Raw genomic sequence first — 57,671 nt, forward strand, 5'->3', positions numbered from 1 at the left:
CATCAATTTTAACAAATCACAATTTGAATCAAATCTAGGTAATATAGATTGCGTTTCTGGATCACCGAATCTAACGTTATACTCGAGAAGTTTTGGGCCATCTCTGCAAATCATTAAACCAGCAAAGAGTACTCCCTTATAAGGCGTACCCATGTTAACCAATGCTTGAGCTGTAGGGTATATTATTTTTTGGATGATTTTTTGCTCCATGTCCTTACTTATAATTGAAGGTGATGAGTACGATCCCATACCCCCAGTATTTTGGCCTTCATTATTTTCATTCACTCTCTTATAATCTTTTGCGCACCCAAGAGTTACTACTTTCAACCCACCAACAAGAGCAAAAAAGCTTACTTCTTCTCCAATTAAAAATTCTTCTATGATTATTTCTTCACCTGATTCACCAAATTCTTTCTCCACTAGCATTGAATCTATTGCTGAAAAAGCTTCGTTTTCTGCGCAACATATCATCACGCCTTTCCCTGCCGCAATTCCATTTGCTTTTACTACAAGTGGAAACTTTATTTTATTGCTACGTACAAAATCTTTAGCTAATCCTTCATCAACAAAACACTCGTACTTGGCAGTTGGTATGCCATATCGCTTGCATAGTCCTTTGGTGAAAGACTTTGATCCCTCAAGTTTTGCAGTTGCTTGACTCGTAGCAAAAACATTTATTCCCTCTGCAACTAAATCATCAGCAAGCCCATCAATTATTGGTTGTTCTGGACCAATAACAACCAACTCTATATTTTCTCTCTTGCAAAATTGTGTAACATCCACTGAATTTTGAATATTTACATCCACAAGAGTCCCAAGATCTTTCATAGCTTGGCGACCAGGAGTTACATATAACTCAGTCAAGATAGGAGATTTTTTTAGAGCCCAAAGTAGAGCGTGCTCACGTCCACCAGAACCTATAACCAGAACCTTCATCTTTATTTCCTCGCTTTTCTATATGTCAAAATTATTATTTGCTTATAACAGTATCATTACTCATGTATTTTTGCAACACGTTTGGTATTGCAATCGACCCGTCAGAATTTTGATAATTCTCCATTATGGCAATAATCGTTCTTCCTATAGCTAAAGCTGAGCCGTTTAAAGTGTGAACATATTTTTTTATCTTTTTATCAGTTTCTGAAGAGTATTTAGCGTTCATCCTTCTTGCTTGAAATGCACCACAATTTGAGCAGCTTGATATTTCTCTATATTTCTTTTGCTCAGGTAACCACACCTCTATGTCATAAGTCTTTTGCGCAGCAAAGCCCATATTACCACTACACAGTAGCATTACTCTATACGGTAATTCTAGTTTTTTTAATATCTCTTCAACAACACTCGTCATGCGCTCAAGTTCATCATTTGATTGGTCTTCAGTTGTAATACTCACCAACTCCACTTTACCAAATTGGTGTTGCCTTATTATGCCTCTCGTGTCTCGCCCTGCGCTGCCTGCTTCTTTACGAAAACACTCTGAATACGCAGTAAAACGAATAGACAGTTCTTTTTCCTCTACTATTTTATCAGCAACCAAATTTGTTAAAAACACTTCACTTGTGGGAATCAACCTCAATTCGTCGGTAGTTAAATACGAATCGTCAGAAAATTTCGGTAGCTGACCAACATTATACATAGCTTCGTTTTTCACCAAAGCTGGGTGGTACACCTCAGTATAGCCAAATTCATTAACATGCATTTCAAGCATAAAATTTATTAGCGCTCGTCCAAGCTTAGCTAACTGTCCTTTTAATATCGCAAATCTTGATCCGGAAATTTTCGCCGCTTGTTCGAAGTCCATTAAACCTAATTTTTCTCCGAGTTCATAATGAGATTCTGGTATAAAATCAAACTGTCTTTTTCCTCCATATCTTCTCACCTCTAAATTAGAGTTCTCATCTGCGCCTATTGGCACATCTTGCGCAGGAATATTCGGCAAGTTAGATAAAACATTCACTAACTTATCCTTTTCTGCTTGTTCCTTTAAGCTAATTGCCTCTATCTCATTCGTGATGTCTTTTGACAACTCTATTTGCTCTTCACAAGGGCTCTTGCTCATTTTAAGCTTCTTTATTTCCTCTGTGATTTCATTGCGCTGCCTATTTAAATCTTGCAATTTAGTGGTTAATGACCTTTTCTCGTGATCAATTTCTAATACCTCTTTTGCAGTAAACTCTCTTATCCCCCTGCTTTTCATTGCCTTTTCAAATCCTTCAGGGTTTTTGCGTATATATTCTATATCGTGCATATATTGTGCTATTACTAACATTATTACTATACTTCAAAAGCTCTTAATATTCAATATTTTCTCATACTACTAAAATTATTATGGTTGATTTTTTTGTTAGAATTTGTTAAAATTTAATTAACTTAGCGTTCATAGGATATAGTATGTCGGGCATCATAAAAAAATATAATCAATTTAAAGAGAGCACTTACTTTGCTGGTGGAAAATTCGTTATCTACGCTACTTGTGTATCCCTAGCAGCCACATTTGCTGTTGGCTATTTGGGGTTGATAATAGGATTCCCTCTATTGACCTTTCCACTTGCTATGCTCATCTCTAACCCCGTAGTTTGGGTTTTAATGGGAATAATTCTTACAGTAGCATACAAAATGGTTGTTGAACCTTTATTTTACTTAGCAAAGAACTATATTAATGGAAAAGGAGCAGGTCAAGGTGAGCAAAAAACTCAAGATGGAGATAGTGGTATTGTACCAGGCAGTGAACCCGATTCAAGGAACAGTAGTCGTAGAAGCTCTTTGGATAGTGGTTTGGGTGGTAAAGAGTTTCATGAAAATTTGGACACTCTTGTGCATCAGACAAATAGAGAGAATTACGCTTACTGGTTGCAGCAACATGATATTGCTCATATTGCAAAAATTAAATATAAGTATTCAGAAGGTTTTACGGATGGTGTATTCTTCTGTATTCCTGGTAATCTTGAAACCTTGAGTGAAAGGTTGAGAGAATATAAAAATAAAGCAGAACGAGAGAGTTCGAAAAGGATATTTACTTCAGTTATTAATTTGGGTGGTAATCATTGGGTAACGCTAGTTGTTGCATACAGCTTAGATAATAAACAATTTAGAGCTTATTATTGTGATTCTTTTAGTGCTGATTTACCAAGTCCTGGTAGTCAACGTAAGAAAATAGAACTTGCAAATGAAATTAAAGAATTGGTTACACCTCTTACTGATCAAGCTAGTGAGTTGAATGCGCAAGGAAAAAAAGAAATGAGTAAAGATGTCAAAGAGACAGCACAAACGTGTCGGAACAAGAAAAATGAATTAATTAATGTTCCAATAAATACTGATAATATAGTGAGCGCACTGGAAGCAGTTTTGGAAATAGAGAACTGTAATATAAGAAGCTCCGGAGCCAAACAACAAAGCGATGGACATAATTGTGGAATATTTGCATTGGAAAACGCTCATAGGACTACGCAAATGCTCAACGAAGGTAAATCATTTGATGAAATTGACAAAGAGTTATCAGAATATAAATTTGATTTGAATGGGAAAAGAAGAGAGTTTACAAAAGCGCTTATGGAAGATGAAAAATGGAAGAAAGATCTAGAAAACGGGCTTTTATGCGATCTTCCACCAGGAACGGACACCTCTCTTACCTCAAGGGTGCAAGAATACAGCTCAGGTTGCTATATAGTTTACAATGAAGGATTACCATTAACCTTATGCCCCTCCAAATAGGAAGTTTGACGATTGATTCTTCAGTTATTTTAGCTCCAATGTCAGGGGTAACTGATTATCCGTTCAGAAGTATTGTAAAGAAACTTGGTGCAAGTTTGTTAGTCTCAGAGATGATTGCAAGCAGAGCTATGATTATGCAAACTCGTCAGAGTCTGCAAAAAGCAAAAGTCGATGAATTAACTGCTGTGCAGCTTGCTGGATGCGAGCCGGATGTAATGGCAGAAGCTGCAAAACTAAATGAGGATATGGGTGCAAAAATAATAGATATAAATTTCGGTTGTCCTGTTAAAAAAGTTGTAAACGGTTATGCAGGATCAGCGCTAATGCGTGATGAGAAAAAAGCCGCTGAGATAATTGAGGCCGTGGTCAAAGCAGTGAATGTGCCAGTTACGGTGAAAATGCGCACTGGATGGAACGATGAAAATCGCAATGCACCGAGGCTTGCGAAAATTGCCGAAGACTTAGGAGCAAAAATGATCACTGTGCATGGAAGAACGAGGGCACAGCTCTATAACGGCCAAGCAGATTGGAAATTCGTTAGAAATGTTAAAGAGCAAGTGAAAATTCCAGTTATAGTAAATGGCGATATTAAAAATTTAAATGATATTCAGAATGCTCTCAAAGAATCTGGAGCAGACGGAGTGATGATAGGTCGTGGTGCCTACGGTAAACCTTGGCTGATTAATCAAGCAATGAACTTTCTCAGTGGAAGTGAAACTTCTGAGCCAACAGCTTCAGAGAGATTAAGCATCATACTCGAGCATTACGACAATATTCTTGAGTACTATGGAAATGACACAGGAATAAAGATGGCCCGCAAACACATAGGTTGGTACAGTAGCGGGCTTCAAAGCTCATCTGAATTTCGCATGAGAGTAAATAACATGACAGATAGCACAAAAGTAAAAGAAAATATTATTGGCTTTTTTGGTCAAGAGACACACTAGCTGTACTCAATTCGACTGATCATATGCCACTACGCTCTCTTCCTCACCAGAGTGTAAATGACAATTATTATCCATAAACCATTTCTCGTCATAAGTTTCAATATCAAAATATTTTTCATATTTATCTATATTATCACAAAGTGAAAGTGCTCTGATCTTATTCATAATCAAACCTGTACCAGCAGGAATTAATCTTCCTACTATAACATTTTCTTTTAATCCACTTAAAGGATCACTCTTCCCGCAGAATGCTGCTTCTGTAAGTACTTTTGTTGTCTCTTGGAAAGAAGCAGCAGAAATAAAGGAGCTAGTTTCAAGACTTGCCCTAGTAATCCCCTGCAGAATAGGAAGATAATGAGCAGGCCGTTTGCCAGAGTTACTCATAGCATCATTTTCCCTATCAACTTCCAGCTTGTCAATGCTTTCGCCAACCAAGTACATAGTATCACCAGGATCAGTAATTTCCACTTTTTGTAGCATTTGTTTTAAGATCACCTCTAAATGCTTGTTGTCTATACGAACACCCTGCAATCTATAAACTTGCTGTATTTCAGAAATCATATAGTGTGCTAAAGCTTCTAACCCAAGCACACGTAAAATATCATGGAGATCAGGGTCACCATCCATCAATAGATCACCTTTACGTACAAAATCACCTTCATTGACTATTACATGCTTACTTCTTGATACCAAATATTCAACTGGAGAAATTTGTTCATCTACAGGTTTAATTAATATACTGCGTTTTCCTCTACGGTCTTTTTCAGAAAACGCTACATAGCCATCTATCTCACTAACAATAGCATGCTCTTTAGGACGACGTGCTTCAAATAACTCTATAACCCTCGGTAAACCACCAGTAATATCACGAGTTTTAACTGACTCTCTTGGTGTTCTTGTAATAACATCACCTGCATGAACCTTCTGGCCATTTTGTACATTGAGCACTGCACCAATTGGTATAAAATAACATGCTTCAACGCCACTTGCGAGTGTCATTACTTCACCATTATCGTCAAGCAGCACAATACGAGGATGTAAACTAGCTCCACCAGAATGCAATTTCCAGTCTTTTACTACTTTGCTTGATATTCCTGTAGATTCATCCATCACTTCAGTGATCGAAATTCCATCTTTTAAGTCCTGATAAGACACTGTACCAGTCTTCTCCGTGATAATAGGCAATGTATAAGGATCCCATTCCGCAACTTTATCGCCAATTTTTACTGACCCACTCTCATCCACATAAAGTTTAGCACCGTAAGGTACACTATGCTTCAACTTCTCACTACCAAGGCTATCAACCAACACGACTTCACAGGAACGGCTTATCACAATTTTATTTCCGTTTCTATCTATAATTATATTACTATTGTTTAACTTTATTTTAGCACTAATAGAAGCTATAATATTTGAGGATTCAACGCCTCTAGTCATTACCCCACCTATATGGAAAGTACGCATCGTTAACTGAGTACCTGGCTCTCCAACAGATTGAGCAGCTATAACACCAACTGCTTCACCTATTGAAACAATTTTACCAGTTGCAAGGTCTCTTCCATAACACAAAGAACACACACCAGGACTTATTTCACAAGTTAAAGGCGATCTAATTTTTACAGCATCAAGACCTGCAATGCTGATTTGCTTTACTTTATCCTCATCAATTAATTCCCCTGCTTTTACTAATAATTCTTTTGTCACTGGGTTATATATACCATTTGCAGATGTTCTACCCAGCACAACACTCTCTAGAGATGCAACTATAGTACTTCCTTCAACTGTAGCTCTCACAACAAGACCATTTTTTGTTTTACAGTCATGCTTTGTAACTATGCAATTTTGAGACACATCAACTAAACGACGTGTTAAGTATCCAGAGTTTGCAGTTTTAAGCGCAGTGTCAGCTAAACCTTTACGCGCACCGTGAGTAGAATTAAAGTATTCAAATACGTTCAATCCTTCACGGAAATTAGAAATTATAGGTGTTTCTATAATCTCACCAGAAGGTTTGGTCATGAGCCCTCGCATTCCTGCTAGCTGTTTCATCTGTGAAGTAGAACCCCTTGCACCAGAGTTAACCATCATATACACTGAGTTGTACTTACTATTTCCATCATATATAGATATTGCTTTTAACATATCATTAGCTATCATATCCGTACACTTAGACCATTCATCTATAACCTTGTTATACCTCTCACTTCTAGTTATTAGCCCATCTTGATATTGCATAGAGAATTTCTTAATTTCACCCCTCGCGTGATCAACATGTGTAGCTTTAGTTTCAGGTATAACCATATCACAACGACCAAAAGAAACACCAGAAAATGTAGCATACTCAAAGCCAAGTACCATTAATTTATCAGAAAATGCCACTGTAGCACTTTGACCACAGTTACGATATACTAAATCAACTATACCAGTTATTTCCTTGACTGTTAATATCTGATTTATTAGATCGAAGCCTAGATTCTCATGCTTAGGAAAAATTTGCCATAATATTAAACGGCCAGGAGTTGTACAAACAGTTTTATAGTGAGTTTCACCGCTGCTATTAATATACTCCATCCTATACTTTATACTAGAATGAGTATGTAAAGTACCATCACTCAAAGAATGCTCAACTTCACAAAAAGCACCAAAAGATGGTAAATTATCTTCCTTAGGTTCTTGTAAAGTCAGATAATATATACCAAGTACTATATCTTTACTAGGAACTATAATCGGTCTGCCATTAGAAGGACTTAAAACGTTATTAGTGGACATCATCAACACCCTAGCTTCAAGCTGAGCTTCCAATGAAATTGGCACATGCACTGCCATTTGGTCACCATCAAAATCAGCATTAAACGCCGTACAGACAAGCGGATGAAGCTGTATTGCTTTGCCTTCAATAAGGATTGGCTCAAAAGCCTGAATACCAAGTCTATGTAGCGTAGGCGCTCTATTCAACAAAACAGGATGCTCTTTTATTACCTCTTCAAGCATATCCCAAACTTCTGGTTTTTCTGCTCTTATCAACTTACTAGCAAACTTAATAGTTGGAGCCATACCATACATCTTAAGCTTTGAGTAAACAAAAGGTTTGAATAGTTCAAGAGCCATTCTTTTTGGTAATCCACACTGATTTAGTTTCAAAGTTGGACCAACAACTATTACAGAACGTCCAGAGTAGTCTACCCTTTTTCCTAAGAGGTTCTGGCGAAAACGACCCTGTTTTCCTTTTAACATATCACTAATGGACTTTTTATATCCAACAGCACCAGCTTTGTTTACCAAAGTATTACGACGACTATTATCAAAAAGAGAATCAACTGCTTCTTGTAACATCCTTTTTTCATTACGAATCATAATCTCAGGAGGATTTAAGCTCAACAATTTCCTCAACCTGTTATTTCTATTAATAATAGTCCTATAATGATGATTCAGATCAGAAACTGCAGGACGACCACTTTCAAGCGATACCAAAGGACGCAAATCAGGTGGTAAAATAGGTATAGTTGTAAGTATCATCCACTCAGGCCTATTTCCAGATTTAATGAAGTTTTCAATAATACGCAATCTCTTTATAATTTTCTTTCTTCTTATCTCAGAAGCAACAGACTCTAATTCTAGTCTTAAATCCTTCCTAATTTCATGTAAATCAAGGCGCGTTAGCAACTCTCTTATAGCTTCAACACCTTGCATAGCTACAAAACTATCGATCCCATAGCTATCTTTAGCTTCATTATAAGCTTTTTCATTAATAATCTCACCTTTTTCAAAAGGCGAAACAAGAGGATCTATCACGATATAATTATCGCTATATAAAATATTCTCAATATCTCTGAGAGACATATCCAATAATGCTCCAATTCTTGAAGGAAGCGATTTCAAAAACCATATATGAGCAACAGGAGATGCAAGCTCTATATGACCCATCCTTTCTCTTCTTACTTTAGAAGATGTAACTTCTACTCCGCATTTTTCACATATGCGACCTCTGTGTCTTCTTTTTTTGTATTTTCCACATAAACATTCATCGTCATTGACAGGGCCAAAAACCTTAGGGCAAAATAATCCACCTTTCTCAACTTTGAACGTACGATAATTTGCAGTTGAAACATCTTCTATCTCACCACAAGATATACGCTTAATACTTTCAGGGCTAGCAATCGATATGCTAACCTCATTAAAAGGTTGTGCAATGTTAGTGTGAGATATATCTTCAATCACTACATCATTTTGCTTTAAATCTACATTTAAACATAAAGAACGTAGTTCTTTTATCATCACATTAAAGGATTCAGGAATTCCACATTTAAAATTACTGTCACCTTTTATTATCGATTCGTAAATCTTAACTCTACCATTAATATCATCAGACTTCACAGTTAACATTTCCTGCAAAGTATAAGCAGCACCATAGGCTTGTAATGCCCAACATTCCATTTCACCAAAACGCTGACCACCAAAATGAGATTTTCCTCCTAGAGGTTGTTGAGTAACCAAACTATAAGGCCCTACTGAACGCGCATGAATTTTACCATCAACCAAGTGGTGCAACTTAAGCATGTACATGTAACCAACTGTAACCTTGCGGTCGAATTTTTCACCACTGCAACCGTCATATAATACAGCTTGTCCAGAGTTATCCAAACCAGCAAGTTCAAATAATTTTGCTATTTGTTCATCTTTTGGACCCTCAAATACAGGTGCAGCAACAGGAACGCCATCACGTAATTTACGTGCAAATTCAATGAGATTATTATCACTAATATTACGAATATCATTACAGATAGATACGTTACTACCATAGCTATAAACCTCAATCAGGAAATTACGTAAATTGCTGTATGAACTTTTACAAGAGTTCAAATAGTTCTCTACTAACGCATTCAACTCGTCATTTAGTGCATTCTTATTAGGTGTATTTAAAACAGAAGCCATTATTTCATCATCATCAATATTTTCAATTTTTTTATTGTCAAGGTATGCTACTGCAAATTGTGTAAAATTATCATCGTTAAGGGACCTAATTCCCTTGCAAAAAGCACTTTTGATTTTATTGATCTCATCGAGAATATTACTTACCCTTTCCCCTAATTTTCTACAAGCCCAACCTACATGCGTTTCCAGTATTTGCCCTACATTCATTCGTGAAGGAACACCAAGAGGGTTAAGAATAATATCAACAGGAGTACCATCTTCCAAATAAGGCATATCTTCCACTGGCACAACTCGAGAGATCACACCTTTATTCCCATGTCTACCAGCCATTTTATCCCCTGGTTGCAGACTATGTTTCACAGCAATGAAAACTTTTACTGACATCGACACACCTTGAGGCAGGTCATAACCTTCATGTAATTTTTCTACTTTTCGCTTAAACTGTGCTATTGCATGTGATACTTTTTCATCAAAATCTTTTTTTAAGCTCTTAACTTGCTCAGAAATGGATTGGTTTTTTAATCCTATACCCCACCATTGCTCACGTTCAATAGAGTCAAATTTTTCTCGATCTTGAGAACCAGAATTAATAAGAAGTTTCTTCAGTTCATCATAGAAATATTCACTAGTAACATTGATTATATAATCTCGCTCTTCCTCAAAGTCATTTACCTCTTTTTGTTTGATGAGTAATGCCCTTTCATTTTCTTCAACCCCCCTGCGTGTAAAGACTTGTACATCAATTACTGTCCCTTCAACATCTGGAGATGTATATAAAGAGGAATCCGCACAATCGAATGACTTTTCACCAAAAATTGTCATTAATAACTTCGTTTCAGGAGGCAATGAAAGAGAAGGTTTAGGTGTAACTTTACCTACCAGAATATAGCCTGGACCAACTCTTGTACCAATTTTCACTATACCACTATCATCCAAGTGATATAGATTTTCTTCATTAACACCAGGTATAGCACGAGTTATTTTTTCTGATCCTAAAGGGGTATCATGTACAACACAGTCAAATTCTTCTATATGAATAGAAGTAAAGAGATCTTTTTTAACAACTTCACTAGAAATAATAATAGAGTCTTCAAAATTATAACCTTGCCAAGACATAAAAGCGACTAGCAAATTTTTACCAAGCGCCAACTCACCACTGTTAATTGCAGGACCATCAGCTATTACATCACCCTTTTTAACATAATCACCTACGCACACTAGCGGTCTTTGATTAATACAAGTATTATGGTTAGAACGCTGAAATTTCCTTAGATGATAAATATCTACGTCCAAGTAGTTAACCCTTTCTTTATCAAAAGCACGTATAACTATAGAGTTACTATCAGAACTATCAACTATGCCATCGCGTTTTGCTAAAACTACAGCACCAGAGCCAGAAGCTACAAAAGACTCCATACCAGTAGCAACCAGAGGAGCAGTAGGCTTCAATAAAGGTACGGCCTGACGTTGCATATTTGAGCCCATTAATGCTCTATTAGCATCATCATTTTCTAAAAATGGAATCAAGGAAGCCGCAACTGATATTACCTGCTTAGGAGATACGTCAATGTAACTCACCTGATCACTACTTACCATAATGAAACTACTAGCATATCTACAGTATAGCATATCATCAACAAAGCAATTATTTTCATCGAGCTTTGCGCTGGTATCAGCTATATAATATAAACCTTCATCTATGGCAGACAGATACTCAATTTGATCAGTAACAACCCTATTAACTACTTTTCTATAAGGACTTTCAATGAAACCATATTTATTAATACGCGCGTATATAGCTAAACTGTTGATTAACCCTATATTTTGCCCTTCAGGAGTCTCAATAGGGCAAATTCTTCCATAATGAGTTGGATGAACATCACGCACTTCAAATCCTGCCCGTTCTCTTGTTAAACCGCCAGGACCTAACGCGGACAACCTTCTTTTATGTGTTATTTCAGATAACGGATTAGTCTGATCCATAAATTGAGATAATTGAGAAGAATTGAAGAAATCTCTTAAGACATTAGTTAACACTTTTGGATTAATAAAATCAGATGGAGAAACTTTATCTAAACTAGAAGTGGACATAGAATCAACTATTGCGCGTTCCAATTTCAACAACCCAGTTCTAAATTGATTTTCTATAAACTCTCCAACTGATCTTACTCTTCTGTTTCCTAAATGATCAATATCATCTACAGATCCTTGACCGTCACGTAACAATACTATTTTTTTTACAATTTCAATAATATCTTCATACGTTAAAACAGTTAAATCCTCATCATAATTTAATCCAAGGTAAGAGTTAAGCTTCAACCTACCAATGTTAGACAAATCATAATATTCCGGACTGAAGAAAAGATTACGGAAAAACTCCTCTACTATCTCTAAAACAGGAACTTCACCAGGACGCAAAACTCTATATATTTCATATAGCGCATCCTGATAAGACATGTTTTCGTCTAAGAAAAGCGTATTTAATATATAAGGTCCAACAGATAAATTATCTATGTTCAATACTGATATTTCATCCACAGACAATAACTCAAGCTTCTTTATGTCTTCCAGCTTTATAGATTCACCAGCAGATAAAATTTTCGTAGAGCTAGCACTATCCATTAAATCTTCTGCGAGGAATAAACCACATATAGAATTAAAAGGAACCAGATACTCTTTCAATTCATTATCATATAGCTTTTTAGCTAGTCTTGAGGTAATACGAACGTTAGCTTTAAGCAGCACATTACCTTCAATATCCATTAAGTCGAAAGGCAACCTCACTCCTTTAAATTTATCAGGAACAAAAGGCACTTTCCAACCATCTTTATGTTTTATATACTTTATTTTCTCATAAAATCTATCGAGTATATCATTATTTGATAGACCTAACGCCTTTAACAAAACTGAGATTGGCAATTTTCTTTTTCTATCAACACGAAAATACAAATGGTCTTTAACATCAAATTCAATATCAAGCCAAGAACCCCTATAAGGAATAATTCTAGCAGAATAGATCAATTTACCAGAATTGTAAGTTTTTCCCTTATCGCTATCAAAAAATACACCAGGAGACCTATGCATTTGTGAGACAATAACTTTTTCTACACCATTAATGATGAAAGTGCCCTTATCAGTCATCATAGGCAACCCACAAAAGTGGACTTCCTGCTCTTCTATAGATTTTACAACGGTTGCAAGTTTAGAATGATCTCCACTCTCTTTAATCGATTTATATTCATCAAGAGAAATACCATCCTGCATAACAACAAGACGTATAGAAGCAATAACCTGAGCAGAAAAAGTTACACCACGCTTTATACACTCAGATTCATCATACTTAGGATCATCTACCCTACAACTCATAAACTCAATAGTAGCCCTACGCAAAGGATCATTTATTGGAAAGATTGTATGAAAGATAACTTCAAGTCTTCCATTACCCTTATTCTTAGGAGCAAATGAATCATACGATTCTTTTTGAACCTTAACCAAATCCAATAAAGAATCTTTTAAATCAATCGACCTAGAATAAGAAACTCTAGGAACAAAAGCACCAGAAGCGTACATATAAGAAGAATCAACCATTAAAATACCCCAAACTAATTAAAAGAGCTATATCAATATAAAATTAATACATTAAATATTATTCAAGCTCCACTTTAGTTGCTCCTGCTTCAATAAGTTTTTGCTTGATTTTTTCTGCTTCGTCTTTAGGAACATTAGCAGTTAAATCTTTAGGTAAAGATTCAACCAACTCTTTTGCTTCTTTTAAACCCAATGTAGAATTAACTTCTCTTACAGCTTTAATAACTCCTATTTTTTTACTCGCATCAATTTCTTTAATCACAACTTTATACTCAGCTTTTTCTTGAGCAGCAGGAGCAGTAGCATTATCACTAATAGGCGCCCCAGCACCAACAGCCCCACCAAGAAAAGAACCAGCAGGCAACCCTATTTTCTCTTCTAGAACTTTTACAAGTTCAGAAGCCTCTAATAGGTTTAAAGATAATATTTTATCAACCAAATCACTTGTTACATTACTCATAATTACCACCTTACTTAACAACAAATTTATTTTTTAGAACTATAATAATCCAAAACTCTCATAAGCCTCATCGAAGATGAATTAATAGACAACGCCAATCGAGCAGGAATATCATAAGATATTAAACGCATAATTTTAACACGCAATTCATCCAGAGAAGGCAACTTAGCCAGTTTATTAACATCTTCCACTGTTAACAATTCATTTATATGAGCCGCGCAAATCACAGACATTTTTTCTTTGTTAGCATTAATAAAATCAACTATTAACTTTGCAGCTTCTACTATGCCACTAGAGTATATAATAGCAACAGAACCAGAAAATTTGCCTGATAAATAAGAAAATTTACCAGTCCTTTCCAAAGCCAAGCGCGCTAGAGTGTTTTTAACTACTAATACCCCACCTGCTATAGACTTCAGGCTATTCCTCAGAGTTAATGAATCATTAGCATTTATAGATTTAAAATTTACTAATATCAAGAAATCATTATTTACAAATACGTTTATTGTGCTCTGTATAAATTCATCCTTATTTTTACGCTTCACGGTATCACTCCCTTAAATTATATCTTCCACTTTGCTTATCTTATAAGCTTCACCCATAGTTGAATTTAAAAAAACACCCTTAAAGTAAATTCCTTTCGCAGAAATAGGTTTATTATCTTTAATTACTTTAAGAAAGGCTTTTAAATTTTCTAGCAAGTCATCAATATCAAATTTAATATTTCCTAATTTACCATGAATAACACCATTTTTATCTGTTCTAAATTTTATCTGACCAGACTTAATGGTTTTAATAGCTTCTGCAATGTTAGAAGTCACAGTACCAAATTTAGGGTTAGGCATCAGCCCTTTAGCACCCAATACTTTTGCAATAGGGGTGATTTTTGCCATAAAATCAGGAGTAGTAATGCACCAATCAACATCTAATTTTCTACCTTTTTTTATTTCTTCAACTAAATCCTCTCCTCCTGCAATATCAGCACCAGCTTTTTCAGCTTCTAATAAATGTTTATCTTGAGCGAAAACAGCTACTTTAATATTCTTCCCGATACCTTTAGGCAAAACTACTGTACCACGTACCTGCTCTTCAGATTTACGTGAATCTACGCCTAAATTGACTGCAATATCAACTGATTCATTAAATTTTGCTGAAGCAGACTTAATAATCTTCTTCAAACACTGCTTAGGATTATCATTATATGTATTCATTTACCTAACCTTCCACAACTTCTATACCCATAGATTTTGCAGTGCCTACAACCATTTTCACTGCTGAATTTTCATTATCCACTTTCATATCAACCATCTTGCACTTTGCCACTTTAATTATAGCAGATATAGGTAATTTAGCCACTAATTCTTTACCAGGATTACCAGAACTTTTACTTAATTTAGCCTCCTGCTTAAGTAAATAAGCCACAGGTGGACCGCTGACAGTAAAATCATGAGAGCGATCATCCTTTATGGAAATTCGCACTGTTACTAAATCGCCTACTTTATAATTAGCGTTAGCAGCGCTAGTAACTTTATTAAAAGCTTCACAAAACTTAGGAACAGGTATACCACGTGGACCAAGTACTGAAGCAATTTTCGGTCCTGGAATTGCTTTCCCAGCTTCCATAAGTAAGTTAATCTTAGCAACTATAACACTCATAATTAATCCTCTATTTTCTCTACTTGAGCCAGATCAAGCTCTATTATTGTCGGCTTACCTAAAATTGATACTTCCACATTAATAATTTTTTTCTCATCTTTTACCATATTTACCTTACCGGTAAAATTTTGAAAAAGACCATCATTAATTTTCACTTTTTCACCTTTTTCATAACCATAACCTAACTTCTTTGTCTCTTGAGCATTATAAAGTGCATTACACATTGAGTGAATCTCATCGTCCAAAATCACCTTTGGAATATTACCATTTTTCAAAAACCCATAAACCTTAAGAGATTTTGGTATATTATTGATAAAATTCAATACTTCATCGCATAAATTCACGTATAAAAAGACATAACCAGGAAAGCATTTCCTTCGTGTAGCAATTTTCTTAGATTTCAACTCTACTTCACTTAGCTCTTCATATGGAATAAAAACTTCCTTAAAGTAACCATTAACACTCAATCTCATAGAATTTTCCAATATATGTTGGCGCACTTTCTCTTCACAATTGGAAGCAACTCTCAAGATATACCATTTATATCTATTAAATTCTTTACACTTTAAACTTATCTCATCATCTGAAATCATCTCAAAATCACCAGATTCGCCACTGCAGAATCCAGGCGTTTGATTCAAAATATTTTTGCTTTCATCACATAGATGCATATATACATACACTTCACATAACTCTTTTATATCAGACTTTGAATTACATACCGTTTGATAAGGAATAAACACTTCCTTAAAATAAACAGCATTACTTACCAATTCGCGTATATTTTGCTCATATCCATAATCAACTCTAATGATATACCATTTATATTCACATTCCATAAATAATTCCAAATAAAGCCTTAATTACGTAAAGAGACATAAAATCCACAAAACAGAAGAAAATCGAAAAGCATAATATAACAATCATCACAACAAATAGAGATGACAACACCTCCTGTTTCTTTACCCAAGCAATTCTTCGTATTTCTTGCTTTATATCATAGAAAAAAACACACAAACTTTTTAACATTTTCACCACAACATTAATGCAGGAGCGATAGGAATTGAACCTACAACCTCTGGTTTTGGAGACCAGCGCTCTACCAATTGAGCTACACTCCTATAACTCAAACTCTCACTCCAAAATTTCAGAAACAACACCAGAACCAACAGTTCTACCGCCTTCTCTTATCGCAAAACGCAATCCCTTATCCATTGCTATCGGTACTTGCAATTCTACTTCTACACTCACATTATCTCCTGGCATTACCATCTCCTTCCCATCTAGCAATTTTATGCTCCCAGTTACATCCGTTGTCCTTAAATAAAACTGTGGCTGGTAATTCGCAAAAAATGGTGTATGCCTTCCTCCTTCCTCTTTCTTTAATATATAAACCTCCGCCCTAAACTTTCTATGCGGCGTTATCGTCCCCGGTTTTGCTAATACTTGCCCTCTCTCCACTTCTTCTCTTTTTGTTCCTCTTAACAATATTCCTACATTGAGTCCTGCACTCCCCTTATCCAGCAACTTCTTAAACATTTCTACACCTGTGCATATCGTCTTTTGCGTCGCTTTCAGACCTATTATTTCTATCTCTTCTCCCGTCTTTATCTCTCCCTTCTCTATCCTTCCTGTTACCACCGTTCCTCGCCCCGATATCGAAAATACATCCTCGATTGGCAATAAAAATGGTAAATCCACAGGCCTTGGTGGAACCGCCACATACTCATCTAACTTTTCCATCAATTTATCTATTGATTTCTTTCCATATTCGCTACTGTCATCCTCCAGCGCTTTCAACGCAGACCCCACTACTACAGGCACTTCATCCCCTGGAAATCCGTATTTATTCAGCAATTCCCTCACTTCCATTTCTACCAAATCTATCATATCAGCATCAGCAACATCAGCTTTATTTATATACACCACGATATATCCAACACCTACCTGCTTCGCTAGCAATATATGCTCTCTCGTTTGTGGCATTGGCCCATCAACCCCCGACACTACCAATATCGCCGCATCCATCTGTGCTGCACCTACTATCATGTTCTTTACATAGTCAGCATGTCCAGGACAATCAACGTGTGCATAATGCCTTTTTTCCGTCTGATACTCAACATGCGCTGTTGCTATCGTTATCCCCCTTTTCCTTTCTTCTGGCGCCTTATCTATCTGATCGTACGCTACAAAATTTCCATAATGCTTTGTTATTGCCGCTGTTAACGTTGTCTTCCCATGATCCACATGTCCTATTGTTCCCACATTTACATGCGGCTTTCCAAATGCTTCCACTACTGCTGTCATAATTATTACCTTAATTATACTTTAACTTTAACTCATCAACCACATATTGTGGTACTTGTTCATAATAAGAAAAATGCATACTATACTGAGCTCTTCCCTGAGATATAGAACGCAAAACATTTATATAACCAAACATATTCGCAAGAGGTACGAAAGCAAGAATTATAGTGCTACTATTATGCGTTTCCATACTTGAAACTTGCCCCCTTCTGCTATTTACATCGCCCATGATATCGCCCATATACTCTTCAGGCGTAATGATTTCAACTTTCATTATAGGTTCTAACATTTTTGGACCAGCTTTATTTGCCATCTCTTTAAAAGCACCTTTAGCAGCAAGTTCAAAAGCTAAAGGACTAGAATCAACTTCATGGAAAGCACCATCAATAAGGGTAGCCTTAAAATCAATAACCGGAAAACCAGAGATCATGCCTCCTTCTTTTATCAACTCTAAACCATTTTGTACACCAGGAATATATTCTTTTGGAATTGTACCACCTACAATTTTACTTTCAAATTGAAACCCAGAACCAGGCTCAAGAGGTTCAAATATAATCTTTACTTTTGCAAATTGGCCAGCACCGCCGGACTGTTTTTTATGAGTATAATCAATTTCAACAGATTTAGTGATAGTTTCACGATATGCAACTTGAGGCGCACCGACGTTAGCTTCAACGTTAAACTCGCGCTTCATTCTATCAACAATAATCTCAAGATGCAGCTCACCCATGCCTTTCAATATAGTCTGTCCACTCTCCGCATTTACTGACATTCTTAAAGAAGGATCTTCTGCAACCAATCTATTTAAAGCAACACCTAATTTTTCCTGATCTGAAGTAGTTTTAGGTTCCACAGCAATTTCAATAACAGGCTCAGGAAATTCCATACGCTCTAATAATATAGGAAAATCAGGTGAACATAAAGTGTCACCAGTAATTGTTCTCTTTAATCCAACTAAGGCAACTATATCGCCAACTTTAGCTTCGTTTATATCTTCTCTGTTATTTGCATGCATAAGCAGCATTCTGCCAATTCCTTCAGTCTCATTTTTTCCCGCATTTAACACAGCGGATTTGGATTTTAACTTACCGGAATAAATACGAATAAACGTCAAGCTGCCTACAAACTTATCCGTCATCACTTTAAACGCAAGAGCAACGAATTTCTCTTTTTCTGAAGGTTTGATCTCAATTTTCTTTTCTGAATCTTTAGGATCAGTTCCAACAATTACATCAACATCAATAGGAGAAGGTAAAAAGTCAACCACACCATCTAAAAGTGGTTGTACGCCTTTATTTTTAAAAGCTGATCCACATAATACAGGAACAAATTTTCCTTTGATGGTTCCATTTCTCACGCATTTTTTCAGTAAATCTACTGGCAGATCATTAGACTCAAAGTAAGTATTCATCGCTTCATCATCCATCTCAGCTGCAGCATCTAATAAAAGATTTCGATATTCTTGAGCCTTGTCAAGCAAATCAGAAGGAATATCTTCATAAGAAAATTTAGCACCCAACGTTTCTTCTTGCCATATAATGGCTTTCATAGAAATAAGGTCAATTATACCTTTGAAATCTTTCTCACTTCCTATTGGCAATTGAATGACTAAAGGTGCTGCACCAAGCTTCGTCTTTATCATATCAACACATCGATAAAAATTTGCCCCTATTCTATCCATCTTATTAACAAAGCAGATACGAGGAACGCTATATTTATCAGCTTGACGCCAAACTGTTTCAGATTGAGGTTCAACTCCAGCAACTCCATCAAATACAGCAACTGCACCATCCAAAACCCTTAAAGATCTCTCAACTTCTATAGTGAAATCAACGTGACCTGGAGTGTCTATTATATTGACCCTATGATCATTCCAAAAACATGTTGTTGCAGCAGATGTGATTGTAATACCACGCTCTTTTTCCTGCTCCATCCAATCCATAGAAGCTGCCCCATCGTGCACCTCACCAATTCTATTTTGCTTACCAGTATAAAATAAAATACGCTCTGTTGTGGTAGTCTTACCAGCATCTATGTGAGCCATTATTCCTATATTTCTGTATTTAGATATCCCAATTTCCATATCACAATTAATTAGCTAACATTAAAAACGAAGATGAGAAAATGCCTTATTAGCCTCAGCCATTTTATATTTTTCTTCGCACATCTTAAACGCACCACCGCGTTTATTATAAGCATCCAGTATTTCAGATTGCAAACAATCAACAGTGGTTTTTCCACTCTTTTTTCGAGCAGCAGAAGTTGCTTTAGCAATCCACCTTAACGCTAAAGAAATCGCTCTATCTTGTCGAACTTCAACAGGCACTTGATAAGTTGCACCACCAATGCGTCGAGAACGCACTTCTATAGAAGGAGTAATATTTCCTACCGCTGTTTCAAAAATTGATAACCCACCTTCGCCTATTTTCTTTTCAGCTAAAGACAAAGCGTCATAGATAATCTTTTCTGCAGTAGATTTTTTACCACATTTCATGATTGTATTAATGAAACGCATCAGCAAAACACTGCCATAACGCGAATCAGGACTTATTTCTCTTTTTTTTGCTTTATTCCGACGAGCCATAAACTTTAACCAGATTTCTTTACACCATATTTTGAACGAGCTTTCTTTCGATTTTGCACACCACGCAGATCAAGGGCACCTCTTATTATGTGATAACGCACACCTGGCAAATCTTTAACCCGCCCACCACGTATCAAAACAACAGAATGCTCTTGTAAATTATGACCTTCACCAGGTATATAAGCTGTCACTTCACCATACTCACTAATTTTTACTCTGGCTACTTTACGGAGTGCTGAGTTAGGCTTCCTAGGAGTTGTAGTATACACCTTAGTGCAAACACCCCTCCTTTGAGGGTTGCTTTCTCCCAAAGCTGGTACCTTTTTCTTATGGGTCAATCCTAATCTACCTTTACGTATTAATTGATTTATCGTAGGCATATGTTATAAACTCAAGCTCATTAAAATAACTAAGTTTTTAGTTATAAAATAATAAACCTCAATAGTCAATATAAAAATAAACATTACTACTCTAATAATTAAGCTCAACTGCTTTGAAAGCCATCAGTAGACTTCTTGCACTACCTCCCAAGCCACAATTGTCATTCAGTGGAAACGAAAAACTTCCTTGACAAACTCCGCCAGGCCCCTTATTATAACAATAAGGGTATTTATGACTCAAAACTTGTTTTTGACCTGCAGGCTCAATGACAAAATTCAGTAAAAAACTTAGGGTATTTATTAGCGGATTACATAGAATTATAGCGGCTGTATGTCTTTTTTATTTTTTCTACATTCAGCCAAATCGCGCTTATTTTAAGCGTTAGCACATTATTACAGCGTCAGTTTAAATTATTATAGGGTCAAAACTCGCACTACGGGAGTTCTTTGCCTTTTTTTTTATCTGGTAAATTTCTTAAATATTTTCTTAAATTTTATAGCTAAACGACAATCGTCATCCCGCTGCTTGTTAGCGCCGCGGCGGTATGACGGTAGGGGTCGCCAGCGTCACACGCTGGAATGACACCCTCCTTGTAGACAATGTTTGTACAATTATGGAATTGTGCAACAGGCACAGTTTGACATAAAAAGCTTTGCTTTTTGAAATCTTGGGTTATAATTAACTTAAGATATTTTGGTAGGGGATTTATTGTGAATAGAAAGGAAGCTTTAGAAATATTAGGTTTTAGTGAGGGTGATAACCCCAGTGAACGAGAAATTACAGTAGCATATAGAAAGTTAGCCCTTGAATATCATCCTGATAAACATTCAGGTGCGAGTAAGGATGTGCAAAAACAAAATGAGGAGAAATTTAAAGAATTAGGTGCTGTATATAACCTTTTCACTGGAAAAGATACGGAAGAAGTTACAAAACTGACTGATGAAAATTTAGATGAAATTAATTCTCGTGCAGATTTAAAGTTTTATCTATATGAGGCTATCTCAGAGGGAAATACAGCATTTCTGAAAAAACTTTTTTCCAAGTTCAAGAGCAGTAAAGATGAGAAATTTGGTGACTATATTAATGATAATATATATGCCTGTCCAGCACTGATGCTTTCTGTGCTTAAAGGGGGGAACATTAAAATTATAGCTCTTTTCACAATAATCCGAACAGAGCATAATATGCTACTGTCCTACCATAGCCATAAGCACATATCTTACCCTATTCGTACTATTACGAGAAATGCTATATAAAGCTACTCTTGGAAAATGGTGCTAATTGTAACGTACAAGACGAATACGTTGACACTGCGTTACATCAGGCTTGTAGTGGCTGTTATGATGAAGTTGTAGAATTACTCCTGAAACATGGTGTTAACCCTAATATACAAAGCAAAAATGGTGATACTGCATTATTTGCCCATATTATGTTTGGGTTACCCCGTAATGCGGATAGTAAAATTACGGAACTACTTCTGAAACATGGTGCTGATCCGAACATAAAAAACGATAACGGTGATTCTACATTATACTGGGCGTGTTATCGCAGGAATAGCAAGGTTGTAGAGTTGCTATTAAAGTACGGTGCTGACCCTCTTCTTGCCAACAGTAATTCTGCACTATACTCAGCATTTGAAAAGGGGTACAACGAAATTATAGAGTTATTACTGCAATATCGTGCAGACCCTAACGTTATATTAGGTAGTGCTTGCAGAAGAGGTGACGTTGATCTTGTAGAACTGCTTTTAAAATATGGTGCAGATCCTAAAGGAAAGGTTTATGACTGTGATACGGGTGGCCTAATAGAGCTAACTTCTGCATCTTTCGGAAACAGTAAAGTTGAAGTGCTACTAATACCAATTCTCATTGTTGGTCAGTCAAATAGGAGAAATTGCAGAGTTGTTTAATTGTGGAGCTGGCAAGAGAAGTAATAAATTTGCACAAAGCACCCTAAAGCAGAGCAATTGTATCGTATATTTTATTGCGCAAAATGTTCTGTTTTATGTATAACCAAAGCCTCTCAACAGGATTGAGTTCAGGTGAATATGGAGGTAGGTATATAATCTCAATATTTTTAGCTACCTTTAAATTTTTTGACTTATGCCAACTAGCACAGTCCATAACAAGAACAGCTTCTCTTGTCCCTAGATATTGCGACATTTGCTCAAGAAATACATTCATGCAATCAGTGTTAACATTTAGTGCAAATAAGCTAAAACTCTCTCCATTTTTAGGATTAACTGCACTGTAGAGATAAAAATTATGCCTACCTAATTTTATTTTAACCCGAGTCCTAGTGCCTTTTTTAAACCATCCATGCCCAACTTTCGAATGTGTGCCAAACCTTGATTCATCAAAGAAAAATAGCTCTTTTTCTGGATACTTGCCAATAACTTCATTGAGATTTTTTTTTGAATTCCTCTTGTTTACTTTTATCTTGTACGTTGTGTACTGGTCTTGGTGTAATATATGAAAATTTCATCTTTTGCATATGGCGGTGTACTGTAGATTTGCTGATATTTAATCCGAACTTTTCCTGGATTCTTATTCTCATTTCTTTAATGGTAATATTAGGATTTTCTTCTATACATGCTTCAATTTGCTGTAGTTGAGCCTGATTTAATTTAGTTTTTCTACGGCGTGATGGAGGAGCAAACAGTTTTTCTTCTCTGCCAAATTTCAAGAGTTTTATCCACGAAGTTAGTGCGCTTCTTGAAATTCAATATATTTTTGCTACAGCCGTTATACTATGCTTTTTTGCCGCAATTACAGCATTTAGTTTTTTTGAAACATATACATTGTTCCTTACTTTCTTCAGCATTTCTTTTGCTGATTCTACTACTTTTTCATCCAATAATTTTGATCTTAATGCCATTTATACCTCGCTACTTCACTTACTTTAGTATGGCTTTTTTCCCATTATTGTCTATCCGTTCTTTGTATAGTGGGAATTGGTATTAGTTTTAAATTTTCTTCTCAATATAGCCCGAATACCATTTTTCTGCATAATAATTTGCACTGTTTTCAAGTTGCAACTTTTACCTAAAGCCTTCAATTCAGCATGAATTTTAGGAGCTCCATATCTACATTTAGAAGCTTTTTTTGAATATCTGCTTTTATTTGCTGATTCTCTACTGCTTATTTTCCTTGTAGTCCACTTATAGTAGCAACTAGCAGATACATTCAAAACCCTACATAATTACTGCACTTTATAGTGTTTACTATGCTCTTTTATGAAAAAATATTTTACTCTTTTTTACTGGCCAGGGCTTTTTTTAAAATGTCTCTTCCTCTTGTTACTTTTGCTAACTCTTTCTGTAAATCAAATCTCTCTTTGTCATAAGGGGCCTTTGACTGGAAATGCGTATGCTTCTGACATTTTTCCATCATATTTTCTTACCCATTTACTTAACATACTGCCATCTATGCCTAGATCTTTTGCTATTTTTGTACTTCTGTTTCTTTAACCAGCTTAGCAGCTTCTAATTTGAATCCTGCTGTATATTCCCTTCTATTTGCCATATTTTGAAAAAACGTTTTATTTTACTCCAAAAACGTCTTAACTTTCTCTCTACTTTTTCTGGGTAAGGTCACACTTGACTACTTGGATCTAGTATGATTTAATTAACCAAGAAGTAGACATGAAAAAATTATGTAGTTAACCAGTTTGCATGACGCTAAGAAGGAAAATATGGATAGAAAAACGAGAATAGAATCAGACAGCTTAGGGGAAGTAAAAGTACCAAGTGAACATTACTGGGGAGCGCAGACTCAACGTTCTTTAGAAAATTTTAAGATTGGCACAGAAAAAATGCCAGAGCCTCTGATTAAAGCATTAGCAATAGTAAAACTTGCAGCAGCACGTGTTAACATGAAGCAGGGTAGCATAGATAATAAGGTAGGGGACGCAATCTGCGCAGCCGCAAGGGAAGTAATAGATGGCAAATTTAATAATGAATTTCCGCTTGTTGTTTGGCAAACCGGATCCGGAACGCAGACTAATATGAATATGAATGAAGTGATCAGCAATCGCGCAATAGAGATTTTAGGTGGTAATTTGGGTAGTAAATCTCCGATACATCCAAACGACCATGTGAATTATGGTCAGTCATCAAATGACACCTTTCCAACAGCAATGCATATAGCAGCAGCAGAGCAAATAAACTGCTTGCTTATTCCAAATCTTGAAAAATTGCATAAGGTGCTGGATAATAAGGTTCAGGAATTTAAAAATATAATAAAAGTAGGACGTACTCACTTACAAGATGCAACGCCCCTAACACTGGGACAGGAGTTTTCTGGCTATGCAGCCCAGATTAAAAAGGGGATAGAGAGAGTAAAATCAACTTTAAGTGGTATATACGAGCTTGCACAAGGTGGCACTGCGGTTGGCACAGGACTCAATACTAAAAAGGGTTTTGCTGAAGATTTTTCAAGCAAAGTTGCAGAAATTACTAATCTTCCATTTACTTCAGCAGGCAATAAATTTGAAGCGCTAGCAGCAAACGATGCTTTAGTTGAGCTCAGTGGAACACTCAATACAGTAGCAGTCAGTTTAATGAAAATTGCAAATGATATAAGGTTGCTTGGTTCTGGTCCAAGATGCGGAATTGGGGAAATAATGTTACCAGAAAATGAGCCTGGTTCTTCAATTATGCCAGGTAAAGTGAATCCAACTCAGTGTGAAGCAGTAACTATGGTGTGCACTCAAGTTATGGGAAATCATGTTGCTGTGACCATTAGTGGTTCAAACGGTCATTTTGAATTGAATGTGTTTAAGCCAGTGATAATTTACAATGTTTTGCAGTCTATAAGACTTTTAGCTGATGCAAGTTTAAATTTTACAGAAAAATGTGTAGTTGGTATTAAGGCAAATGAAGAGAGGATAAAAGATTTACTGAATCAGTCGTTAATGTTGGTCACTATATTAAATACGCATATAGGGTATGACAATGCAGCAAAAATAGCGAAGCTTGCTTATAAAGAAAATATCACTCTAAAAGAAGCAGCAGCAAAACTTCAACTGCTCACTGAGGAGGAGTTTGAAAGGATAGTGAAACCAGAAGAAATGGTGAATTATTTGTAACCGTTGGGAGTGTTAAATAAACCATACGCGTCAAGTTAAGAGGTATCCGTTCAGCCAATGGCGTCAACCTAAGAGCCTCCATTAGCAAACTCTCCTAAAAACATGATGGCGTTTGGGCTTATCTACCTTATTGTGGCTGCCCTGGTCGAATTTTAACTTTAGCACGCATGCTTGCTCTATCAAAAAGGGCTTGAAAGTTTTTTGGCGCAATAAGTACTTGATAGAGTTTCTGCCTCATTACACCAAATAAAACTGAAAAATTTAAACGATACTCAGTAATTTGATCTGGGTTCCAAGGCCCTTGTGCATCACACATATGAAGCGATAATATATTACACATAACTAAGTTTGCCCAAAATTCTTGTAATACAGCCTCTAGGTGTATGGTCCCATAATTCCTCCTTTGATGGTATTGTTTTCTCATATTTTATCATACCATCACACTCTGGGACTGTACACCAGGAATTATCCTATTGAATTCTATGATATTATTTTTGTAACATTGTCTAAAGTGCCCAGTGTCAAGCACTGGAATGACACCATTTTCGGTCTCTTAAATTGCTTTAGCTACAAACATTAAGAAATTTACCAAACGAAAAAAAAGGCAAAAGAAGCCCCGTGGTTGGCTAGTTACTTACATTATACTTTCAAGTATGGCGTTTTTTAAGTCTTAAACGCTACAATTTAGCTGCTTTTAAATGCAGTTAACCTAAATTATAAACGTTAAGAAATTTACTGAATGGAAAAAAAAGGCAAAGAAACCCTAGGGTAGCTAGTATTCAAATTCTCCCTTGTCTATTTGACGTCTTTTACTGTCTTAAACGCTTTATAAGCGCGTTTCGGCTTGTATAGGTAGAAACCTAAAGTTTTATAAAGACATGAGGTGCACATAGTGCAAAAAATTAAGCATGATTTATGCCAAATACATTAAGTTTTTTTGTCATTAATCCACTGCAGAGATTGCGAAGATAAATAAATAGCTTCAGTTTCATGATAAGGGGGCTGGCGAAGGGTGTCAAGTAAGTTTTTACATCTAATTTATAGCTCCCTGCATGATACCACATATTATCTATACCAAGGTGTTCTTCTTGTAGATATTATACCAACAATCCACTATTTTTTTTATGTCTTGTGGTTTAGTTTCTGGACCTATACTGATTCTAATTGAACACTCTGCTTGCTCTTTTGTTGCCCCCATTGCAAGCAAAACATGGGAAGGCTCAACTTTTCCAGAAGAACATGCAGAACCATTACTAACTGCAATATGATTCAAGTCAAAATGCATGAGCTGCACATCACTCTTTACTCCTGGCATATAAATAAAACTTGTGTTTGGCAGCCTCTTAGAGTTTTTACCGAAGATTCTTATATCACTGGCAAGATTTAATAATTCACACTCTAATTGATCACGTAGCTCCTTTACTTCATCCATTTTTGATAGAAGGTCTGTAATATTTTGCAGTGCAGCAGAAAGGCCTGCAATCGCAACAATATTTTCCGTACCACCACGAAATCCCTTCTCTTGTCCACCACCTATTATAATAGGTTCTATCGCAAGTTCTTTATTGAATATTAAAACTCCACTGCCTGCTACACCGCCAAATTTATGGGCGGATAAAGTGAGTAAATCCACTCCTAAATCTTCCATATTAACTTTAATTTTTCCAACACTTTGAGCAGTGTCAGTGTGGCAAATTGCTCCAAATTTGTGTGCTATTTCAGCTATTTCCTTAACAGGCTGAATAACTCCGGTTTCGTTATTTGCCATCATAACTGAAACTATTGCTTTGTTTCCTTTAAGTTCGCTTAGAATTTTTTCTAGCTCTAAAAAGTCAACAATGCCCTCCTGATTAACGGGTATTATATATGGATTACATGCAGAATTAAGAATTGAAGGATGCTCTATAGCTGAAATTACATGCAGATAGCCTGCTATTCCTCTCATAACAAGGTTATTCGCTTCAGTCGCACCAGACGTAAAAACTATTTCTTTATCACTTGGAACACCAAGAGCATCACGTATGTTATCTCTTGCATTCTGAAGAATCTTCCTCGCTTCTTGTCCTCTTTTATGTAGTGATGATGGATTGAGCGTTTGTTTTAACAAGACCTCAAATATACTTTTTTTTACATTCTCACTAATTGGAGCAGTTGCATTGTAATCAGCATATACGTAACCACTATTTTCTAAAGAGAATGGACTCATCTGTCACTTAAATAAGTTTACCATCAACTATAGCCATAACTATGTACGTTAGCTTTAACACGATAAAAAATTTATTGCAAAAACAGCGAAATTAATACATAATTAATAATTCATGTCATCAATACCTGTCAAGCAGGTTTTTATTAGGAGTTACCGTGGTAGAAGTTTTTTTGAATAATGCAACAAGAAAGATAGAAGGTGAATACCACCAAAGCAAAGATGCCAACGTGCCGGTTGTGCTGGTTTTACATCATCACCCTCAATATGGTGGTAATATGGGTAGTAAAATTGTACATGGTATATATACGTCTTTTATCGATAACAATTTCTCTGCATTGAAAATTAACTTTCGTGGTGTGGGAAAATCTACCGGAACTTTTGATAAGGGTATAGGAGAATTAACTGACGCTGCGGTAGCTATTGATTGGCTTCAGGAACATAATCCTAGCAACGTTCCAATTTGGATCGCTGGTTTTTCTTTTGGAGCATGGGTGGCTATGCAGCTAACAATGCGTCGCCCTGAGATAGTGGGTTTTATTGCTCTTTCTCTTCCGGTAACTAAGTACGATTTTTCTTTTCTTTCTCCCTGTCCAGTTTCTGGGCTTATAATACAAAGCAGTAACGATACAATCTCAGAAGAAAGCGATGTAACAGAATTAGCAAAAAGGTTAATAAATTCAGTAAAAAGTGATCACATGAAATACCATATAATAGACGATACTAATCACTTTCTAAGGGATAAAGAAGAGGAAGTGACTCAAATCGTAGATGGTTATATAAAACTGCGCTTAAACAGTGCAGCTATTTCTTCTCAAAAGGTCAAAAAAGAGGTAAGGGTAAAAGAATATGCCTAACCTTTACAAACAAGAGAAATGAGTGTAGTAATATAAATAAAAAGGTTTTGTTATGTTTAAAAAGCTATTATTTTTTGTTTTAGCTGTGTTTATGTTATCGGGGTGTTCCCTAAGTAAACAGCGTAAGTTAAAAAGTCCGTGTATAAAAAGCAATGAAAGCGTTTCATGCGAGTTGTACTCTGTTAATGATCATTGGTTAGATAAGTATAAAGCATAGGTAGTTTTAAATTGTGCTATTTTTCCTATTCACAACTTCACTAATGATCGATCTCTCAATTGGAAAATGCAGTCTGCCTTTTCTGCAAGGAGATGATTGTGCGTTACTATAAGCATAGAGCTGTTATTTTCCTTTACGTATGAATGTAGCAGTAAAAACACGTTAAAAGAATTTGTTGGATCTAAATTTCCTGTTGGCTCATCTGCAAGTAAAAGCTTTGGAGAATTTACAATGCTTCTTGCAATTGCAACTCTCTGCCTTTCCCCACCCGAAACTTCAGATACCATGCTACTTGCTTTGTTTTCCAGACCAAATTTTTCCAACATTGCTTGCGAATTTTTTTTTGCTTCAGCTTTGCTTTTTCCTGCAATGAGTTGAGGAAGCATAATATTTTCCAACACCGATAACTCTTGTAACAAATAGTGAAATTGATAAACAAAACTAAGAAAATTTCTTCTTACATGGGTTTTATGCTTATTATTGGCTTGTGTGCAATTTATTCCATCTATCGTAACTATACCTGAAGTTGGCTTGTCCAACAAGCCTGCGATTTGCAATATAGTTGTTTTTCCTGCACCTGAATTGCCAATCAGCGCTACTACTTGCCCTCTTGTGACACTTAGGTTGATGTCTTTTACAACAGCAGAATTGTCCTTGAAGCTTTTATCTACAGAAGTTAGTTCTAGAGCTACATTATCACCCATGTTTAAAAGACCCAGAAGGCATCTAAATTTTGGTAATAATTAAACCGAAAAACTGTTACCACAACCACATTGAGACTTAGCAAGGGTATTCTTTATTTGAAAACCAGAACCACTGAGATCCTCAGTATAATCTATAACTGAGTTATTTAAAAATTTTGCTGAACAATTATCAACCATTAATACAGGATTGCCATTTTCATCATTAATTACTATATCTTTGCCTTTTTCGCTAAAACTGGAGTAGCTTCTATAGTCCTTGCTTTCTTCATAATCATCATCTTCGTCTTCGTCATCAAACTCATCATCGTAATCATCGTCTTCATCATCCAAAGATAGATTTTTATTCATTTGATCCATAAGAAAATTGTATTTGAAGCCAGAACATCCACCACCTGAAACTGCAACCCGTAAAACGGAACTATTATCCCCTTCCTGCTCTGCAAGAGAGTGGATTTTTTTTAGTGCATTATCAGTTAAGTTGATGTTGTAATTTGTTGACATAGTAACCACCGTTTATTATTGATAACTTATTATAGTAGAAATTTTACATGTCAAACAATAATTTTCTATTAAATTATGCATGTTTTCCAAGCAAAACAAAAGGGAGATACTTCAAAGAGCCAGAAGATGAGAATCGCAGCTGCTTTCAGCGTGATAGGGACCGTATCATTCACTCTAATGCATTTAGAAAATTGGAGTACAAAACACAAGTTTTTATCAATTATGAGCACGACTACTATCGCACTCGGCTTACTCATAGCCTTGAAGTTGCACAAATTGCAAGGTCCATTGCGCGTAGACTTGGCTTAAATGAGGATATCACTGAATGCATAGCGCTCGCACATGATCTTGGTCATCCTCCATTTGGTCATGCAGGTGAAGATGCTCTAAAGAAATCAGTTCAAGATTTGAATCTTGATAACGAGAAGTATGAGTTTGATCATAATGTTCAAGCTATAAGGATTTTAATTTACCTCGAACAAAAACACGCTGACTTTGATGGTATGAATCTAAGTTGGGAGGTGATTGAAGGGGTTGCAAAACATAACGGTCCCTTACTTGGTCAGAATGCAGTATCTCACACAAATAATCAGCTATTGCTAGAATACAACAAAAAATATGATCTAAAACTTGAAGAATTTTCAAGCATTGAAGCGCAAGTTGCTTCAATTGCCGATGATATTGCTTACAGTGTTCACGATCTTGATGATGCACTCAGGGCGAATTTAGTAACCATCGAAGATTTGCTGAATGTTCCTTTAATTGAAAAAATGTTTAAAGACATAAGGAGCAGATATTCAGAATTACCTCAGAGCAAACTCATACATGAATCACTGAGTGGAACTATAGGAACTATGATAAGTGATGTTGTTTCTCAGACTGAAAGAAATATTGAAGATCACAAAATAAAAAGCGTAGAAGACGTAAGAAGTCTAAATAAAATGCTAGTCACATTTTCACCAGAAGTTGCGAATGCTACAAAAGAAATGAAAAGATTCAACATGGAGAAAATATACAGAAGCTATAAACTGAGTAGAACGATGAACAAAGCAAAACGCATAATACAGGAACTTTTTCAATGTTTTTATGAAAACCCAGGATTACTTCCCACAGAGTGGAGCAAACTCGCTTGTGAATCTCAGCGTTCAGTAATAATATGTGACTATATCTCAGGTATGACAGATAGATTTGCCATACACGAGCACAGAAGAATTTTTGATACCTCCTATGAAATGACTTCTTTCTAATGACAGATGATCACTTCATGTCAATTGCATTAAAGCTTGCAGAAAAGAATCTTGGAAATGTTGCACCAAATCCTGCTGTCGGGTGTGTTATTGTAAAGGATGGTACAATTATTAGTGAGGGATATACAGGGATCGGTGGACGTCCGCATGCAGAGGTAGTCGCTTTGCAAAACACTAAAGATTCAACTCATGGTGCAACTGTATATATCACTCTTGAGCCATGTTGTCATCACGGAGTCACAGGGCCTTGCACTGCAAAAATCATAAAAGCTGGTGTAAAAAGGGTAGTAATTGCAACTATTGACCCAGATAGTAGAGTTTCAGGTGGAGGCATTAAAGCTCTGAAAGAAGCAGGAATTGAAGTTGAGCAAGGTATTATGCAAAAAAAGGCAGAAGAACTGAATGTCGGTTTTTTCACCACTAAAGAATTACATAGACCATTTATAGCTTGCAAAATCGCAACAACTCTTGACGGGAAAATCGCAACATTTACAGGCGATAGCAAATGGATAACAAGTGAAGATACGAGAAATTGGATACATGAGCTTAGAGCAAAATATGATGCAGTTATGATTGGCAGCAATACCCTCATTAATGACGATCCACTCTTAACTTGCAGATTACCAGGACTCGGAAGTAGATCGCCAATAAGGCTAATTATAGATAGCCAAGCAAAATTGAAGGAAGAGCAAAATATTGCAAAGACTGCAGATAAAGTAATAACTTGGGTAATCACAAATAAGGAAGTAGAGAGAAAAATAAAAGACATTAATTATTTGATAGTCAATTCAAATCACAAACCTCCTGTCATTCCAGCTCACTCTTCCGTCACCCCAACACACTCTCCTGTCGTTCCAACGCCTTCTCCTGTCATCCCAGTGCCCAGACACTGGGATCCAGAAAACTTAATTGCAACCAAGCAATTGCATAATGAAAACTGGATTCCATTGTCACGCGCTGGAATGACATCGGAACCTGATGTTATCGGCAAAGTCTGCCTAAAAGACATGGCATCAAAACTTGTTTCAGCAATTGGTATAACAAGATTATTAGTCGAAGGCGGAGGAGTGTTAATTACAGAACTATTAAAGTGTAATTTAATCGACAGGTTGATAATCTGCCGCAGTGGTAAAATTTTAGGTAATGATGCCATCCCCTTTATAGGGAATTTAGGAATTCAATCCATCAACAACTGTTACCAATTTAAAAAAGTAGAGATAATAGAGTTTAGTAAGGATGTAGTTGAGATGTGGGATAGATTACCGTAACTCTTCTCAAATGAAAAAAAAGAGGCAGAACCACCTCTACCTCTTCTTTCATTAACTTTAAACTTTTTTAGCGTTTGATATAGCATTTTCTAATGCAACATCTGCTAAGTTAGTTGCTACTTTACCTTTTAAAGCTTCCAAAGCTTCATTACTCACCGCAACTTTTAATGACTTAGAATCATCAGTCATATCTAACTCTTTTTTCATTTCAGCAAGCTGATCTTTACCACCTACGCTAATTAATTTCACTTTATATTGAGTAGCTTGAACTTTAGGAGCTACGTGCTGAAATTTAACAGTTTTTCCATCTTTTAATAATACATGAATTGATGCATTATTTTTTGTTAGTACTTTATAATCAGCAATTGGAAGCGTCAGGAATAATTGCTGAGCATCGTTCTCGCCCTCTTTTTTAACTGTTTCTTCAACAATTGTACCACTCTTTAACACATCACCAACAAGAGCAGCAAAGTTTGCGTCTTTACCATCCTTACCATTTGTACTGTTCGCTCTTATTCCTTCATTCTTATGCATTTGCTGATATGAAACATAAGCTGCTGCAGCAAAATATACAGCGGCAATAAATAGAACTGCAATTCCAGCAGGGCTAGCAACAAGTGCTAAAGATGCAGGCCCAGCAATTACTTTAGTGGCAATTAATATTGCTGTTATTGCTCCCGCTGAAGATGCAGCTGCAACTGCAATTTCAATACTCATTTTTGTTATGGGTGCAGTGTTTTCCCACTTCCATATAGTTTGATCTTTATCTGTAGTCATAATAGTCCCCTTAAATAAGGCTAATAAAAAGATTAAGTATATGTTAATAATGCATGTTGGTCAAGCCATTTTTTACATTATCATTTGAAGTATATATTTCAAGCTGCTTCCTAAACTGTCATCAGCTGTATATAATTCACATATGATACACGGCTGGCTGAATCTTGATAAACCAATAGGAATTAGTTCTGCACAAGCTGTAACCCAAGTTAAAAAGATCTTTGGAATTAAGAAAGCTGGTCATCTGGGAACACTTGATCCTTTAGCTTCAGGTGTATTGCCAATTGCTCTTGGCGAGGCAACGAAAACTATACCGTATTTATCTTGTGACTTAAAGGCGTACGATTTTACAATAAAATGGGGTGAACAAAAAACCACGGATGATTTGTATGGTGATATCATTAGAACTAGCACTATAGAACCTCAATATAGTCAAATAAATTGTGCAATTAAAAATTTTATTGGTGAGATCAAGCAGACTCCTCCTCAATTTTCAGCAATAAAAATAAAAGGAGCAAGGGCGTATAAATTGGCAAGAAGTGGGCAAAAGGTGAATATAAAGCCCCGACAAGTCAAAATACATGAACTGAAATTGATATCTGTGGACACCATAAATAATAGTGCAAATTTTTCTATGATGTGCGGTAGTGGTGTATATGTGAGATCAATTGCTCGGGATCTTGGCATTGCATTAAATTGTTTTGGACACATTACGAAATTAAGAAGAACTATGGTAGGTGACTTTAGAGAAAACGAATCAGTGACAATTGAACAGCTCGCTGAAAGAAACACAATAACTTACTCTCCGATAACAAAAGGTGATACTGGAGTAATAGAAGGTACAGGGAGTAATGCAAAAAGTTTCATCATTCCCATTGAATCGGCTTTAAGATCGATGTTCAAAGTTGAAATTTCCCCAGAAGATGCGGGGAAAATCAGAAAAGGTCAGGAAATTGTATTAAATAACTTGCGTAATTTAAAGAATTATGATATTTGTTGTACGATAGTGGGTAGTGTACCTATTGCAATCTGCAGTTTTATTTATGATTGTATGAAACCTATTCGTGTTTTTAATATTTAAAATGAGGTTTAGATGTCGATAACATCCGAAAAGAAAAAGAGTTTGATAAATATATATGCAATTAAAGAAGATGATACAGGTTCATCTTTTGTACAATGTGCAATTTTGACCGAGAGGATCAGTAACTTAACTGAGCATTTTAAAGTGCACAAGCATGACCATCACTCTAAGCGTGGTTTACTTATATTGATAGGTAGAAGACGCAAGCACTTAAATTATATAAAGCGTAAATTTGGTAATGAAGCCTACCAGGAATTAATAGAGAAGTTAGGCATTAGAAAATAATCGAGGAATTTAGTATGTTTAAAATTATAAAAAAATCTATAGAGTGGGGTGGTCGTGCCTTATCTTTAGAAACAGGAAAAATAGCACGCCAAGCTCATGGTTCAGTAGTTGTAAATTACGGTGATACTTCTGTTTTAGTAACTGTTGTACGTAAAAAGAAGGAAGAAAGCGTTGATTTCCTACCTTTAAATGTGCAGTTTATCGCAAAAAGCTATGCCATGGGTAAGATCCCTGGTGGTTTTTTTAAAAGAGAAGGCAAGCCATCTGATAGAGAAACTTTAATCTCAAGAGTAATAGATAGGAGTGTAAGGCCACTCTTTCCAGAAGGATTTCATGATGAAATTAGTGTGGTGTGTAATCTATTAACTTATGATACAGTCAATCCTCCTGAAGTGCCAGCATTGATTGGTGCTGTTGCAGCTCTTGCGATTTCTGGTGTTCCTTTTCACTTTACTATAGCTGGAGTGATAGTTGGTTGTGATGAAAATAATAACTATATACTCAACCCTTCTGTTCAAGAGATGAAAGCAAGCAGCTTGGATCTGTTTTTGTCTGGTGATGAAAATTCGATTTTAATGGTTGAGTCAGAAGTGAAAGAGCTCTCTGAAGAAAATGTTTTTAATGCAATAAAATTTGGCCATGAACACCTTAAACCTGTCATTAAGCTCATAAAAGAGTTTGCTGATACAGTTGGCAATAAGCCTGAAAGCTTTGCTCCTGTTGATACATCAGATATAACACAAGAGCTCGAAAAATACGGTAAAGATTTTGAAAAAGCATATTCGCAAACAGTAAAACAAGAGCGAGTTCAAGCTCTAGAAGCGGTCAGAGAGAATATATTGAATACTCTTAAAGAGACTGGAAAAGATGAAAAGTTAATTACGTATGCAGTAAAAAACTTTGAAAGATCTTTAGTACGTGAAATAATTAGGAAGAAAGGTGTAAGGATAGACGGTCGTAAGCATGATGAGATACGTCAGATAGAAGTTGAAGTTGATATTCTGTCCAGAACTCACGGTTCTGCGCTGTTTACAAGAGGCAACACTCAGGCACTGGTTGTTACTGCTCTTGGTACTACTCAAGATGAGCAAATTGTGGATGATATTGAAGGGGATAGACGTGAGCATTTCATGTTGCATTATAACTTTCCCTCATTTGCTGTTGGAGAAACTTCTGCTGCACGTGCACCAGGAAGAAGAGAAATCGGTCATGGCAAACTTGCTTGGAAAGCAATTCATCCTGTTTTACCCGATAAATCTGAATTTCCTTATACAATAAGAGTAGTGTCCGAAATTTTGGAGTCTGATGGTTCTTCTTCTATGGCAACAGTTTGTGGGACTTCTCTTGCTTTAATGGATACGGGTGTGCCAATAAAGGCCCCTGTTGCTGGAGTTGCTATGGGCCTTATTAAAGATAAAGACGAGTATGTGATACTTTCCGATATATTGGGTGATGAAGATTATCTTGGTGATATGGACTTTAAAGTAGCAGGAACTAGTGAAGGGGTTACGGCACTACAAATGGATATGAAAATTTCTGGTATAAGCTTTGAAATTGTTGAAAAATCTTTAGAACAGGCAAAAGCTGGAAGATTACATATTTTAGAAAAAATGAATGCAGTGATTTCAGAACACAGTGATGACGTCAAAGACCATGCACCAAGGATGTTATCATTTTACATAGATAAAGACAAAATTTCTGCAGCTATTGGTGCTAAAGGAAAAAATATACGCAGTGTGTGTGAAAGAAGTAATGCAAAAATTGAAATAGGAGATGATGGTAAAGTTTCTGTTTTTGCCACGAGTGGCACTGAAGCTGAAATTGCAAAGAGTATGATGATTGATTCAATAACAGAACTAGAACAAGGTTCTATAGTTGATGTCAAAGTTGTAAAAATAGAGAAGTCTATTGTAGAGCTTGAATTTCTTAATGGCAGAAAAGGAAAAATGCACATAAGTGAAGTAGCTAATGAACACATAGATTCTATAGAGAGCATACTTAAACAAGATGATACTTTCAAAGCACTAGTAATTGACTTCGAAAAAGGTGGATGTCCAAAGTTGTCAAGACGTCGAGTTGATCAAGAGACGGGAGAGTTTTTTGAAGGTGAGCTTTACAACGAGGAAAGGAAAGATGGTCCAAATGACAGGGATAATTATTACAATAATTCATTTAATAGAAAACCTGGAGGAAGTTACCATAAGAAGCCTTCTCGTCCTCGTTCTGGTTTCAGCAACAGAAATAGGCCGAAATTTGGTAATAATGATTCATCATCAGGCTTTTATTAAGAGTCAACTTCTTGCGTTACCTCTTGTCATCCAAGTAGCTTAACTACTTGGACCAGAGACTTTTTCAAATTGGTAGATAATAGAAATAATTTGTGTTAACTAGCTAAAGATCTTAGGTTTGCCAACATTCCGCTACGTGTTGGCGGCTGAGATACCGCGAATGAATCGCGGTATGACGTAGGGCTGCACTAGCTATATAGGATTACCACGATGGATTTTTAAGATCATTTACGGCCTTCTTAATATCTTCAGCCTTGAATATCGCCGATCCCGCAACTAAAATATCAGCACCTGCTTTTATTATATCAGCTGCGTTAGAAAAGTTAATTCCACCATCTACTGAAATTTGTGTTTTAAGATTACGCTCCTGTATCATTTTTTTTATAGTAGATATCTTGTTCAACTGTGAATGAATAAATTCCTGCCCTCCAAAGCCAGGGTTGACTGTCATAATCAGCACAATATCTAGCTCATGTATTATGTATTCAAGCACACTTGGGGAAGTTGAAGGAACAATTGAGACTCCAGCTTGAATCGGTTTTTTTACGTCGTTTACATTTTTGTATGACTTTATCTTTCTTATCAACCTCTCAAGGTGTATCTCTGCTTCTGCATGTACAGTGATAATATCAGCACCAGCATTTATAAAGCTTTCAATGTGGTTACCAGGAGATTTGACCATTAAATGCACATCAAAAGGAAGATTGCTACATTTACGTATTGCAGAGACAACGCTAGGACCAATTGTAATATTTGGAACGAAATTCCCATCCATAACGTCTATGTGTATGTAATCTACACCTAAATCGCTAATTTTTCTTACTTCTTCTCCTAATTTTGCAAAGTCTGCTGAAAGTATAGAAGGTGCAATTTTAATCCTCATGAGCTGTTTTTTACTAAAAAATAACTTATTTTTAAAACTCTGTCACCCTAATACTATTTGCATCATCTGAGTAGCTATAGGAACTGGATACCGATATCGGCGATGGTTTATGCCTATTTAACTAGATCTTAAATTAGATAAAAAAAGGTAGTCTTGATAAAACTTATTTACAACAAGTTTTTTTACATTTGGATTTTCTGTTTGTTCTTTTTTGTACCCTAATTTATAGCTTATTGAATCCTTATATGAACTGATCGTTTTGTATGCTTTGTTCATCTCTCTAGGAAAGATGCCATTAGCAATTACGACGCATAACCCTGTAGCTGTTGCAAAAGCTAGAGTGGTAAATGCTAGATTTTGTAAAAAATTCCTTCCACTAATTTTTTTTTCCTGTATATTAACAGAGTGCGATTTGTTTGACGCTTCTTCTAGATGTTCATGCCATATATGATTGCAGTTCGTACACTTTACCTTTCTTCCAAATGCACCAATTTGCTCAGAAGATACTAAGTAAGTTTTAGCACAACTATTACATTGTATTTTCATAGTACTTACATATAAAGTAGTAACAAGCTCAAATGATACAGAGCTATAAATTTAATATTAATATATATAACAAATGGAAGGTTTGCAACTAAAAAAAACACAAAGTGAGATAGAAAATATTTGGAAAAATAGAGAAAAATTTAATGACTGTAACCTAAAGGAAGCAGCAAGAATAGCAATTAAAGAGGTAATTGAGTTCCTTGATAGTGGCAAAATTAGAGTAGCAGAAAAGCTATCAAGTGGAGAATGGGTAGTACATAAGTGGATAAAGCAGGCAATATTATTACATTTTCTCACTGAAGAAAACAAAATAATAGACAATACCAATTGCTGGTTTGACAAGATCGGTAACAAATTTAGTGAATGGAATGAGGAGAAATTTCGCCAGTTAAAAATTAGAGCAGTTCCTGGGTGTTTTGTCCGCCGATCTGCTTATATAAGTACAAATGTTGTTATAATGCCAAGTTTTATCAACGTTGGTGCATATGTTGATTCAGGAACAATGATAGATACCTGGTCAACGATTGGTAGCTGTGCGCAAATAGGAAAAAACTGCCATATTTCCGGTGGAGTGGGAATAGGTGGAGTCCTTGAGCCTATTCAAGCTTCACCTGTCATTATAGAAGATAATTGCTTTATTGGAGCACGTAGCGAGGTAGCCGAGGGTGTGGTAGTGAGAGAAGGATCAGTCCTTGGCATGGGTGTGTTTATTGGAGCATCAACAAAGATTATTGATAGAGAAACTAGCGAGGTATTTTATGGCGAAGTGCCACCTTATTCTGTAGTGGTACCAGGGTCTATTCCATCTCAAAATAACATTTCAACCTATTGTGCAGTCATAGTAAAAAAAGTGGATGAAAAGACGAGATCGAAAGTCTCTATAAATGAAATATTGAGGGATTAAACTATCTCACTGCTTGTCGTCACTTTTTTTATCATTATTACTAACCACAGTAATGGCATACGCGCATAGCTCTGAGAAAGAGACTCCATTTTCTTGAGATAGTTTATATAATTTTTGTAGACTTTCTTTTACTTTATTAGGGATATTCCCTCCACGTTCTTTTACAAGCCAAGAATCTTGATGATGAATTGGATGAGCATCACTTTTTGGATTTCCTATATATATTGCAAAAGGTGAACTTTGCCCTTTGAAGTCACATTGTACAGTAAATTTTTTTATAGATTCAGCCATCTAAAGACCTCTACTTTTCTTTTTGGTCGATTTTATAGCAGGTGGAAGAGGTGGTTTCTTTATAAAATCTTGTCTATTGACAACACTTTCTTTACCTTCCAAAGCTCGGCGAACATCAGCTCTGCTTAATTGCGACTCTTTTGCTACCTTCATTCCATGCTTTGCCATAATATTAGCATATGCTAGTACTTTTTTTACCAATGCTAGATCACCATCTAGCATTTGAACTAGCACTTGAAACACTTCCGCTAAAGTTAGTCCATCAGCATTTATAACCTTGTTTTCTATAAAATTGACAGCTTCTTCAAATTTGTATTCAATACTATCATCTTGAGGTATAAGGGCAACATAATCGGTGTTTTTGTCGTCCATAACTGAAGCACTATTACTCATAAACTTAAGTTTATACTATATATATAAATATTCTACTATTTTATATTATGGCACGCTATAGTTAAACATTTATTAATAACATGCTTACTTATATACACGAATTAATTGACAAAAGTCAAGGATCAATATCCATCAGTGATTTCATGAATGCCGTTTTGTACCATGAAAAATACGGCTATTATATGAGTAAATCACCACTTGGTAAGGATGGTGATTTTACTACCGCACCTGAGATTAGCCAATTATTTGGTGAAGTAATTGCAGTTTGGATAATGCATACATGGGAAAAATTAGGAAAGCCATCAAAATTTTCTCTAGTTGAACTTGGGCCAGGCAAAGGAACACTCATTCACGATATAATAAGAGTCACTAAAAAATACAGCAGCTTTTTTAATTCAATGTTGATCCACTTAGTTGAAATAAGCCCTACTTTACAGAAGATACAAAAGGAAAAATTAAAAGGCTTAGGTGTTAATTGGCACAAAGATATTGACAACCTACCAGAACAACCAACCATTTTTTTAGCAAATGAGTTCTTTGACGCTCTTCCGATAGATCAGTTTGTATATCGTGATGAGGGGTGGTATGAAAATATGGTGACAAAACAAGATGATGGCAGTCTCTTGGTGTCATGCCAGTGCGTGACACTGGAATCCAGAAAAAAAGAATCATGGATTCCAGTGTCAGCTACTTGCATGACAGGGAGTTTCGATGGTGCAGTGGTGGAAATATGTTCAACTGGAGTTGAAATATTAAAAAAACTTGAGAAGAAGATACATAATAATAAAGGAGCTGCTTTGATTATAGATTACGGTTATGTATACCCCGCATATAAGAGCACTTTGCAATCGATAAAACAACATAAGTATGCTAATTTTCTTGAGAATGTTGGTAATAGTGATATTACTGCACTTGTGAACTTTCAAGCATTAAAAGATTCATTAAAACACGTAGATTGCGAGATTTTAACTCAAAGAGAATTTTTGTATCTTTTTGGCATAAAAGAAAGAACCCAGGCTTTAATGAAAAGCGCAAGTGATGAACAAAAGAATAGGATCTTTAGTGAATTCTTAAGGTTGACTGAAAATATGGGCACTCTTTTTAAAGCAATGCTATTGATAGCATAGCTAAAGTAATTTATGTTATTGGGTAAGTTAAAAATATGATATAAATGAGATAAGAGGGAGCTACTCACTATAGGAATAGAGTTGTGCGCGCGACCGAGGGTTTTATACCATTCTAGAAGTAATATGCGGAAAAGGGGGGATTCGAACCCCCGACATATTTTCATATGTGCACGCTTTCCAAGCGTGTGCTTTAGACCACTCAGCCACCTTTCCATGCTTATTCATAATATTGAAAATTGTACTGCTAAACAATATAAAAATCTGGTATATAGGGTTCACCACGAAAATTCACAGTATTGTTAAACTTGCTTCTGCAAGTTGGAAATGTTTTATCGCAACCTGCGAGTATTGAATATTTATCCCCAGCAGAAATTTGGTATGGAGGCGAAGTAAACAACGTAACTACTTTATTTTTATATTCTTTTACTACACCTTCAAATGCTGTTGAGCCAAAGAATTTTACTACTCCGTGCTTATAATATTCGTCACTCTCAGTTAAATTCGTGTCTTCAAATCTTCTTTCATTTATTACTTTAGTGATTGTACTTATTTTACTAAATTTTTTAGTATCGGCTTTACATTTATCATCGCAAAATTGTGCTCTGCATGCAGGAGAGTATAATTTTGCTATGCTTCTCTCAAGCTTTGCTGAGAGCCCTCTAATTTCAACAATAAATCTTCCACTACTTAATGTCACTTTACCAAAAGTTCCTGAATGTAGATTCATTGTCCCCTGGGTCAAGTCTTTATAATTCACAAGAAATATCTCAATATTTGCAAAGTCGTACTTTCCTGATAAAACATCTTCTTCTTTAATATCACCACTATTTAATATCCCTTCAATTTCTAGATTATCAGTTTTTAAATCGCTGTTTAATATTATACTACTGGCTGTAAACCCACTTGAAGATTTATAGAGTATATTATCAATATTTAAATCTTCATCATAGTCAGTGAATCCCATTACTTCTCCACCTGCGAGCTTTAATTTCCAGTACGTAGCGGTGGTAAGTAATTCTCCAGCCAAGTGATTTTTTAGTATGGTTTGCATAGGGGCCTCCTGTTTAATTGATTGAATTTGAAAGTAGCTATACGGCTAGTAGATAAGCCAGTGTGTTCTTTTCCCGTCATCTGAGTAGCTATAGAGTGTCATCCCAGTTAACCATAGGGTGTCATTCCAGTAACCATAGGGTGTCATCCCAGTACGTGACACTGGGATCTAATTTTACCTGACTATGTTATCATATAAATCTATCCAACTTAGATTTTCCTTTTCGATCAAATCAGTCTTCCATTTTCTTTTCCAACTTTTTAAAAGTTTTTCTCTATTAAGAGCTGAATTTATATCTTGAAATTCTTCAAAATAAACTAATTTATGTACGTTATACTTTGATGTAAAACCAGGAATTACTTTACTCTTATGTTCCCAGATTCGTTTAATCAGATTTGATGTTATACCTGTATATAAAGTTCGATTATTCTTGCTTGCAAGTATGTAAACGTGATAATTTTGCATATAACTTAGATCCCAGTGTCACGCACTGGGATGACAGGAGAGAGGACACCATATGTTTATTTGATCAACAAATAAACACTAACAAATAAGATACACACCACATTTAATGTGGTGTGTACTAGCTGATTAGAAAGAAAACTTCACACCAGTGAGCAAAAGAACTCCTTGGTTAGAAGGTACATCAACATTCTTTTGATCTTTCAGCGCACCTTTTTCATCAGTCATAAAATAATGAAGAGCTGCGTAAGGAACAAATTTGCTCTTACTGCATGCAGGAGATAGATCATATTGAACGCCAAGTGCACCATCATGAAGCATATCTCCATCATTCATTCTGCTACCAAAGTATGTCAAACTTGTGTAGACATTCTCATGTTGATAACCAGCTCCTACAGTCCAGTACATTGTATCCTGTTCATTAAATTGCTTTAAGCCATCTTTTCTAACAAGATCAGTAGTATCTTTATATTCTTTTGAATGAGAGTCGAATTCCTTAATACTCTTTGGTTGACCAGATTTGCTCAAGTATGCAAAAGAGGCAGCAAATTTTACTCCTTGATCTTCATTAATCTTATAATCAGCGCTTACACCCAAATTAACACCCATAAGGTCATTGTACTCTACAAATTCCTTATAAAGATGCTTATCTTTACTTGGTTTTTTCGCTTGACCATATTCACCAACTGCAGAAGTTTTAACTTTCACCTTGTGTTTATCAAAGTCATATTCATATGATACGCCAGCACTTACTATGTGCTCATAGTCTGGACCGACATGTCTTATATCATTACCCTCCTTCACAATAAATAAACTACTATCATAGCGAGGTGAGTAGCTAATACCAAATCTTGCACCCATATAATTTGGTGAGTAGTAAGCAGCTCTAAACGGCAGTGTAGTCATAACATCTTTGTTGTATTTCCCTGCCATAAGGAAGGAGAGTTTTTCACTCTCGCTCGAGAAGCTTTCAGTGTAAAGACGTGGTGTTACGTAAAATGGAAAATTTGCAGCACTTCCTTCTAAATTCACTTTTCTGAACCAGTCGCTATCTGCAGCCCCATCGACAGTTGCAATTCTTGTTGCATCAAGTCTCATCAGAGCCTCAGGACCAAATTGGTAACCAAGCTTCACGTCACCATACTTTGAACTCAAAAACACATGTGCACTTCTGCCCCTTGCAGCATTCACACCTTGTGATGCTCCCTTACCTTCAGTAACTGGGACATGAAATTGCACATCAGCACCATAAAGAAGTCCTAAATCTTCATTTTTGTTTTCAGCTCTTAAATGCAATATTGCATCTGAAATCATGCCCATGCTTTCGCTGTAATCACCAATATTTCCTATTCCTTCAGGAAATACCGGGTTTGCTCCCTTTATTTTATCTTGAACATTGTTAAAATAACCTGTAGATTTTCCTGGCATAATGTTATAACGCTCATCACCAATGATCCCAGGCTTACCATGACCTTGAGAATCAACAACACCACCAAAAGTTATTCTTAAATTACTTTGCCCTTGATTGGTATCGATAATATCAACTCCACCAACTGAAACAACAGGACTTGCCTTACCTTTTTCCTCTGTATTTTGATTAACAATTTTTACATCCTTCTTTACATCTTTAGCTTCAACTTTAGCATTCTTAGTTTTAGAAGCCTTAGTTTTTGAAACTTTACCTTTTTCTATATTAGAATTCTTAGCATTTAGAGCTTTCGCTTTTGAATCCTCTATAAGCTTTGCTTTTTTCTCATTTGCTAGCCTGATCTCCTCTTTTTTCTTCTGTTCAGCTGCTAATCTTAGCTCCTCTTTTTTCTTAAGCTCTTCAGCTTTTTTTCTTGGATCAGCATTACATATTCTGTCCATCTTTTCTTTCAGTTTTTTATTTGATGTTTTCATAACTTCTGTTTTTCCAGAAGTTTTTGTGCTCTCTTGCTTTTTTATTTCCTTCATACTCTCATCAGGAAAGTCAGCTGCAAAGCCGCTGAAAGAATATAAAGTTAATAGAGAAGCTAGAGCAGTTCTAGTATAAATAGATTTTTTCATGAAGTGCCCCCAAAAAATTTCGAAATCATATCTTAAATGTAAATAGTATAAAAATGTTGAAAATTCAACTTAAAGCAACCTTATAACGAAAATAAAAGTAAAATGCAATACCTTAAAAGCAACTTTCTTAATACGCTCAACGTGTATATTAACCAAAATTTAGCACAGAGGTTCGCTTGCTAGTGCATTATAACTCTACTATTTATTCTATGGAAGTAAAATTTTTTTATTCTAACAATAGTAATTGAAAGGAAAAGAAACTATAGCTATGTTAAAAAAAATAAATTATGAAAAATACTATTGACAATAATATCAATCTACATTATAGTTAAATAAATTGTTTAGCTGATAGTAGATTGAGGTAGTTATGGATTTTAGTTTTTTACGCAATTGGTTTACCACAAACACTAGTGTAGGTGATGTAAGCTCAAGGTTAGACAATGCTGAACAATCAAACTCTTCTTTAATAGGGGACAACATAGAAAAAGACGATGCATTTGAGATTATTGAAGATTACGAATTTATAAACCCTCGCGACGCAAATGAAATACATTCTTTACCTTCTTCTCACCAGATAGATGAAAGTATTGTAGAAATTGCAGGGTTTAATAAAGAGAAATTATTAGAAATGAGTAATTTCTCTAAAATAAGCTATGGTGATGACGACAATAAGTTAAGTGAAAAAAGATGCAACACCTTAGCTGAAGAAGTATACAAAACTGGATTTGAAGTTACTAAGGAAGGTTATGAAATTATTCCATCCCCTGAAAAAATGTATAAAACCAGAGCTGAACTTATTAGCAAAGGTTATGAAATCATTCTATTTGGTAATAGCTTCGAAGAAGATGCTGGTCATGTTTTTATAAAAGATAAAGAAATAACAATAGCTTACCATGGTACTCGTCTGAACCATGGTTTAAACGATGTAATTACTGATCTAAATGCATCTTTTACTACTTCAGAACTTTTACCTGACGGTGGAAGAATTCATCGTGGTTTTTATAATTCGTTTACGGATTCATGGCCTGGTCTTTATCGCATTTTGAAATCTCATGCTGAAAAACAAGGATCAGAAATCAAAGATTTTAAAATCAATCTCACAGGTCACAGTATGGGAGGAGCTATTGCTAAGATAGCTGCTTTATGTCTTAATAAAACAGAAAGAGCTGAAGATATTCATGTTGCAACTTTTGGTGATCCAAGAGTTTTTGACCTTACTGCTAGTAAATTTTATAATGACGTTCTTCAAGAAAAAACCATTAGAGTAACTCAACATAGACAAGATCCAGTGCCAGCAGTATCACCTGGTCTTTTTGGTTATGCTCATGTAGGTGCACAATTAAGAATATCAGCACCGGAAGGATATTCTTTTCATAAAATAGATGGTTATCATGAAGCTGTTAAAGTAATGGATGAAAGTGATTTCAAGTCAAATAATAACGTATCTCTCTTTTACTATCCCGTTAGGGCATTAAGTCGAATTAACTCTGCAGTTTTAGGTAATGCTCAATATTACGCTGCCAATGCAGTAAATTATATTTTTGGTGGGTCAAATTTTTTCGAAGAAGTAAAAAATAAAAATTCTTCTCAGATTGAACAAGTAGAAGTTGAGCAAAGCAAGATAGCACAATCTATTGTAATGGGTGGATAGCTATTATTATGGAGCAATCTAACAATTGCTCCATTAACATTTAAATTCAATATAAAAACTTCCACCACAAGTTATTTCCCACTCTTCTTTAAATTTTTTTAGGTATTCTTTTTTTTCGCACTCTAAAAGCAGCTCTTCCACGCTTTTGTTGTAGCTTTCAGTAGTAATCTTTCCCTGATGATGCATGAACCTTAAGTAAATCAAATAAGTATTAACCACATCTGTTTCACAATAATCTCGAATCTCTTGTATCTTGCCGCTATCGTATAAGCCCATAACTTGTGACCCATCAACTCCAATCTTGCCAGGAAGGTTAAATGCTGCACAAACTTCGTTCATTTTTACTCTCGCAGAAGCTCCAAAATCAGAGAGAGATTCAAGCAAATCACAATGCCAATCACTACTATATCTCTGATTGTAACTATTCCACTTATCGCCAGCTTTATGAAAATATTCCGCTTGAATGCCATGGACCATAGCACGATACTTCAGCACTGGTATATCAAAAGTGCGTCCGTTGAACGAAACTAATCTTGGCTTTTTTTCTGATGTGTAGTTAAAAAATCCTTTCACTAGCTCCTTTTCACTGGAATTTATTGTGCCTCCAGATCTTATTTCTTGCAGTGTGAACACCTCATAACCGCTCTGGTGGCTTATATTGCAAAGTAAAAAACTGATAACTACAATTTGGTGGAAGGGCTGACGCAAAAAAGAGTTTTGCCCGTTTGTTATTTCAAGATGATATTTTGTTAATGCATCCCTCTTCTCTTCTACACTACTATCATCACTAATATTGAGTAAATTTTTGCAGGAATTTACATCTGGTATAGTTTCAATATCAAATACCAATAAAGAATTAAGCATTGCCTATATACTCCTCAGGACGGTCGATCCAAGGTCGCACTTTCACAAATAAAAAGAGGTGAACCTTGCACTCAAATAATTTTTCTAGTTCAGCACGTGCTTCGATATTAATTTTTTTAATATTACTGCCATCTTTCCCTAGCACTATTTTTTTATGACTATCTTTCAACACGAATATGATCTGTTTTATGACTAAACTCTTATCTTTTTTTTCCTCAAATTGTTCAGTTATAACAGCTGTAGAGTATGGCAATTCTTCACGCAAGTTCAAGAATAATTTTTCTCTTGTAATTTCTGCTGATAAAAAATTTGTCGAGGAATCAGTTATTTGATCTTCTTCATAAAACCAAGGGCTCACCGGTGCAACTTCAGACAAGTAATTCATCAAATCAGAAAGTCCATCATTCTTTAATGCTGATATCGTAAACACCTTTTCAAATTTATAAAGCAAATTCAGATGCTCATGAGCCATCTTGAGTTCTGGCCTTTTTACCAAATCAGTTTTATTGATAACCAAAATGCATCTGCCTTTTGTGCGCTGCAGCCGCGTAAATATAGTCTTAATTCTTTCTATATTTTTCAAATAATTACTTACATCAACAAGTAACAAAGTGATGTCATCACCCTTGATTGCTGACCATGCAGATTTGACTAAAGCTTTTTCAAGTTTTGTTTCTGCTGAGAAAATTCCTGGGGAGTCAGTAAAGACAATTTGTGTGTTGTTGCATGTTGCAATACCCCTTATTTGCGTCCTTGTTGTTTGCACTTTGGGTGTAACAATTGCAATTTTCTTGCCTATGATGCTGTTAATTAATGTAGACTTTCCAGCATTTGGTAAGCCAGCTATGGTTACAAATAAGCACTTTTGTTCTTTCACAAAGGAAATTATAAAGAAAACTGGATGCCAGTGTCAAGCTACTTGGATGACATCATTCTCCTATCATCCAAGTAGCTGACACTGGTTCACTCTATAATGGTATCATTCCAGCACCCTCTTCTTGTCATGAAAGTAGCTGACACTGGAATCCAGAAAACTTAACTTTAAATGAGCATACCAGGTGAATGTACAATAAGAACTGGATCCAAGTAGTCAAGACACTGGCATGACACCCTTCTTGGTGGAGATTGCTCTTAAATCACAATTCTCGTACAGTTGTGAATTAAGCTAATGCATTACCGATTTCTTGAGAATTGTCCTCGGCATTTAGCTCAACATTATTTACTACTTTTTCAGTAATAACTTCAGCAAATTCAGGAGAAGGTTCTTTTGTTTCTGTGAAAAATGCTGCCTTCACAATACCTCTTACAGCAAGACATGTAAAGATTGTACAAATTACTGCTGGTATAAAGCACCAAGGGGAATACATAACACCCAAAGCAGTAAAACCTGCTGCAAAACAGCAACAGACCACAGCTCCTATTGCTTGATTACGTAGGTAGTGTTTATCAACACCACTATATTGTGTTATACCAATTCCCACTATACAAAGAACGGATAGACAATAATGGAAAAAAAGCCATACTAAAGTAAGTGAAGTAGCGAGAAAAGTTCAAACTGAGCGTTATAGTAAATTGAATGTTCGTTGTAACGCAGAAGTAAGCGGTGAAGCATTTAATAAATTTACTGAACCAGATAAGGCAGGGTTAGAATTGCTAAAATACGTACTGAAAGAAAATTACATTTCCAATCGAGGCTACACACGCGTATTAAAAGTTGCAAGAACCATTGCAGATCTTGCAAAAACTGAAAAAGTAAAAAGAGCACACATTGCTGAAGCACTGAATTACAGAATAAGGGTATATTAAAAAATTAGTTTACTTGACAGATAATTTATTTCACTATATACTGCCCTTAATGAAATTTTAACATTCTATTTAAGGAGTAGAATTATGGCATTAACAGATTATAAGTATAAAAAAGGGGATGGCATTTTTCATGCTATTTCAGAAGGATATAAACAAGCTGATGATTATTGGGGAATTCCAGGTGCTGCTGGTGGGTTTGGTGAGTATGCAAAGAATAACAAATTAAAAACAACTGTTGTTGGCGGTACGTTTTTAGCAGTAGCGCTTACAAATGCTTATTTTTTGAGCCCAGCTTATGTGGCTTTCGTTGGTACAGTTGGAACAAAAGCTGCAACACTCGTTAGTCCTGCTATTACTGCAGTATCTGCATTTTTAGTTGCTCATCCACTAGTTGCTAGTTTGATAGTTGTTGCTGCGGTGGCGGCTTTAATAGCTGCACCTGTGTATGCATATAAGAGTAGTAGTAAGGCGAATCAAATTGATGCAGTGAAAGAAATAATTAATAAGTGTGAAAAAGATAAAGATAGTGGTAAGGTTAAAGTAAAGGATGGTGATGCATCAACGTTCTTGACTAAAATTGGAATAGTAGTTGGAGTAGTTCCAGCACTAGCAAAAGCACAATAAAGCAGTTTCAACAAAGAAAAGGGATAGATTTCTGTCCCTTTACGTAAATATTTTCTATTTTTTGCATTGGTTAAGTGATGTCATTTAAGAATCTAGTTATTATAATTAACGGCACTTATTAGTATAAATGTTAAGAATAAGTAAATCCCGTTTATTGTTTACGCCTATAGAAGTGAAAAGTATTTGCATATTATTAAAAAAGCGGTAACTTACTATCAAGTGAATTCGCTAAATTTGAGTAATTTAAATGTCTATTGATCTTAGTCTGCCGGAGTTACCTATATTACACCCAAGGATTACCGTTGTGGGAGTGGGTGGTGCTGGTGGAAATGCTGTGAATAACATGATCCAATCTAATTTGCAAGGAGTGAATTTTGTTGTCGCAAATACCGACGCTCAAGCACTAGAAAAGTCGTTATGTGATAAAAAAATTCAGCTTGGCATTAATTTAACTAAGGGTCTTGGTGCTGGTGCTTTGCCTGATGTTGGCAAAGGTGCAGCAGAAGAATCAATCGATGAAATTATGGAGCATATAAAAGATAGTCATATGCTTTTCATCACAGCAGGAATGGGCGGTGGTACTGGAACCGGTGCAGCACCGGTAATTGCAAAAGCAGCCAGAGAAGCAAGAGCTGCAGTTAAGGATAGAGCGCCAAAAGAAAAAAAGATATTGACTGTTGGAGTTGTAACTAAACCGTTCGGTTTTGAAGGTGTGCGCCGCATGCGCATTGCAGAGCTTGGACTTGAAGAACTGCAAAAATACGTGGATACACTTATTGTCATCCCAAATCAGAATTTATTTAGAATTGCAAATGAAAAAACTACATTTTCTGATGCATTTAAACTTGCTGATAATGTTCTGCATATTGGCATTAGAGGAGTAACTGACTTGATGGTCATGCCAGGGCTTATTAATCTTGACTTCGCTGATATAGAAACAGTAATGAGCGAGATGGGCAAAGCGATGATCGGCACCGGAGAGGCAGAAGGAGAAGATAGAGCAATTAGTGCTGCGGAAGCTGCAATATCCAATCCATTGCTTGACAATGTATCAATGAAAGGTGCGCAAGGAATATTAATTAACATTACTGGTGGCGGAGATATGACTCTGTTTGAAGTTGATGCTGCAGCCAATAGAGTGCGTGAAGAAGTAGATGAAAATGCAAATATAATATTTGGTGCTACTTTTGATCAAGCGATGGAGGGAAGAGTTAGAGTTTCTGTTCTTGCAACTGGCATTGATGGTCGCAATAATAAATCAGAAACTTCACCTATAAGTCAGAGCGAAGACTCAGAGAAAGAGAAATTTAAGTGGCCCTATAGTCACAGTGAAAGTACTCAAGACAAAACACTGGAAACAAAACCAACTGAACAGGTAAGCAAAGAAGCTAAATGGGGCAGCAATGTTTATGATATACCGGCTTATTTGAGAAGAAAAAAATAATGCAACTTTGGCTACTCAAGTCAGAGCCAAGTGAATATTCATGGCAAAAAATGGAAAAGGAGCAGGTAGTTGAGTGGGATGGCGTACGCAATTATCAAGCTCAAAATTACATGAAAATTATGAAAGTAAGCGATCTTGCGTTTTTTTATCATACAGGTAAAGAGAAAGCAATACTTGGAATCGTTGAAGTATTTAAAGAGTATTATCATGTTAATGATCCCAAGTTCGGATTAGTGAATGTAAAGTTTTTGAAACCTTTAAATAACCAAGTAACGTTAAATAATATAAAACAAAACCCACTTTTGAAAAATATGGCTATATTAAAACAACCACGTTTATCAATTGCCCCAGTTTCGGAAATTGAATGGAATGAAATAATAAGCATGAGTGATGTGTAATACCCTGTCATCCCAGTGCTTGACACTGGAATCTATAGTTCTCCTTTTCTGGTCACGCACACAACTGTACAAATGTTGCGATTTGAAAGTAGTCTCTGCTAGGAAGGATAATAAAAACTGGATTCCAGTGTCAGCTACTTGTATGACACCCTTACTGGTGCGTTACTCATGTTAGAAGTAAATGTTCTTGATGAGAGATGGTGCAGCATTACAGATGATCCAGAGGGTTTTATATTAAATATTATAAACACTTCTCTAAAAGAATTAAAAATAGACCACTATAAACCAAATATATCAATAGCTCTGGCTGATGATGACTTGCTACATCAACTTAATTTAAAATTTAGAGAAATGGATAAGCCAACTAACGTACTATCATTTCCGTGTGAACAATTGTCTAATGAGTGCGATTTAGGAGACATAGCAATTTCAATAGACACAATAAAAAGAGAATCGCATGAGTATTGTATACCCATTCTTGCTCACATTGCACACATGTTAGTGCATGGATTACTGCATTTACTTGGTTATGATCACCAAAAAAAAGATGAAGAAATTATAATGCAAAATCTAGAAAGAGAGATTTTAGCTTCTCTTGGCTACAATATGTGCGCGATTTAAAAGGAATTTAATAAAAATATAGTAGATGATAATAAAATATGTTATCTACAAAGGGTTTTAGCTATAAACAATAAAAGGTAAGTGATATGGTTCAGTTTTCTTTGCCAAAGAATTCTAAAATTAGTCAAAAGGGCAAAATTTATCCTATTCCTGCTAGAGCAAAAAACATCAGAAGATTTCAAATTTACCGTTGGTCTGCTGATGACGAGAAAAACCCTAGAATAGACACATTTTTTATTGATATGGATAGTTGTGGCCCTATGGTACTTGATGCATTAATAAAAATAAAGGATGAAATAGATTCGACTTTAACTTTCAGACGTTCTTGTAGAGAAGGCATATGTGGATCTTGTGCCATGAATATTGACGGAACCAATACTCTTGCATGTACTAGATCTATACACGATATAAAAGGTGATGTAAAAATATATCCATTACCTCACATGTATGTGATAAAGGACCTAGTCTCGGACTTGAGCCAATTTTATGAGCAATACAAATCAATTAAACCTTGGTTACAAGCAGATAAGCCTGCCCTACCAAATAAAGAATACTCTCAATCTCCTGAAGATAGAAAAAAATTAGATGGCTTGTCCGACTGTATATTATGTGCTTGCTGTTCGACTGGTTGCCCAAGCTACTGGTGGAATAGTGATAAATTTTTAGGACCAGCAATACTATTACAAGCCTACAGATGGATTGCTGACAGCCGTGATAATAAGATAGGTGAAAGACTTGATGTTTTAAACGACCCATTCAAGTTGTATCGTTGTCATACAATAATGAATTGCACAAAAACTTGTCCTAAAGGACTTAATCCAGCAAGAGCAATAGCGAAAGTAAAACAGCTCATGATAGAGAAAGAAGGAGTTTAAGTATCATCTTTTGCATTCTTCGTAAGAGAACAGCAAACCTTCCGAAGCGTAGGGTATTGTTAATACCCTGAACGCTTTTCCATTCGTGAAATGCATCGTATCATCATACGATGCAAATAATTTTTTGAATAACTCATGTCTTTGGTTACTAATAGTTTGAAAATCCTCTTTTTCTAAAAGCTTTTTAGATTCGAAGAGGTAAAGCATAACTTCATGATAAGTTGGGTAAGATGCCAAAAATTTTGGGTCAAACTGAAAGGTTTTTATGAAAGCATTATTATAAAATTTTAGCTTTTGATTCTTACTATATATTACTATAGCAACCGGCAACCTCTCAAGCAAATTTTTCTGTGTAGCTAAATAACTGTTTAATTCAGTATATAATTTCTCTGCATCACTAACATCTTTCCCATACATTACTATGCTACCAGAACCTTGTATTGGAATTTTAACAAAATCGAAAACCTTAGGTTCGTTCTTGTAAGTTACGACATGCCTTCCTGGTTTTGTGCTATGAGCGCTACTGGTAATAGCAAATTTCTTAGAGCCATCTACATATTTATCATAAAACAAATTATAAAATTCTACCTTTCTATTCTTGTTATATTTTAGTATTGGAAATGGTAAAGAGTTGAAAACATTTTTATAGCTCTCCACTTCTTGTGTAAGCTTACTATTTTCTAGCTCAAGTCCGTGAGCTTTTATTTTACAGTCTGAGACATTCCTTATCCATAATAGCACACCTATCACATTGTTAGAATCATCTATTATGCTTCTACCGTAACATATGCAATAAACCTCACTGTCTTTTGACTTTAAATCTAGAGTAAAAGATTTATTTATTTCCTTTGCCTCAGCAAAATTTTCAACTAAGCTTTCTGATTGCTCAAAAAAATTCACAAACTCATTAAACGAGTAAAAAACAGTATTAAGCAAAATTAGTAAGTTAGGAGAGAACTTTTCTATACGTTTTTTTGCATCCCAAATATAAAACCCATCATTCACAGTATCAATTAAATTATTTATGATAACATTTTGATGCTGTAAGTTCTTAATCTTATTACTAATTTTTAATTTAGAATAAGAAAGAAAGAATAATACTATAATTAATATTAAAACTACTTCATACAAAAAAAACATAGCAATTCTAAAACAGATGTAAAAATTTGTAACCGCTCAGAATTATGCTGAAGAGTTATATAAGTAAAGATTGCCTAACATCTGAAAGCCCAATCTCTTATAAAGGTTTACAGAAGGTTTCATACAATGTGCTACTATATATTTGCATTCAAGCTGCTTAGCTATCTTTATTCTTTCTAAAACCATTTGGGTACCTATTCCACGATTCCTGTAAATTGGTAAAACTCCATCACTATAAAAACCAGCTACGCTGTCTTGAACATAAAGACCGCATGTCCCAATAATTTCATTATTTAGTGTTACAAGAAAAAACCTTAATCTTAAGTTCTTATCATCATAATTTGATAATCCGCGAAAGAATGTGCTGACAATTCCAACGTTATGATAAAAAATTCTAGAAGTGTGTAAATCTAACTGTTCTAAGAGATCGCTACCATTTACAGGATTTAACCTCAAATTTGAAATAACATCAGTAGGTAAAAAGTAATTTTTCATATTAAGTAAAGCTTTTTTTGGTGTGCTAACGCGTTTTACTTCACACTTTTCTAAAATATCTCTTATTTTCATATGTGAATTTATTACCCATGTTGCTTCTATATCTCTTGTTCTGAGATAATCTAGAGTTTTTTGTATAGAAAGCTCGGTACATTGATCTCCACAGAACACAAAATTAAATAATGACTCCCTGGTACCGTTTATCGTAAATGTGACGTTATCAAATTCATCGTGTACTTCCCACTCAGATAAATTCGCTGTGTACAGTATATAATCCTTTAGATTTTGAACAATTAAGCTTGAATAATAGATTTTTTTATCCTGCATACACCAATAATAAACAATAAAAGGCTCCTATAAGAACACAGACTAAAACTGCAGCTATAATATCATCTAGCATAACACCTAGAGGACCTTTGGTATTTCTATCGATCAAATTTATAGGCCACGTTTTTATTATATCAAAAAACCTAAAAGAAAAAAAGCACAACAACAATGAAGAGCAATTCATCTCTTGGCTTAACAATACCGAAACTAAAAGTATTGTCAGCAATTGACCAACTACTTCGTCAATTACTACCTCTTTTGGATCACATGAAGTCTTGTAATGTTTTATATAATTGCCTATAGACCATAATCCAATCAAGAATAATAAAAAAATAATTGCTGCACCTAAAATTCTGTTACTCAGTATTACAGGAACAATTGGATAAGAAGCTAAGCTGCCTACAGTACCTGGCATTTTTTTTACTGTGCCAGACAGCCACCATGTTGATATCAATTTATATAAAAATTTCACAATACACCAAAGTACAAAACTAATTTACAAGAACAGAAATAGTGTCCTCTATAGAGGCGCTTTCATACAATAATTTATAGACCGCTTCACATATAGGCATTTTAACTCCTAACTTTTGTGTTAAATCAAAAGTAGACTTAACAGTACTGACACCTTCGATTAGCAACTTGCCTTCAATTGGGACTTGTCGAATATCATACTCCTCATGGCTATTACCTAAATTGAATCCAAAAGATAGATTTCTTGAGTTTAAGGATGTGCATGTCATAATTAAGTCACCCAAACATGCTGGCCCAAGTAGTGTATTTATATCCACATTACCGTTACCAACTTTTGCTGAGTATAAAGCCTTAATTTCGCTCACACTTTTCGTAATCAATGCTGCATGAGCATTAAACCCAAGTTTACTACCTAGAACAATCCCACACGCTATAGCAAAAACGTTCTTTAACGCTGCACAAATCTGTATCCCTATAACATCGCTACTAAGGTGTAATTTAACATTTTCTTGCTGTAGTTCTGATATTAGCTTTGAACCCAATATGTTATTTCGACATGCAAGAACCATTGAATAGGGTAATTTTCTTGCAACTTCTACAGCAAAACTAGGGCCTGAAAAAATAGCAATAGGATTGTTAGGTAAAACTTCATTTACTATTTCACTAGGTAATTTTAATGTAGACTTTTCTATTCCCTTACAAGCTAAAATTATTGCTACATCTTTTTTCAGATTACAATTATGCAATTGCTGACATACTTCCCTTAGAGACTGAGTGGGAACAGCGAGGATTGTTACTGAAGCATTAACTGCGTCTTCAATAGCTAATTTTACTGACACATTATCAGAAATTCGACAACCGGGTAGCTTGTCACTTTCTCTTTTCTCGTTGATTGATTCAAATGTAGTTTCATTGCGAGTCCACAAAATCACATCTTTCTTACTACTTAATGAAATTGCGATTGCTGTACCCCATGCACCAGCACCTAAAATTGATATTGCCACACAATATTCCTGAAAGTATTACTTATACTTTAAAATAGTAGAATAAGTAAATTAAAAATATAACACAGACGTATAAAATAGTTAAATGTTTATTAACCTAAGTATTCTTTTAATAATAACTTTAATTCAATATTTACTAAAAATATCATTATTATTATAGTATATGATGTATCTATTATATTTTAGATCTTATTTATATAATTTTGGAACAATATATTACTATTAATTAATAAGTGTAATTTTGATCATTTGTTAATAAAAATTTGATTTGTTACTTTCCTTAGTTATATATATTACTAAAATTATAAATTATTTATGGGGTGTAAAATATGCGTATATTATTAATTGAAGATGATCAAGTAAGTGCAAAGACTGTGGTTAATGCCTTAACTTCTGATGGGCATTTTTGTGACGTTGTCACTTCTGCACAAGATTATAACAATAATATGGTTTCCTCAAATGGAGATTACTATGACCTAGTTATTCTAGATATACACTTGCCTGGTGACATTGATGGATATGATATATTGTTAAGATTAAGAAGTGCAAAAATCAAAGTTCCTGTCTTAATACTTTCATGTATATCTGCTGTCAATCACAAAGCTAAAGGGCTCGGGTATGGTGCCGATGATTACTTAACCAAGCCATTTCATAAAAGCGAGTTATTAGCTCGAATTAAGGCCATAGTGCGTCGTACTAAAGGCCATCCTGAATCAGTGATCAAGATTGGTAATATAAATATCAATTTTGATCACAGGGTTGTTGAGGTGAAAGGTAAAACGGTTCACCTTACTAATAAAGAGTATTCTATGATAGAATTGCTAGCACTGCGTAAAGGAACAGTATTAACAAAAGAAATGTTCTTAAACCATCTTTACAATGGCTTAGATGAACCTTCAGATAACAAGATAGTTGATGTTTTTATGTGTAAACTACGTAAGAAACTTGAAAGTGCAAATGATGGAAAAAGCCACATAGAAACCGTTTGGGGCAGAGGGTATGTTCTGAAAGAGTATGTTGATGATGAAGAATATTCTAATGTTAATGTAGGCGAAAGAAGTGATGGCTATCAAGCAGAACAAGTGAAGGACAATGCATGAAATGCCTACACATTTAAATATAGCATGGCTTATATCGCACGTATCATGTGAACGCCTAGGTGA

At 35.4% G+C, this 57,671-nt stretch carries 52 protein-coding genes, 2 tRNA genes, 1 other RNA gene and 3 pseudogenes (2 of these 58 running past the window's edge); 21 read left to right on the top strand and 37 right to left on the bottom strand.

Annotated elements, in window-relative coordinates; genetic code table 11:
* Nucleotides 1-936 carry the 5' portion of a phosphoribosylamine--glycine ligase gene (gene purD / locus OPR24_RS04940; RefSeq protein WP_265032915.1) on the bottom strand. Its footprint begins 336 nt before the window's first position, so the window shows 936 of its 1,272 coding nt (coding positions 1-936); the start codon lies at nt 934-936; its stop codon lies off the left edge, out of view.
* A gap of 34 nt (nt 937-970) precedes the next feature.
* Complete coding sequence (gene serS, locus OPR24_RS04945; RefSeq protein WP_265034012.1) at nt 971-2,248, bottom strand: serine--tRNA ligase; 1,278 nt, start codon at nt 2,246-2,248, stop codon at nt 971-973.
* Nucleotides 2,249-2,586: 338 nt separating this feature from the next.
* On the opposite strand from serS, the gene OPR24_RS04950 reads away from it, so the two are divergent.
* Together OPR24_RS04950 and dusB are read left to right on the top strand one after the other, a co-directional pair.
* A complete protein-coding gene (locus tag OPR24_RS04950; protein WP_265032917.1) occupies nt 2,587-3,711 on the top strand; it encodes a hypothetical protein in 1,125 nt (374 codons plus the stop codon).
* Nucleotides 3,696-4,658 (top strand): tRNA dihydrouridine synthase DusB, encoded by a 963-nt coding sequence (gene dusB, locus OPR24_RS04955; RefSeq protein WP_265032918.1) that lies wholly within the window; start codon nt 3,696-3,698, stop codon nt 4,656-4,658. The genes OPR24_RS04950 and dusB overlap by 16 nt, the downstream gene beginning before the upstream one ends.
* A 6-nt stretch (nt 4,659-4,664) precedes the next feature.
* On the opposite strand, the gene OPR24_RS04960 is transcribed toward dusB, so the two are convergent.
* The 12 genes from OPR24_RS04960 to rpsL form a co-directional block, all read right to left on the bottom strand.
* Nucleotides 4,665-13,178 (bottom strand): DNA-directed RNA polymerase subunit beta/beta', encoded by an 8,514-nt coding sequence (locus tag OPR24_RS04960; RefSeq protein ID WP_265032920.1) that lies wholly within the window; start codon nt 13,176-13,178, stop codon nt 4,665-4,667.
* Nucleotides 13,179-13,236: 58 nt separating this feature from the next.
* A complete protein-coding gene (gene rplL, locus OPR24_RS04965; RefSeq protein ID WP_265032922.1) occupies nt 13,237-13,638 on the bottom strand; it encodes a 50S ribosomal protein L7/L12 in 402 nt (133 codons plus the stop codon).
* Nucleotides 13,639-13,664: 26 nt separating this feature from the next.
* The gene (rplJ, locus tag OPR24_RS04970; RefSeq protein ID WP_253307300.1) at nt 13,665-14,183 is read right to left on the bottom strand and encodes a 50S ribosomal protein L10; all 519 of its coding nucleotides are present in this window, start codon (nt 14,181-14,183) and stop codon (nt 13,665-13,667) included.
* Nucleotides 14,184-14,195: 12 nt separating this feature from the next.
* A complete protein-coding gene (gene rplA, locus OPR24_RS04975; protein ID WP_265032925.1) occupies nt 14,196-14,849 on the bottom strand; it encodes a 50S ribosomal protein L1 in 654 nt (217 codons plus the stop codon).
* Between the two features lie 4 nt (nt 14,850-14,853).
* Entirely contained in the window at nt 14,854-15,294 is a 441-nt protein-coding gene (locus OPR24_RS04980) for an uL11 family ribosomal protein (RefSeq protein WP_265032927.1), read from the bottom strand.
* A 2-nt stretch (nt 15,295-15,296) separates the two neighbouring features.
* The gene (gene nusG / locus OPR24_RS04985; RefSeq protein WP_320157134.1) at nt 15,297-16,133 is read right to left on the bottom strand and encodes a transcription termination/antitermination protein NusG; all 837 of its coding nucleotides are present in this window, start codon (nt 16,131-16,133) and stop codon (nt 15,297-15,299) included.
* Complete coding sequence (gene secE, locus OPR24_RS04990; protein ID WP_205517846.1) at nt 16,123-16,323, bottom strand: preprotein translocase subunit SecE; 201 nt, start codon at nt 16,321-16,323, stop codon at nt 16,123-16,125. Before secE ends, nusG begins: the two co-directional genes overlap by 11 nt.
* A gap of 19 nt (nt 16,324-16,342) precedes the next feature.
* Nucleotides 16,343-16,415 (bottom strand) — tRNA-Trp (locus tag OPR24_RS04995).
* Nucleotides 16,416-16,428: 13 nt separating this feature from the next.
* A complete protein-coding gene (gene tuf, locus OPR24_RS05000; RefSeq protein WP_264329094.1) occupies nt 16,429-17,601 on the bottom strand; it encodes an elongation factor Tu in 1,173 nt (390 codons plus the stop codon).
* A gap of 10 nt (nt 17,602-17,611) precedes the next feature.
* A complete protein-coding gene (gene fusA, locus OPR24_RS05005; RefSeq protein WP_265032931.1) occupies nt 17,612-19,684 on the bottom strand; it encodes an elongation factor G in 2,073 nt (690 codons plus the stop codon).
* Nucleotides 19,685-19,705: 21 nt separating this feature from the next.
* On the bottom strand, nt 19,706-20,185 hold the full coding sequence (gene rpsG, locus OPR24_RS05010; protein ID WP_265032934.1) for a 30S ribosomal protein S7: 480 nt from the start codon (nt 20,183-20,185) through the stop codon (nt 19,706-19,708).
* 5 nt (nt 20,186-20,190) lie between these two features.
* Nucleotides 20,191-20,565, bottom strand: coding sequence for a 30S ribosomal protein S12 (rpsL, locus tag OPR24_RS05015; RefSeq protein WP_265032936.1), 375 nt, complete (start codon nt 20,563-20,565; stop codon nt 20,191-20,193).
* Nucleotides 20,566-21,276: 711 nt separating this feature from the next.
* Between rpsL and OPR24_RS05020 the strand changes: the two genes are divergently transcribed.
* The gene (locus OPR24_RS05020; protein ID WP_265032938.1) at nt 21,277-21,822 is read left to right on the top strand and encodes a J domain-containing protein; all 546 of its coding nucleotides are present in this window, start codon (nt 21,277-21,279) and stop codon (nt 21,820-21,822) included.
* A gap of 8 nt (nt 21,823-21,830) precedes the next feature.
* A complete protein-coding gene (locus tag OPR24_RS05025) occupies nt 21,831-22,475 on the top strand; it encodes an ankyrin repeat domain-containing protein (protein ID WP_265032941.1) in 645 nt (214 codons plus the stop codon).
* Here OPR24_RS05025 and OPR24_RS05030 read toward each other — a convergent pair.
* Both OPR24_RS05030 and OPR24_RS06630 read right to left on the bottom strand, forming a co-directional pair.
* Nucleotides 22,432-23,443: pseudogene (locus OPR24_RS05030) on the bottom strand (IS630 family transposase). The gene OPR24_RS05025 and the pseudogene OPR24_RS05030 sit on opposite strands and share 44 nt — an antisense overlap.
* A gap of 84 nt (nt 23,444-23,527) precedes the next feature.
* Nucleotides 23,528-24,090, bottom strand: a pseudogene (locus tag OPR24_RS06630) (IS3 family transposase); the annotation flags it as partial.
* A gap of 169 nt (nt 24,091-24,259) precedes the next feature.
* On the opposite strand from OPR24_RS06630, the gene fumC reads away from it, so the two are divergent.
* Nucleotides 24,260-25,654, top strand: a complete 1,395-nt coding sequence (gene fumC, locus OPR24_RS05040; protein WP_265031507.1) for a class II fumarate hydratase — start codon at nt 24,260-24,262, stop codon at nt 25,652-25,654.
* 81 nt (nt 25,655-25,735) lie between these two features.
* Here fumC and OPR24_RS05045 read toward each other — a convergent pair.
* Both OPR24_RS05045 and OPR24_RS05050 read right to left on the bottom strand, forming a co-directional pair.
* Nucleotides 25,736-26,036 (bottom strand): annotated as a pseudogene (locus tag OPR24_RS05045) (IS4-like element ISWosp8 family transposase); the annotation flags it as partial.
* A 687-nt stretch (nt 26,037-26,723) separates the two neighbouring features.
* Entirely contained in the window at nt 26,724-27,860 is a 1,137-nt protein-coding gene (locus tag OPR24_RS05050) for a cysteine desulfurase family protein (RefSeq protein ID WP_265032943.1), read from the bottom strand.
* Between the two features lie 155 nt (nt 27,861-28,015).
* On the opposite strand from OPR24_RS05050, the gene OPR24_RS05055 reads away from it, so the two are divergent.
* A complete protein-coding gene (locus tag OPR24_RS05055) occupies nt 28,016-28,714 on the top strand; it encodes an alpha/beta hydrolase (protein WP_265032945.1) in 699 nt (232 codons plus the stop codon).
* A gap of 246 nt (nt 28,715-28,960) precedes the next feature.
* Here OPR24_RS05055 and OPR24_RS05065 read toward each other — a convergent pair whose 3' ends face one another.
* Nucleotides 28,961-29,635 carry an ABC transporter ATP-binding protein gene (locus tag OPR24_RS05065; protein ID WP_253309781.1) on the bottom strand — a complete coding sequence of 225 codons (675 nt, stop codon included), beginning with the start codon at nt 29,633-29,635 and terminating at the stop codon, nt 28,961-28,963.
* Nucleotides 29,636-29,674: 39 nt separating this feature from the next.
* Complete coding sequence (locus tag OPR24_RS05070) at nt 29,675-30,136, bottom strand: HesB/IscA family protein (RefSeq protein ID WP_265032947.1); 462 nt, start codon at nt 30,134-30,136, stop codon at nt 29,675-29,677.
* A gap of 47 nt (nt 30,137-30,183) precedes the next feature.
* Here OPR24_RS05070 and OPR24_RS05075 point away from each other — a divergent pair, with 47 nt between their 5' ends.
* Together OPR24_RS05075 and ribD are read left to right on the top strand one after the other, a co-directional pair.
* Complete coding sequence (locus OPR24_RS05075) at nt 30,184-31,383, top strand: deoxyguanosinetriphosphate triphosphohydrolase (protein ID WP_265032949.1); 1,200 nt, start codon at nt 30,184-30,186, stop codon at nt 31,381-31,383.
* On the top strand, nt 31,383-32,651 hold the full coding sequence (gene ribD / locus OPR24_RS05080; RefSeq protein ID WP_265032951.1) for a bifunctional diaminohydroxyphosphoribosylaminopyrimidine deaminase/5-amino-6-(5-phosphoribosylamino)uracil reductase RibD: 1,269 nt from the start codon (nt 31,383-31,385) through the stop codon (nt 32,649-32,651). Before OPR24_RS05075 ends, ribD begins: the two co-directional genes overlap by 1 nt.
* 57 nt (nt 32,652-32,708) lie before the next feature.
* Here ribD and OPR24_RS05085 read toward each other — a convergent pair whose 3' ends face one another.
* Nucleotides 32,709-33,428, bottom strand: a complete 720-nt coding sequence (locus tag OPR24_RS05085) for a hypothetical protein (protein ID WP_265032953.1) — start codon at nt 33,426-33,428, stop codon at nt 32,709-32,711.
* A gap of 145 nt (nt 33,429-33,573) precedes the next feature.
* Here OPR24_RS05085 and truB point away from each other — a divergent pair, with 145 nt between their 5' ends.
* From truB to pnp, 3 genes are read left to right on the top strand one after another with little or no spacing between them, the layout of a single operon-like run.
* Nucleotides 33,574-34,509 (top strand): tRNA pseudouridine(55) synthase TruB, encoded by a 936-nt coding sequence (gene truB, locus OPR24_RS05090; protein ID WP_265034013.1) that lies wholly within the window; start codon nt 33,574-33,576, stop codon nt 34,507-34,509.
* A gap of 12 nt (nt 34,510-34,521) precedes the next feature.
* Nucleotides 34,522-34,794: a 30S ribosomal protein S15 gene (gene rpsO / locus OPR24_RS05095; protein ID WP_006279944.1), complete on the top strand. Its 273-nt coding sequence runs from the start codon at nt 34,522-34,524 to the stop codon at nt 34,792-34,794.
* Between the two features lie 14 nt (nt 34,795-34,808).
* Complete coding sequence (gene pnp, locus OPR24_RS05100; RefSeq protein ID WP_265032955.1) at nt 34,809-37,082, top strand: polyribonucleotide nucleotidyltransferase; 2,274 nt, start codon at nt 34,809-34,811, stop codon at nt 37,080-37,082.
* Nucleotides 37,083-37,284: 202 nt separating this feature from the next.
* Here pnp and rpe read toward each other — a convergent pair whose 3' ends face one another.
* Entirely contained in the window at nt 37,285-37,965 is a 681-nt protein-coding gene (gene rpe, locus OPR24_RS05105) for a ribulose-phosphate 3-epimerase (RefSeq protein WP_265032958.1), read from the bottom strand.
* 117 nt (nt 37,966-38,082) lie between these two features.
* Complete coding sequence (locus tag OPR24_RS05110; RefSeq protein WP_265032960.1) at nt 38,083-38,511, bottom strand: zinc-ribbon domain-containing protein; 429 nt, start codon at nt 38,509-38,511, stop codon at nt 38,083-38,085.
* Nucleotides 38,512-38,584: 73 nt separating this feature from the next.
* On the opposite strand from OPR24_RS05110, the gene dapD reads away from it, so the two are divergent.
* A complete protein-coding gene (gene dapD, locus OPR24_RS05115; protein ID WP_265032962.1) occupies nt 38,585-39,415 on the top strand; it encodes a 2,3,4,5-tetrahydropyridine-2,6-dicarboxylate N-succinyltransferase in 831 nt (276 codons plus the stop codon).
* 6 nt (nt 39,416-39,421) lie between these two features.
* Here dapD and OPR24_RS05120 read toward each other — a convergent pair whose 3' ends face one another.
* Together OPR24_RS05120 and OPR24_RS05125 are read right to left on the bottom strand one after the other, a co-directional pair.
* Nucleotides 39,422-39,706: a DUF2610 domain-containing protein gene (locus OPR24_RS05120; protein WP_007549418.1), complete on the bottom strand. Its 285-nt coding sequence runs from the start codon at nt 39,704-39,706 to the stop codon at nt 39,422-39,424.
* Nucleotides 39,707-40,099, bottom strand: coding sequence for a hypothetical protein (locus OPR24_RS05125; protein WP_182183459.1), 393 nt, complete (start codon nt 40,097-40,099; stop codon nt 39,707-39,709).
* An 80-nt stretch (nt 40,100-40,179) separates the two neighbouring features.
* On the opposite strand from OPR24_RS05125, the gene OPR24_RS05130 reads away from it, so the two are divergent.
* Nucleotides 40,180-41,226: a class I SAM-dependent methyltransferase gene (locus OPR24_RS05130; RefSeq protein ID WP_265032967.1), complete on the top strand. Its 1,047-nt coding sequence runs from the start codon at nt 40,180-40,182 to the stop codon at nt 41,224-41,226.
* 126 nt (nt 41,227-41,352) lie between these two features.
* Here OPR24_RS05130 and OPR24_RS05135 read toward each other — a convergent pair.
* The 4 genes from OPR24_RS05135 to OPR24_RS05150 form a co-directional block, all read right to left on the bottom strand.
* Nucleotides 41,353-41,439, bottom strand: a tRNA-Ser gene (locus OPR24_RS05135).
* Between the two features lie 31 nt (nt 41,440-41,470).
* Nucleotides 41,471-42,277, bottom strand: a complete 807-nt coding sequence (locus OPR24_RS05140) for a DUF2163 domain-containing protein (protein ID WP_265032969.1) — start codon at nt 42,275-42,277, stop codon at nt 41,471-41,473.
* 174 nt (nt 42,278-42,451) lie between these two features.
* The gene (locus tag OPR24_RS05145; protein WP_265032971.1) at nt 42,452-42,742 is read right to left on the bottom strand and encodes a GIY-YIG nuclease family protein; all 291 of its coding nucleotides are present in this window, start codon (nt 42,740-42,742) and stop codon (nt 42,452-42,454) included.
* A 126-nt stretch (nt 42,743-42,868) separates the two neighbouring features.
* Nucleotides 42,869-44,788, bottom strand: a complete 1,920-nt coding sequence (locus tag OPR24_RS05150; protein ID WP_265032973.1) for a WD0745 family porin — start codon at nt 44,786-44,788, stop codon at nt 42,869-42,871.
* A gap of 367 nt (nt 44,789-45,155) precedes the next feature.
* On the opposite strand from OPR24_RS05150, the gene OPR24_RS05155 reads away from it, so the two are divergent.
* Nucleotides 45,156-46,439 carry a lipase family protein gene (locus OPR24_RS05155; RefSeq protein ID WP_265032976.1) on the top strand — a complete coding sequence of 428 codons (1,284 nt, stop codon included), beginning with the start codon at nt 45,156-45,158 and terminating at the stop codon, nt 46,437-46,439.
* A gap of 33 nt (nt 46,440-46,472) precedes the next feature.
* On the opposite strand, the gene OPR24_RS05160 is transcribed toward OPR24_RS05155, so the two are convergent.
* The 3 genes from OPR24_RS05160 to OPR24_RS05170 all read right to left on the bottom strand — a co-directional run bounded on the left by OPR24_RS05160 (nt 46,473) and on the right by OPR24_RS05170 (nt 48,784).
* On the bottom strand, nt 46,473-47,303 hold the full coding sequence (locus OPR24_RS05160) for a 3'-5' exonuclease (RefSeq protein WP_265032978.1): 831 nt from the start codon (nt 47,301-47,303) through the stop codon (nt 46,473-46,475).
* A complete protein-coding gene (era, locus tag OPR24_RS05165) occupies nt 47,296-48,180 on the bottom strand; it encodes a GTPase Era (RefSeq protein WP_253309588.1) in 885 nt (294 codons plus the stop codon). The genes OPR24_RS05160 and era overlap by 8 nt, the downstream gene beginning before the upstream one ends.
* 283 nt (nt 48,181-48,463) lie before the next feature.
* A complete protein-coding gene (locus OPR24_RS05170; RefSeq protein WP_265032979.1) occupies nt 48,464-48,784 on the bottom strand; it encodes a hypothetical protein in 321 nt (106 codons plus the stop codon).
* A gap of 91 nt (nt 48,785-48,875) precedes the next feature.
* Here OPR24_RS05170 and OPR24_RS05175 point away from each other — a divergent pair, with 91 nt between their 5' ends.
* The 6 genes from OPR24_RS05175 to OPR24_RS05200 all read left to right on the top strand — a co-directional run bounded on the left by OPR24_RS05175 (nt 48,876) and on the right by OPR24_RS05200 (nt 53,071).
* Complete coding sequence (locus OPR24_RS05175; RefSeq protein ID WP_265032982.1) at nt 48,876-49,109, top strand: magnesium chelatase subunit ChlI family protein; 234 nt, start codon at nt 48,876-48,878, stop codon at nt 49,107-49,109.
* An 84-nt stretch (nt 49,110-49,193) separates the two neighbouring features.
* Nucleotides 49,194-49,733, top strand: a complete 540-nt coding sequence (locus tag OPR24_RS05180; protein WP_265032983.1) for a hypothetical protein — start codon at nt 49,194-49,196, stop codon at nt 49,731-49,733.
* A gap of 247 nt (nt 49,734-49,980) precedes the next feature.
* Nucleotides 49,981-51,177, top strand: a complete 1,197-nt coding sequence (ftsZ, locus tag OPR24_RS05185; protein ID WP_265032985.1) for a cell division protein FtsZ — start codon at nt 49,981-49,983, stop codon at nt 51,175-51,177.
* Nucleotides 51,177-51,575, top strand: coding sequence for an EVE domain-containing protein (locus OPR24_RS05190; protein WP_164224443.1), 399 nt, complete (start codon nt 51,177-51,179; stop codon nt 51,573-51,575). The genes ftsZ and OPR24_RS05190 overlap by 1 nt, the downstream gene beginning before the upstream one ends.
* Before the next feature lie 168 nt (nt 51,576-51,743).
* On the top strand, nt 51,744-52,196 hold the full coding sequence (gene ybeY, locus OPR24_RS05195; protein ID WP_265032988.1) for an rRNA maturation RNase YbeY: 453 nt from the start codon (nt 51,744-51,746) through the stop codon (nt 52,194-52,196).
* Between the two features lie 86 nt (nt 52,197-52,282).
* The gene (locus OPR24_RS05200) at nt 52,283-53,071 is read left to right on the top strand and encodes a succinate dehydrogenase iron-sulfur subunit (protein WP_265032990.1); all 789 of its coding nucleotides are present in this window, start codon (nt 52,283-52,285) and stop codon (nt 53,069-53,071) included.
* A gap of 3 nt (nt 53,072-53,074) precedes the next feature.
* Here OPR24_RS05200 and OPR24_RS05205 read toward each other — a convergent pair whose 3' ends face one another.
* From OPR24_RS05205 to OPR24_RS05220, 4 genes are read right to left on the bottom strand one after another with little or no spacing between them, the layout of a single operon-like run.
* Nucleotides 53,075-54,211, bottom strand: a complete 1,137-nt coding sequence (locus tag OPR24_RS05205; protein WP_265032992.1) for a transcriptional regulator — start codon at nt 54,209-54,211, stop codon at nt 53,075-53,077.
* Nucleotides 54,212-54,253: 42 nt separating this feature from the next.
* Complete coding sequence (locus OPR24_RS05210; protein WP_265032995.1) at nt 54,254-55,033, bottom strand: GNAT family N-acetyltransferase; 780 nt, start codon at nt 55,031-55,033, stop codon at nt 54,254-54,256.
* Nucleotides 55,023-55,505 (bottom strand): phosphatidylglycerophosphatase A family protein, encoded by a 483-nt coding sequence (locus OPR24_RS05215; RefSeq protein WP_265032996.1) that lies wholly within the window; start codon nt 55,503-55,505, stop codon nt 55,023-55,025. The genes OPR24_RS05210 and OPR24_RS05215 overlap by 11 nt, the downstream gene beginning before the upstream one ends.
* 19 nt (nt 55,506-55,524) lie before the next feature.
* Nucleotides 55,525-56,508, bottom strand: a complete 984-nt coding sequence (locus tag OPR24_RS05220; protein ID WP_265032997.1) for an NAD(P)H-dependent glycerol-3-phosphate dehydrogenase — start codon at nt 56,506-56,508, stop codon at nt 55,525-55,527.
* A gap of 329 nt (nt 56,509-56,837) precedes the next feature.
* Here OPR24_RS05220 and OPR24_RS05225 point away from each other — a divergent pair, with 329 nt between their 5' ends.
* Nucleotides 56,838-57,608, top strand: a complete 771-nt coding sequence (locus OPR24_RS05225; protein WP_265033000.1) for a response regulator transcription factor — start codon at nt 56,838-56,840, stop codon at nt 57,606-57,608.
* Nucleotides 57,609-57,660: 52 nt separating this feature from the next.
* Here OPR24_RS05225 and rnpB read toward each other — a convergent pair.
* Nucleotides 57,661-57,671: RNase P RNA component class A (rnpB, locus tag OPR24_RS05230), an RNA gene on the bottom strand; it runs 334 nt beyond the window's last position.

The sequence above is a fragment of the Wolbachia endosymbiont (group A) of Sicus ferrugineus genome (assembly GCF_947251515.1).
Taxonomy (GTDB): domain Bacteria; phylum Pseudomonadota; class Alphaproteobacteria; order Rickettsiales; family Anaplasmataceae; genus Wolbachia.

Coding starts and splice junctions, on each gene's coding strand:
- OPR24_RS05125 (WP_182183459.1), bottom strand. CDS start 40,099: ATGAGTAATAGTGCTTCAGTTATGGACGACAAAAACACCGATTATGTT.
- OPR24_RS05075 (WP_265032949.1), top strand. CDS start 30,184: ATGTCAAACAATAATTTTCTATTAAATTATGCATGTTTTCCAAGCAAA.
- OPR24_RS05065 (WP_253309781.1), bottom strand. CDS start 29,635: ATGGGTGATAATGTAGCTCTAGAACTAACTTCTGTAGATAAAAGCTTC.
- rpsL (WP_265032936.1), bottom strand. CDS start 20,565: ATGCCTACGATAAATCAATTAATACGTAAAGGTAGATTAGGATTGACC.
- OPR24_RS05200 (WP_265032990.1), top strand. CDS start 52,283: ATGGTTCAGTTTTCTTTGCCAAAGAATTCTAAAATTAGTCAAAAGGGC.
- OPR24_RS05205 (WP_265032992.1), bottom strand. CDS start 54,211: ATGTTTTTTTTGTATGAAGTAGTTTTAATATTAATTATAGTATTATTC.
- OPR24_RS05225 (WP_265033000.1), top strand. CDS start 56,838: ATGCGTATATTATTAATTGAAGATGATCAAGTAAGTGCAAAGACTGTG.
- rplL (WP_265032922.1), bottom strand. CDS start 13,638: ATGAGTAATGTAACAAGTGATTTGGTTGATAAAATATTATCTTTAAAC.
- OPR24_RS05150 (WP_265032973.1), bottom strand. CDS start 44,788: ATGAAAAAATCTATTTATACTAGAACTGCTCTAGCTTCTCTATTAACT.
- OPR24_RS05110 (WP_265032960.1), bottom strand. CDS start 38,511: ATGAAAATACAATGTAATAGTTGTGCTAAAACTTACTTAGTATCTTCT.
- dapD (WP_265032962.1), top strand. CDS start 38,585: ATGGAAGGTTTGCAACTAAAAAAAACACAAAGTGAGATAGAAAATATT.
- pnp (WP_265032955.1), top strand. CDS start 34,809: ATGTTTAAAATTATAAAAAAATCTATAGAGTGGGGTGGTCGTGCCTTA.
- OPR24_RS05085 (WP_265032953.1), bottom strand. CDS start 33,428: ATGACTACAGATAAAGATCAAACTATATGGAAGTGGGAAAACACTGCA.
- dusB (WP_265032918.1), top strand. CDS start 3,696: ATGCCCCTCCAAATAGGAAGTTTGACGATTGATTCTTCAGTTATTTTA.
- rpe (WP_265032958.1), bottom strand. CDS start 37,965: ATGAGGATTAAAATTGCACCTTCTATACTTTCAGCAGACTTTGCAAAA.
- tuf (WP_264329094.1), bottom strand. CDS start 17,601: ATGACAGCAGTAGTGGAAGCATTTGGAAAGCCGCATGTAAATGTGGGA.
- ftsZ (WP_265032985.1), top strand. CDS start 49,981: ATGTCTATTGATCTTAGTCTGCCGGAGTTACCTATATTACACCCAAGG.
- OPR24_RS05180 (WP_265032983.1), top strand. CDS start 49,194: ATGGCATTAACAGATTATAAGTATAAAAAAGGGGATGGCATTTTTCAT.
- OPR24_RS05210 (WP_265032995.1), bottom strand. CDS start 55,033: ATGCAGGATAAAAAAATCTATTATTCAAGCTTAATTGTTCAAAATCTA.
- rpsG (WP_265032934.1), bottom strand. CDS start 20,185: ATGGCTCGTCGGAATAAAGCAAAAAAAAGAGAAATAAGTCCTGATTCG.
- OPR24_RS04980 (WP_265032927.1), bottom strand. CDS start 15,294: ATGAGTGTTATAGTTGCTAAGATTAACTTACTTATGGAAGCTGGGAAA.
- OPR24_RS04950 (WP_265032917.1), top strand. CDS start 2,587: ATGGGAATAATTCTTACAGTAGCATACAAAATGGTTGTTGAACCTTTA.
- nusG (WP_320157134.1), bottom strand. CDS start 16,133: ATGGAATGTGAATATAAATGGTATATCATTAGAGTTGATTATGGATAT.
- OPR24_RS05130 (WP_265032967.1), top strand. CDS start 40,180: ATGCTTACTTATATACACGAATTAATTGACAAAAGTCAAGGATCAATA.
- fusA (WP_265032931.1), bottom strand. CDS start 19,684: ATGGAAATTGGGATATCTAAATACAGAAATATAGGAATAATGGCTCAC.
- OPR24_RS05160 (WP_265032978.1), bottom strand. CDS start 47,303: ATGCTTAATTCTTTATTGGTATTTGATATTGAAACTATACCAGATGTA.
- OPR24_RS05070 (WP_265032947.1), bottom strand. CDS start 30,136: ATGTCAACAAATTACAACATCAACTTAACTGATAATGCACTAAAAAAA.
- OPR24_RS04960 (WP_265032920.1), bottom strand. CDS start 13,178: ATGGTTGATTCTTCTTATATGTACGCTTCTGGTGCTTTTGTTCCTAGA.
- rplA (WP_265032925.1), bottom strand. CDS start 14,849: ATGAATACATATAATGATAATCCTAAGCAGTGTTTGAAGAAGATTATT.
- OPR24_RS05145 (WP_265032971.1), bottom strand. CDS start 42,742: ATGCAAAATTATCACGTTTACATACTTGCAAGCAAGAATAATCGAACT.
- OPR24_RS05140 (WP_265032969.1), bottom strand. CDS start 42,277: ATGCAAACCATACTAAAAAATCACTTGGCTGGAGAATTACTTACCACC.
- ribD (WP_265032951.1), top strand. CDS start 31,383: ATGACAGATGATCACTTCATGTCAATTGCATTAAAGCTTGCAGAAAAG.
- OPR24_RS05190 (WP_164224443.1), top strand. CDS start 51,177: ATGCAACTTTGGCTACTCAAGTCAGAGCCAAGTGAATATTCATGGCAA.
- OPR24_RS05120 (WP_007549418.1), bottom strand. CDS start 39,706: ATGGCTGAATCTATAAAAAAATTTACTGTACAATGTGACTTCAAAGGG.
- serS (WP_265034012.1), bottom strand. CDS start 2,248: ATGCACGATATAGAATATATACGCAAAAACCCTGAAGGATTTGAAAAG.
- fumC (WP_265031507.1), top strand. CDS start 24,260: ATGGATAGAAAAACGAGAATAGAATCAGACAGCTTAGGGGAAGTAAAA.
- OPR24_RS05155 (WP_265032976.1), top strand. CDS start 45,156: ATGGATTTTAGTTTTTTACGCAATTGGTTTACCACAAACACTAGTGTA.
- OPR24_RS05050 (WP_265032943.1), bottom strand. CDS start 27,860: ATGAGTCCATTCTCTTTAGAAAATAGTGGTTACGTATATGCTGATTAC.
- secE (WP_205517846.1), bottom strand. CDS start 16,323: ATGTTAAAAAGTTTGTGTGTTTTTTTCTATGATATAAAGCAAGAAATA.
- ybeY (WP_265032988.1), top strand. CDS start 51,744: ATGTTAGAAGTAAATGTTCTTGATGAGAGATGGTGCAGCATTACAGAT.
- rpsO (WP_006279944.1), top strand. CDS start 34,522: ATGTCGATAACATCCGAAAAGAAAAAGAGTTTGATAAATATATATGCA.